The sequence below is a fragment of the Enterococcus sp. LJL128 genome (genome assembly GCF_056924295.1).
In genome coordinates this window covers 115,343-156,559 of record NZ_JBXPBP010000008.1, presented here as the reverse complement: position 1 = coordinate 156,559, position 41,217 = coordinate 115,343, and the positions used below count along the sequence as shown (strand labels likewise).

27 protein-coding genes, 12 tRNA genes, 1 rRNA gene, 2 pseudogenes and 1 other annotated feature (1 of these 43 running past the window's edge) are annotated in these 41,217 nt (G+C 36.5%); of the genes and pseudogenes, 38 read left to right on the top strand and 4 right to left on the bottom strand.

The window, feature by feature from the left end; all coding sequences use genetic code 11:
- Positions 1-187: 187 nt before the first annotated feature.
- The 31 genes and pseudogenes from rrf to AC1Z3K_RS11315 all read left to right on the top strand — a co-directional run bounded on the left by rrf (position 188) and on the right by AC1Z3K_RS11315 (position 26,917).
- A 5S ribosomal RNA gene (rrf, locus tag AC1Z3K_RS11465) occupies positions 188-303 on the top strand.
- Between the two features lie 6 nt (positions 304-309).
- Positions 310-383 (top strand) — tRNA-Asn (locus AC1Z3K_RS11460).
- A gap of 53 nt (positions 384-436) precedes the next feature.
- Positions 437-525 (top strand) — tRNA-Ser (locus AC1Z3K_RS11455).
- A 10-nt stretch (positions 526-535) separates the two neighbouring features.
- Positions 536-607: transfer RNA gene (locus tag AC1Z3K_RS11450), tRNA-Glu, on the top strand.
- Positions 608-623: 16 nt separating this feature from the next.
- Positions 624-696 (top strand) — tRNA-Val (locus AC1Z3K_RS11445).
- 6 nt (positions 697-702) lie between these two features.
- A tRNA-Asp gene (locus AC1Z3K_RS11440) sits at positions 703-775 on the top strand.
- A gap of 22 nt (positions 776-797) precedes the next feature.
- A tRNA-Phe gene (locus tag AC1Z3K_RS11435) sits at positions 798-870 on the top strand.
- A 4-nt stretch (positions 871-874) separates the two neighbouring features.
- A tRNA-Tyr gene (locus AC1Z3K_RS11430) sits at positions 875-955 on the top strand.
- 3 nt (positions 956-958) lie between these two features.
- A tRNA-Trp gene (locus AC1Z3K_RS11425) sits at positions 959-1,032 on the top strand.
- A 27-nt stretch (positions 1,033-1,059) separates the two neighbouring features.
- Positions 1,060-1,132: transfer RNA gene (locus tag AC1Z3K_RS11420), tRNA-His, on the top strand.
- A 29-nt stretch (positions 1,133-1,161) separates the two neighbouring features.
- Positions 1,162-1,233, top strand: a tRNA-Gln gene (locus tag AC1Z3K_RS11415).
- 9 nt (positions 1,234-1,242) lie between these two features.
- Positions 1,243-1,313: transfer RNA gene (locus AC1Z3K_RS11410), tRNA-Cys, on the top strand.
- A gap of 18 nt (positions 1,314-1,331) precedes the next feature.
- Positions 1,332-1,415, top strand: a tRNA-Leu gene (locus tag AC1Z3K_RS11405).
- A 170-nt stretch (positions 1,416-1,585) separates the two neighbouring features.
- Positions 1,586-1,663 (top strand): annotated as a pseudogene (locus AC1Z3K_RS11400) (IS200/IS605 family transposase); the annotation flags it as partial.
- Between the two features lie 2,230 nt (positions 1,664-3,893).
- The gene (locus tag AC1Z3K_RS11395) at positions 3,894-5,006 is read left to right on the top strand and encodes a tyrosine-type recombinase/integrase (RefSeq protein WP_426082308.1); all 1,113 of its coding nucleotides are present in this window, start codon (positions 3,894-3,896) and stop codon (positions 5,004-5,006) included.
- A 379-nt stretch (positions 5,007-5,385) separates the two neighbouring features.
- Positions 5,386-6,114 carry a winged helix-turn-helix domain-containing protein gene (locus AC1Z3K_RS11390; RefSeq protein ID WP_461732786.1) on the top strand — a complete coding sequence of 243 codons (729 nt, stop codon included), beginning with the start codon at positions 5,386-5,388 and terminating at the stop codon, positions 6,112-6,114.
- Between the two features lie 132 nt (positions 6,115-6,246).
- Positions 6,247-7,542, top strand: a complete 1,296-nt coding sequence (locus AC1Z3K_RS11385) for a pectate lyase-like adhesive domain-containing protein (protein WP_426082490.1) — start codon at positions 6,247-6,249, stop codon at positions 7,540-7,542.
- Positions 7,543-7,694: 152 nt separating this feature from the next.
- On the top strand, positions 7,695-10,109 hold the full coding sequence (locus tag AC1Z3K_RS11380; RefSeq protein ID WP_426082310.1) for a hypothetical protein: 2,415 nt from the start codon (positions 7,695-7,697) through the stop codon (positions 10,107-10,109).
- 17 nt (positions 10,110-10,126) lie between these two features.
- Entirely contained in the window at positions 10,127-10,489 is a 363-nt protein-coding gene (locus AC1Z3K_RS11375) for an EF2685/EF0750 family sortase-dependent surface protein (RefSeq protein ID WP_461732785.1), read from the top strand.
- Entirely contained in the window at positions 10,489-11,310 is an 822-nt protein-coding gene (locus tag AC1Z3K_RS11370) for a WxL domain-containing protein (RefSeq protein ID WP_426082312.1), read from the top strand. Before AC1Z3K_RS11375 ends, AC1Z3K_RS11370 begins: the two co-directional genes overlap by 1 nt.
- Positions 11,311-11,344: 34 nt before the next feature.
- Positions 11,345-12,160: a WxL domain-containing protein gene (locus tag AC1Z3K_RS11365; protein WP_461732784.1), complete on the top strand. Its 816-nt coding sequence runs from the start codon at positions 11,345-11,347 to the stop codon at positions 12,158-12,160.
- A gap of 171 nt (positions 12,161-12,331) precedes the next feature.
- Positions 12,332-13,420, top strand: coding sequence for a WxLIP family cell surface protein (locus AC1Z3K_RS11360; protein WP_461732783.1), 1,089 nt, complete (start codon positions 12,332-12,334; stop codon positions 13,418-13,420).
- A 23-nt stretch (positions 13,421-13,443) separates the two neighbouring features.
- Positions 13,444-14,118, top strand: coding sequence for a hypothetical protein (locus AC1Z3K_RS11355; protein WP_426082315.1), 675 nt, complete (start codon positions 13,444-13,446; stop codon positions 14,116-14,118).
- 10 nt (positions 14,119-14,128) lie between these two features.
- Positions 14,129-14,806: a signal peptidase I gene (gene lepB, locus AC1Z3K_RS11350; protein WP_461732782.1), complete on the top strand. Its 678-nt coding sequence runs from the start codon at positions 14,129-14,131 to the stop codon at positions 14,804-14,806.
- 714 nt (positions 14,807-15,520) lie between these two features.
- Positions 15,521-17,248, top strand: coding sequence for an ABC transporter ATP-binding protein (locus AC1Z3K_RS11345; RefSeq protein WP_426082317.1), 1,728 nt, complete (start codon positions 15,521-15,523; stop codon positions 17,246-17,248).
- 41 nt (positions 17,249-17,289) lie between these two features.
- On the top strand, positions 17,290-19,113 hold the full coding sequence (locus AC1Z3K_RS11340) for an ABC transporter ATP-binding protein (protein ID WP_461732788.1): 1,824 nt from the start codon (positions 17,290-17,292) through the stop codon (positions 19,111-19,113).
- 495 nt (positions 19,114-19,608) lie between these two features.
- On the top strand, positions 19,609-19,959 hold the full coding sequence (locus tag AC1Z3K_RS11335) for a DUF2200 domain-containing protein (protein WP_426082318.1): 351 nt from the start codon (positions 19,609-19,611) through the stop codon (positions 19,957-19,959).
- Positions 19,960-20,331: 372 nt separating this feature from the next.
- Complete coding sequence (locus AC1Z3K_RS11330; protein WP_461732781.1) at positions 20,332-20,793, top strand: phage tail protein; 462 nt, start codon at positions 20,332-20,334, stop codon at positions 20,791-20,793.
- An 80-nt stretch (positions 20,794-20,873) separates the two neighbouring features.
- Positions 20,874-21,120 (top strand) — a binding site (T-box leader).
- Positions 21,121-21,193: 73 nt separating this feature from the next.
- Positions 21,194-22,300 (top strand): 5-methyltetrahydropteroyltriglutamate--homocysteine S-methyltransferase, encoded by a 1,107-nt coding sequence (locus tag AC1Z3K_RS11325; protein ID WP_461732780.1) that lies wholly within the window; start codon positions 21,194-21,196, stop codon positions 22,298-22,300.
- A 13-nt stretch (positions 22,301-22,313) separates the two neighbouring features.
- Positions 22,314-23,054 (top strand): cyclase family protein, encoded by a 741-nt coding sequence (locus AC1Z3K_RS11320; RefSeq protein WP_461732779.1) that lies wholly within the window; start codon positions 22,314-22,316, stop codon positions 23,052-23,054.
- A 230-nt stretch (positions 23,055-23,284) separates the two neighbouring features.
- Complete coding sequence (locus tag AC1Z3K_RS11315) at positions 23,285-26,917, top strand: Ig-like domain-containing protein (protein ID WP_461732778.1); 3,633 nt, start codon at positions 23,285-23,287, stop codon at positions 26,915-26,917.
- 148 nt (positions 26,918-27,065) lie between these two features.
- Here AC1Z3K_RS11315 and AC1Z3K_RS11310 read toward each other — a convergent pair.
- Positions 27,066-27,419: pseudogene (locus AC1Z3K_RS11310) on the bottom strand (GNAT family N-acetyltransferase); the annotation flags it as partial.
- Positions 27,420-27,449: 30 nt separating this feature from the next.
- Positions 27,450-27,593, bottom strand: a complete 144-nt coding sequence (locus AC1Z3K_RS11305) for a hypothetical protein (RefSeq protein ID WP_461732777.1) — start codon at positions 27,591-27,593, stop codon at positions 27,450-27,452.
- Between the two features lie 749 nt (positions 27,594-28,342).
- Here AC1Z3K_RS11305 and AC1Z3K_RS11300 point away from each other — a divergent pair.
- The 5 genes from AC1Z3K_RS11300 (at position 28,343) to AC1Z3K_RS11280 (ending at position 34,956) form a co-directional block, all read left to right on the top strand.
- Positions 28,343-28,942, top strand: a complete 600-nt coding sequence (locus AC1Z3K_RS11300; RefSeq protein ID WP_461732776.1) for an ankyrin repeat domain-containing protein — start codon at positions 28,343-28,345, stop codon at positions 28,940-28,942.
- 474 nt (positions 28,943-29,416) lie between these two features.
- Positions 29,417-29,917 (top strand): RNA polymerase sigma factor, encoded by a 501-nt coding sequence (locus AC1Z3K_RS11295; RefSeq protein ID WP_426082325.1) that lies wholly within the window; start codon positions 29,417-29,419, stop codon positions 29,915-29,917.
- Positions 29,914-30,519, top strand: coding sequence for a hypothetical protein (locus AC1Z3K_RS11290; protein ID WP_461732775.1), 606 nt, complete (start codon positions 29,914-29,916; stop codon positions 30,517-30,519). Before AC1Z3K_RS11295 ends, AC1Z3K_RS11290 begins: the two co-directional genes overlap by 4 nt.
- A 62-nt stretch (positions 30,520-30,581) precedes the next feature.
- A complete protein-coding gene (locus AC1Z3K_RS11285) occupies positions 30,582-32,951 on the top strand; it encodes a transglutaminase domain-containing protein (protein WP_461732774.1) in 2,370 nt (789 codons plus the stop codon).
- Positions 32,952-33,675: 724 nt separating this feature from the next.
- Complete coding sequence (locus AC1Z3K_RS11280) at positions 33,676-34,956, top strand: MFS transporter (RefSeq protein ID WP_426082329.1); 1,281 nt, start codon at positions 33,676-33,678, stop codon at positions 34,954-34,956.
- A 66-nt stretch (positions 34,957-35,022) separates the two neighbouring features.
- Here the strand turns inward: AC1Z3K_RS11280 and AC1Z3K_RS11275 are convergent, their stop codons facing one another.
- Positions 35,023-35,835, bottom strand: a complete 813-nt coding sequence (locus tag AC1Z3K_RS11275) for an alpha/beta hydrolase (RefSeq protein WP_426082330.1) — start codon at positions 35,833-35,835, stop codon at positions 35,023-35,025.
- Positions 35,828-37,408: a PucR family transcriptional regulator gene (locus tag AC1Z3K_RS11270; protein ID WP_461732773.1), complete on the bottom strand. Its 1,581-nt coding sequence runs from the start codon at positions 37,406-37,408 to the stop codon at positions 35,828-35,830. The genes AC1Z3K_RS11275 and AC1Z3K_RS11270 overlap by 8 nt, the downstream gene beginning before the upstream one ends.
- 113 nt (positions 37,409-37,521) lie before the next feature.
- Here AC1Z3K_RS11270 and AC1Z3K_RS11265 point away from each other — a divergent pair, with 113 nt between their 5' ends.
- Positions 37,522-40,533, top strand: a complete 3,012-nt coding sequence (locus tag AC1Z3K_RS11265; RefSeq protein ID WP_461732772.1) for a bifunctional FdrA/YlbE family protein — start codon at positions 37,522-37,524, stop codon at positions 40,531-40,533.
- On the top strand, positions 40,520-41,217 hold the 5' portion of the coding sequence (locus tag AC1Z3K_RS11260; protein WP_461732771.1) for an oxamate carbamoyltransferase subunit AllH family protein. The gene runs 142 nt beyond the window's last position; 698 of the gene's 840 nt are visible here — the first part of the coding sequence; it begins with the start codon at positions 40,520-40,522; its stop codon lies beyond the right edge, outside the window. Before AC1Z3K_RS11265 ends, AC1Z3K_RS11260 begins: the two co-directional genes overlap by 14 nt.

The following is a 41,217-nucleotide window of genomic DNA, read 5'->3' as shown; positions in this document are numbered from 1 at the left end:
GATCAGGTAGATAGGTTGGAAGTGGAAGGCCAGTGATGGTTGGAGCGGACCAATACTAATCGGTCGAGGACTTAACCAAAGAATTGGAAGAGTAAGAAAATGTTTTTCGGAATGACTGTGTTGAAGAGTTTTAATCTATCCAGTTTTGAGTGAGCAAATCACTCAATTAAATACTATGCAGCACCAGTGTGGTGGCGATAGCGAGAAGGATACACCTGTTCCCATGCCGAACACAGAAGTTAAGCTTCTTAGCGCCGATTGTAGTGAAGGGTTTCCCTTTGTGAGAGTAGGACGCCGCCGCGCGATTATTCCGGCATAGCTCAGTTGGTAGTAGCGCATGACTGTTAATCATGATGTCGTAGGTTCGAGTCCTACTGCCGGAGTTCCTGTTTAGGAAATTAAAGTAGAGTAATTGTGAGTGCTTCTTTTTAACTCTGGAGAGTTGTCCGAGAGGCCGAAGGAGCATGATTGGAAATCATGTAGACGGTAAACACTGTCTCAAGGGTTCGAATCCCTTACTCTCCGTTTTTTGTTTGGCCCGTTGGTCAAGTGGTTAAGACACCGCCCTTTCACGGCGGTAACACGGGTTCGAGTCCCGTACGGGTCATTTTTTGATTGGTTTTGGAGGTTTAGCTCAGCTGGGAGAGCACCTGCCTTACAAGCAGGGGGTCAGCGGTTCGATCCCGTTAACCTCCATTGGTTGGTTCCGTGGTGTAGGGGTTAACATGCCTGCCTGTCACGCAGGAGATCGCGGGTTCGATTCCCGTCGGAACCGTTAGTTTTATAAATTTTTTATTGGCGTGGTAGCTCAGTTGGTAGAGCAACGGATTGAAGCTCCGTGTGTCGGCAGTTCGATTCTGTCTCACGCCATTATGGAGGAATAGCGAAGTGGCTAAACGCGACGGACTGTAAATCCGTTCCTTAGGGTTCAGTGGTTCGAATCCACTTTCCTCCATTTAGGGGTATAGTTTAAAGGTAGAACAGCGGTCTCCAAAACCGTTAGTGTGGGTTCAATTCCTGCTACCCCTGCCATTATTTTTATTTTAAATATTTTTTATGGCGATCGTGGCGAAGTGGTTAACGCACCGGATTGTGGCTCCGGCACTCGCGGGTTCGATTCCCGTCGTTCGCCCTTACCTTTATTAAGGTATTTTAGGTAATTGGGGTATAGCCAAGCGGTAAGGCAACGGACTTTGACTCCGTCACTCGTTGGTTCGAATCCAGCTACCCCAGTTTAATTATGGCGGTATAGCCAAGTGGTAAGGCAGAGGTCTGCAAAACCTTCATCACCGGTTCAAATCCGGTTACCGCCTTGCAATAATTAATTTTATGCCGGCGTGGCGGAATTGGCAGACGCGCTGGACTCAAAATCCAGTGCCCGTGAGGGCGTGCCGGTTCGACCCCGGCCGCCGGTATTTCTCTAAAAACAAGACTAATCAGTCTTGTTTTTTTCTATGTTCTGAAAACCCCTAGCTATGCTATAGATTCCAGAGAGCTTGCAGCGTGGTAGTAAAAAAGCCTCCTAAACTGGTAAGATGAAGTTGGTTTCCCGACCACCACATCAAAAAGTTTAGGAGGTACCTTTATGAAAAAGGTTAACAAAAGTTTATCACACACTGTATGGAAATGTAAGTATCATTTGGTATTCGTACAAAAATACAGAGGAAACAATTTTTTGCTTTTTTAGTTTATAAACAAAGCATTGCCACAGTGAATCATGATTCGCCGTCTGAAGTTGTAAAGGCTGCGAAATCTATACGCATTTCTTGATAGGATTGTTCAAAAATTCTACTGGTTCATTTGAGTAGGGAGACTGAAGAGCACCCTTAAATTGTAGTAGAAACGTTCGAAACGTCTTTAAAATAGTTCGATATTTTTCTAGAAGTATCGATTAAAAACAAGCAATTTTTCAAAGTATCATTGATTGTGTTTCTTTATTGCATAAAACAGACCTTACTATAGTTGATAGCCCATTTGCAGTTCAAAGGAAACATGAATCAAGCAATTTACAATCTTAGCTTCTGTTAAGTAAGCCTTGAAACTAGGACACAAAGACGACTTTCATCGTTCAACCTGCTTTTGTCTTTCCTGTATTGCTTCATTAGTTTCACCATACTGCGCAGTTTCGACTCTTTGCTTTGGAAGTAATCGAAGGCGTTTTTCTTCATTCGCTGGTTGCGAAACGCTTTTCTAATGTGCTGGACAATGTAGAAACGGTCAATAATAGGTTGGGCATTGGAAAATAGCTTTTGACCAGTGAAACATGAGGTGTATACATATCGATTAAGATAAATTGCACAGTTTCGTAATTTTCTCTTGAGAATCAGCTGAAATAATATTTAAAAAAAGCAGTTCTGGATTCTTAATGATATCCAATAGATGATGGGGTTCACCATCCATCGTAGTAAAAATCATGTTAAGGCTAATACTGCGGACAGATTAAATTCATTAAATCACAACACTTTGGACAGATGTGTTTGAAACAGATCTATCGGATGATAGAATTGTTTCGTCACACGTTATGAGAAAGAAGTAGACAAGGTTTCTTTGAGAGAGAATCTCGGTTATAGAGGTATTTTAATTTAGGAGAGTGACAAAGGTTCGTTGACAGGCCTTACACTTGAAGCGTTGTTTTTTCAGTTCAAGATACATCCGATATTCGGAAACATGATTCATTAACAACCGTACGATTCTCATCCCAAAATTGTATTAGATTCGAAGCAGAACCAATCTTGTAATAAACACATTCTTGAGGAGAATAAGAGAATTTTCTACGATAGCGTAGAAAATTTTGTCTTTTGTTAAACATATTTCCTTAAAAGTAATATTTTGGTTTAGAGGATTCAACATTTTTTTGATAGGCTGTCTTTTCTATTGCGTTAGATAAAATAGAAAAGATATTGGTGGATTACTAATATCAAAAGGTATAAAGCCTAAAAACACCACGATTTAGAAAATTTCTAGATTATGGTGTTTTTTTATACTTCAATATCTTTAAATTGATAAAATGTAAGTCATTATAAAAAAAATTTGTAAAGACTGACTTATTTAGTTTTATAGAAATTGATTTAATTATTAGGAAGGAAGAATCTAAAAAAAGAAGGGTAACTTTAAAAAAAGTGAATAAGTAATGTAGCGTAGTTTAGAGAAATATCTTTGTATGTTTGACTTCTTCAGACTTTGATTAAACAGTAAAAAAATGTTCTTTGAAATAAATATTAGAATTATAAATCATTTTTGTGTTTTATTTAGTAATTAGTGATAGTAAGAAAGATTAAATGAAGTAATCTAAGGAAATTTTTAATAGTTTAATATAAAAATGGGTTGAATGCGTATTTAGAAATGAAGGAGGAAATAAGTAAGGTAAGGAGGGGAATTTAACAGCTGGGAAAATAGAGGGTAAAATTTTTCCAACTTATAAAAAAAAGTATTATTAATTTAGTTAATATGATAAAATTTATTTTATGTTCTTGATTTTATTTTTGTCAAAAGAATAAAATAAATTTTCTTATATTCTAGTAATTTAAGAAAATTAAGAGAAATAATTATTTAAAAGACGTGATATCTTTACTGTCTATAAATAGTTTAACTCAAAAAAAGTGAATAGTCTATATCAAATTTATTCATTTTCGATATTTTTCCTAAAACACTTGTATTGAAATGGAAAAATGTAGATAAAATTATTAACAGAATTTATAAGAAATAGGATTTAGTTAAGCAAATTAGTATTTATTCAAATTTTATTCATTAGTTAGTATTGATTATTTAGCACTTTTAAATAATCAAAGGTTTTAAAATACGTAATAAATTTAAAGGAGTGATGTTATGATATTATATCTTAATTTTAAGCCGTCAATAAAACCGTCATTCTATTTTAGAAAGAGTGTTGATCTATGAGTAGACGTGGAGAAAATATTTATAAGAGAAAAGACGGACGTTGGGAAGGAAGATATATTAAGGCAAGAAATGAACATGGAAAGATTACTTATGGATATGTTTATGGGAAAAAATATACTATTGTAAAAAATCGTTTAGCAGAATTAAGAGTACAGTATATTGGAAATTACAGTAATTTAACATTGTACGATGGCACAGTAGAGCAATGGATGAGTTATTGGTTAGCAAAATTTATGAATGGAAAAATAAAAATATCTACTTATTCCACTTATAAAACAAGAATGGAGAAATATATATTTCCTGTTCTTGGTTCCAAAAAATTAATAAATCTAACTAGTACACATATACAAGAATTCATATTTCAATTAGAAAACTTAGGATTGTCTTCTCGTTCTATAAATGTAATTTGTCTTGTGTTGAAAAGTGCATTAAATCAAGCTGTAAAAGAAAGCTATATAGTAAAAAATCCGTGTGAAGACATTACTATTAAAAAGAAAGAATATACAAACATTAATGCTCTAAGCATTGAACAGCAAAGAAGAATTGAAAAAAGAGCACTATTTGAAACGGAATGTTCGGCAGCTATCATTGCGCTATACACAGGAATGAGAATTGGTGAAATAAGTGGTTTAAGGTGGGAAGACATTGATTTTGAAAGAAATTTACTCTGTGTTAGGAGAACACTCACAAGGATTTCTTCATTAGATGAAAGAGGAAAGACTCAAATAATTATGAGTTCACCAAAAACAAAAACATCTGAACGGAGTATCCCTTTGGCTACAAATTTAAGAAAGTATTTACTAAAGAAAAAGAAACTGTCAATTTCTGACTATGTGATTTCATGTAAAGACGGCTTTGCCGAACCGAGAGTAATAAATTATCGTTTTAAAAAATTATTGGAAGAAGAAGGATTAGATAATATTAAATTTCATTCTTTAAGACATACTTTTGCGACTAGATGCATTGAGAAAGGAGCCGATATTGCTACTGTGAGTAAGCTATTAGGTCATTCATCAACTAAAATGACTTTAGATATTTATGCAGATTCTTTATGGGAAAGTAGAACACAAGTTATCTCTAATTTAGATAAAATGCTAGAAGGAGGTTAAAATAGTAAAAAAGAAATACGTTAATACCATGAAATTTTATTAGAAGCTTACTTAAACAGGAGTTTTAAAACAAATGGATCTATACAGTAGAATACAACAAGAAAGCAGTCTTAAACAAAATTTTTAAGACTGTTTTTTTATGCTCAAAAAATTAGAAATAAAAATTTCCGCCGTAGAAAAGCAGTCATTTATTTTGAAAACGTAGATATATCAATGCTAAAACGATATTTTCTTATAATACTAGAATATAAGAAAATTAACACAGAAAAATAATCGAAAATAACATTACAACAATTTATATCTGTTTTTCTTATTATAACGTAGTAATACGTTTTTGTTGAGTAATATGAATATGGCTATATAAGTCAGGAGGAATGTAATGTCACAAATTCAAATTCGGGTAGGGTACCTTTTACTAGATGAAAACCAAAATGATTATGTTTCCCGTCTTTGGAATGATGAAATGTACAAGCTATACAATATTAATGATGAACTAGGTAATCCCAAAGATTGGGAGAATAAGTTAGATATTGTTTTGGTAGAAGGGAATCATATTGATAATATTGGTCAAATATGTCAGCAAATAATTGAAATCAAGCAGAATTTGAATGTACTTTTATGGGTTATCTCTTCTGAAAAAATCGATAATACATTTAGGTTATTGTATCTTAGGTTAGGTGCGATTGGGGTTATTGATTCTGAAGATTATTTTAACGAGTTTTATCTTATCTCTAAAAATTTTTCAGAATATAATGCTAAAAAAACTTTTTCTAATAATGAAGTAGAGGATACAATCCAAAAAACTAATAATAGATTGCGTCTTTTCCCAGAGAATAGAAGTATTATTCTTGAAACAGGTGAAGAAATTGAACTAACTAGAATGGAATACAATGTAATTTGCTTTTTATATGATCGCTCTGAAGAAGTAGTGACTTATGAAGAAATTTACAAACATATCTGGTCTGAGGAGACTTCAATGCAAAAGTATCGAGTCAGTTATGTGATATTCAGATTAAGAAAAAAATTAGAAAAAAATACTCGAAATAGAAAATATATTGAAACTGTAAGGTCACTAGGTTACAAGCTTATAGTTGAGTCAACTCTTTAAAAGGAGGTGTAGAGATTGAATATAACTTTTGTTAGTTGTGAAACTGGATAATTTCGAGTGAGGTGATGATTTAAATCTAGTTTCAAACAACTTATCTACTTTAATAAAATTGGAGGAAAGAAATTGAAAAAAATGAGTTTTCTGAAAAATAGTTTGATAGTGGTTTTAGGAATGCTGACCTTAACAGCGGCAGAATTAGTTCTATTTGGAAATAATGGGATGTCTGTAGTAGCAGAAGCATCTTCTGGAGAGGCTACAGTTTCAACAATTTCACAATTTGAAACAGCATTGAAGGATGCTAGTATCAATTCTATTGTATTAAAAAACAGTATATCTTTTACTAAAAATATTACTGGAATTCCTAATAGAGATGTTGTAATCAACGGTAGTGATGATAATGGTGTAGTAATTATCTCAGGACCTTATGGAATTCAAGCTAAAACTAATTACAGTGGTACTAATAATTTTACAATAAAAAATGCAGAAATTGTTGGACACAGTACCTCAGGACGTTTTTTTGAAGCTACTGACGGCTGGAATGTGTTAGTTGAAGATGTCATTTATGATGGCGTTCGATTTGTAAACGTAAGTAATGGAAATTTGACATTTAGTGGAGAAAATAGAATTACTACTTTGTATGAAAATGCTACTGCTCGTCATTTGAAATTTGAAGCAGATTCAACATATACAGGACTGGCTGCAACCAAAAACAATTATCAATCTCCAGCATTTGACTTTAATGGGAAATCAGTTAGTGGAAAAGCCGTTGGAACAATAATTGTTGGAAAAAAAGCAAATGTAAATATTGGTGTAGGTTTAAATACCAATAATTATTCTCGACCAGCATTTCAAGGTAAAGTAACACAAATTGATGTTGAAGAAGATGCAAAATTAAATATTGATGCTGCTGGTGTTGCGTTTCAATTTGCTTCAAGAACTGACTATGCGACTATAAATCCTATTTTTACAATTGGAGAGAAAAGTAAAGTTTCAATTAATGGGCAAGGTGCTGGAAATCAAGCAGCAATGAAGCTTCAAAGTAGCAACACATCAATTAATATCAATCCTAGAGGTTCATTAGTAGTTACGGGTAACAGCACAAAAGCTGTTATTGAAAGTGCTAGAGGAACACAGTTTAATTTATTGCAGGCTGAAAATTTTGAAATTAAAAATAGAAAAATTGGTTCTAAATTATTTTATTCTTTAAATACATCAATAAAAGGTGTGGCAATGCAAAATATAGAAGTATGGAGTCAAACAGGGGGAGATTACCTTGAAAATTCTATGGGAGTCTTTCAAGCTGAAAACTATTTTGTAAGTTTCGGAAAAGTTTATGATAGCCAAATGATTTCAGTTACTGGAGATTTATCACAACAGTTTAGACCAGAGATTTATGGAAAAATTTCATTAAAAGGCGGAAGCTTTTAAATCAAAAACTTTTTAAGTATGTGTGTGGTGTTTTATGGTTAAGAAATGTTGAAGATTCACAAAAGTAGGGAGGTGTAAGTATTAAAACTGGAATCAATCTTTTAAAAATTAGAAACCTATGTATTGTTCTTGGTTTAATCACAATCAGTTTAGTGTATTTTCTTTCTATAAGCTCTGTTGGTGCAGCACCAGCCGGATATCTAGATATAGATGATACGAATACACCTAAAATAAATATTGTTACTCTTAATGGAACTGATCAACACGGTAACGTAATTGAGTTGCCAGGAGAATATGGAACGTATTTTAAATTAACTGATGACGTCACATATGAGGTTGTTGGAGATGATGCATCTAAAGTGATTATTCCAAATGAAACAGTAAATACAAAAATTCATCGGTTTAGTAAGAATACCCAAACTGAACAGAGTGTACTGATTCGGAATGCCGCTGTATATAATGGTAAGCCAATTGATTTAAAATTTGTGATTGATGACATTTCATTCAGTACTAATGCACCTGCTGATCACAATCCATATTTTAATTTCATAGCAGTTGGACCAGAAGATAAAAATAACACAAGTAATCTTCCAGGAGATGCAACCTATTTCGACAATTGGGGTGAGTTCTTCTTATTCTTTGGGAGTACACATGTCTCGGCGACTGGAATGTCAGATGATCTTTATTACGTTGGAGATAATGTTTCTTATCATTATGAATTTTATGATCATGAAACATCTCAGCAAATCGATTTCAAAGGTATTTGGAACTATAACAATATTAATGGTTTGAAAGCTGTGTCAATTCCTCATGCATCGATGGATGATTTTTCAGATTTTTATGTTCGGAGCTTAACCACTCTTGGAATTAAAATGAATCGAAAAGCTGACTCTGATTATAACGGTTATGTAGAATTGTATGGGGTTGGAACAGCTCAAAATCAAGATGTAAGTAAATTATCTCAAACATTTCAAGGGATAAATTTACCAATGAATATGCAAAGAAAAGCAGCTTCTGGTTTGACCCGATTAAGTACAATGGGGATTCTGTATGATCAAGTACCTATTATGAGAATAGCTCCTTCGGTACCAATTGTTTTTGGGGAAAGTAATGATGCTACACATACAGAACCAGATTATCTGAATCTAAAATATTCAATTCAACAAACAATTTCTAAAAATTCAGTTAGAAATAGGAGTACAACTTTTCAGATTAATACTGAAGTACCATCCTATTATGATATTGATTTAAATAAAATAAAAATTACTGAATATGGTGATTCAACCAACAAAGATTTAGCAAGTCGTTTCAATATCAGTTATAACGGTGGTGACCGAAGTAAGGTAATTATTTCAGCAAAAAATTCTACTTCTGAAGAATTTGAAGGAACTGTATATGAAATTCATGTAGAGGCAGTTCCAAATGCAACATTTGATTTTGAGAACAACAAAGATGAATACGGATATCAATCTAATGGAGTCGACAACGGATATATGACGAATTTTGAGATGGCCGGAGTGCGAACCGTTGCCTACTATACATTCGACAATCCAGTACGTCCATTATCTGGAAAATTAGAATCTCAAATTATTGAAGGCCAAACAAAATCACGTGTTCGTTATAATGGCGTACCTTATGCAGATCCAAGAGATAATATCTCTTATCCTAAAGATACCGATTTCAGCAACTTTGGTGAAGAAGATATTAGGAAGAATCTTGTAGAAAATATTCGTCTCGATACTGAAAATGAACTCTTAGATGGTCCAGTACAACTGAGTATTAATCAGAATAAATTACCAGACACCTCTGTTCCGGGTGAAGTAACTGTCTATGTTGTTTTGACATCAAGTCAAGGAGTAATTACCGAAGTACCTGTTAAAGTAATGATAACTGATTCTCAAACGTTAGCGGCAATTACTGTCCAATTTTTGAAAGAAGATGACAGCATTGTTCATAATGAGATTATTCTATCCGATAAAACGGTGGGAGAAACGGTTAATTTACAAACAATAAAAGAAATAACAACTGCTATTCAAAATATTATAGACGATGATTATAAACTAATTAGCAGGCCATCAGATGAGCAATCTGTATTAGTAAATGCTGGTGGTACCGTAGTTCAGTACAAGTTTAGTGGAATGCTGAAGTTAAAGTCAGCACCAAGTGTTATTAATTTTGGAATTCATGAACGGGATATTAATGCAACGGCAATGCGAATCAATAATCCTGAATACGATAAAGACTTGATAGTTCGTGATACAAGAGCAGTAAGAACACGATGGACTTTAACAGCAGCTTTAACTTCTCCCATGCAAAGTACTGATAAGAAAGCAACGCTTACAGATTCAATCCGATATGTTTATAACGGAAATGAGATTGTTTTAAACAGCGGAGATCAACCAATTATGGAACATACAAATCCCGATGATGCTCCATGGAATGTTAGTGATACATGGGAGAAAACTGAAAAAGGTGATGGGTTAAAACTTGATGTAGTTCCAGTAGAAATAACCCAGCTAGGTATTTATCAGGGAGAAATTTTGTGGAAATTGTCTGCTACACCATAACGAGTGAGGAGAGTAAAATGATAAAAAAGAATAAATTTGTCGCTTTGTCGCTTTCCTCCATAGTTATGACAGCTCTGCTATTGATACCGTTGAAGGTGTCAGCAGAAGCTGTCAATGGTGGACAGGTGGCAACAGAAAGTGTAATTACTTTTTATGAAGATGAATATGAACAAAAAAGCAGTAGTAGTAGTAGTAGCAATAGTATGTCTACAGAAGACAGCAGTTCTAAAGTCATCGTTGCTGAAACAGCAAAGCCTAGTGGAAAGTTACCAAATACTGGAGATTTAGTGCAAGGCTCCATTGGAATAAGTGGAATCTTACTGCTAGTTGGGGCTTTACTATTGTTTGTTAGAAAAAAACAAGGGGGGAAGGCTAGTTAATGAAGATTATTAAAAATATATATTATTGTTCATTTCTATTCCTTCTCTTGTTAAGTAGTGCAACTACAGGAAAACTTGAAGCGCTAGCGGAAGAAAATATTGGAAAAACAGATGGAAGAGTCGAAGTTATAGGAGATATTCCTAAAGAACCAATTGATCCCGAAATTCCAATTAATCCGGTTGATCCAGGTCCAGGTCCCTCTACAGATGGTGATTTAAGATTTGATTTTGTTTCAGCTTTTAATCTTGGTAGAAATAAAATTACTTATGAAAAAGAACGCTTGTATCATGTTAATGCACAGTTGTTTCATGATGGTACACCAGCTCGAGGTAACTATGTACAAATTACAGATCAGCGCTCTGGTTCTAAAGGCTGGTCCTTACAAGTAAGACAAGAACATCAGTTTCAGAATGACGTTATTCAAAAACAAGAAGAAAAAGAATTACGCGGTGCAGTGTTTAGTCTTGACAATGGATGGGCTAATTCACCTTTCTCAGCTGAAAAAGCACCAGAAGTAACACGAGATACAATAGAAATAAATGAAATAGGTATAACGTATAACGTAGCGGTAGCGACTCCCGGCAGTGGTAAAGGTACTTGGACAATTGAATTTGGTGCATCAGAGAACAATTCAAATGGACAAATGAATACCTTATTTCCAAAGACAAATGAAGATGGCAGTGCTGTTTTAGATACAGCCTTTGAAAATCAGCAGGTTTATGGCAATAAAGCCGTATCCTTATCCGTACCGATGACCACTAAGCTTTATCCGGTACAGTATCAAACGGTGTTAACTTGGATATTAGCCGAGTTACCATAAATAAATTTGAAAACACATCTAGGAGGAAAAAAATTTGAAAACAAGATTATTATGTACAACAGCTTTGGCAGCAGTAATGGCAGTATCTTTAGCGGGAGGAACAGTAGTTCACGCGGCTGAAGATTCAGCAGTGGGAACTGGGGTTTTGGAGGTAATTGAAAACACTGACTCTAATGGTAAACCTGACCCGGAAGATCCAGACAAAGAAGTAGATCCTAAAGATCCAGGTGATGTAACTGAAACTGGAAATCAAGGACCAATTACTATTGACCGGATTGCCCGTTTAAACTTTGGTCAATGGAAATTGGATGTAACACCAGGAGAAAAAGTAATCCCAGCAGAATCGATTGCTGGAACTCAAACAGATCCTGCAAATCCAACTGCAGCTGGAAGAGATGTTTTACGTGGTCCTTGGGTACAGTGGACAGATAAAAGAACAGGGACAAATCATAAGTATACAATTAATGCGAACATGACAAAAACTTTCACGTTAAAAGGCTCTACTGATACAATTGATAAAGCAAAAATTGAATATACTAATGGTTTGCTGAACTCTGCTCAAGATTTAGCCAACTGGCCAACTACTGATGTATTGAATTTCACTTTGTCAGAAGCTGGTGGAAAACAACTTGTATTTGATAACAATGCATCTACTGGTAGTGTTGGTATTGGTACGTGGACTGCAGAATTCGGTCAATCAGATGAATATAAAACAGAAACAAATAAACGTGGTGACTCATTTAAAGGTGAAGCAGATAACTCAGTCTTCCTTAAATTTGATGGTGGACAAGCTTTGAGTAAAGGCGTTTATGAAGCAGAAATCACTTGGACTATCGAGTATACTCCATAGTTTTTACTTTGAAGTCAGGTTGGAGTTATCCAACCTGACTACTTTAAAAGAAATAAAATATATAATTAAATCAACAGTTAAGCATGGTATTCAATAGTTGTCGAATGTAAGGATACTAAAAAATCGACAAGAGTTGCTGTCTTATTAGTTTGTTGAAAAAGGATGGAATACATGAAAAGACTACAACAATACATATTTCTATTTTTTATTATGTTCTTTGGTACGATGATGTTCCAACAGCAAGCATTCGGAGAAGAAAGCGCCACTTCAAATGAAATGCTGGAAGCACAAAGTTTTGTTTACGAAATTAAATATCCGGAGAACCAACAAGATGATTCGGGTTATTTTAACTTGATGATTGAACCGGGCAAACAACAAGTCATTCAAATTATTTTAAGAAACTTATCTGATAAAGAAATTGATATCAAAGTGGATCTTAATGGTGCAAAAACTAATTCAAATGGTGTAGTTGAGTATGGACCAAATGAAATTGAAAGTGATCCCTCTTTAAAATATGATTTTACAGATATTGTGAAAGCTCAGGAGATAGTTACATTACCTGCTAATGGAGAAATGCCAGTTGATTTTACTATTACAATGCCCGAGGTGAGCTATGATGGACTCATAGTGGGAGGAATCCAGCTTCAACAAATTGAGAAAGAAGAGGATGAAACAGATACAACTGGCAATAAAGCGAACATTGTTAATAGATATGCATATATTATTGCATTAGTTCTTCAAGAAACTAATGTTGAAATTCAGCCAGATTTAGTTTTGAATAAGGTGTCCGCAAGTCAATCAAATTATCGTAATGCTATTGCTGTGAATGTTTCTAATGTTGCGCCTGTTTTTTTGAAAGATTTGATGATGGAAGTACAAATCAGCGGAAGTAACAATGATGAAGTATTGTTTGAAGCAAAAAAATCAGCAATGAAGATGGCACCTAACTCTTTTATGGAGTTTCCGGTGAGTATGAATGGCGAACAAATGAAGCCTGGTGAATATAAAGCCAAGATACTTGCGACTTCAGGAAGTAAAAAATGGGAATGGACAGAAACATTTACAATCAGTAAATCAGAAGCAGATAAGTTTAATCAAGATGACGTTGGAATTGTGCAAGATACTGGATTAGATTGGCTGTTAATTATCAGTATTATTGGGGGGATTATACTGGTAGCTGCTGTAGTATTTTTAGTTGTTCATCAATTACGGAAAAAGAATAGAAGAAAACGAAATGGGAAAAAAAGTAACAGGAAATAGTAAAGGAATGGGAGATACATTGAATGATAACCTTACAAATTATTTTTATGAGTATGACATGCTTAGCAATTCTACTTATACTCATTTTCCTTGTACTGTTATTTCTATTTCTTCAGACTGGAAAAAAAATAAAAAGATTACAAAGAAAAAGAGTTAAAAACCCGAAAAAAAGAAAAAGATTGGCAATAGTAAAGAAGAAACTTAAAAAAAACAAAAAAAGTTTTAGAAATAAATTGATAGTGACACTGATTTGCGCCGTATTAACTGCTGGTGGAGCATTTTGGATTTCGTACTATCAGTCTATGAGTCTTACAGAAGAGGATTCTAAATCAATAGTAAAAAGCTATTATCTACTAAACGATTTTGAAGCACAATTGGAAGAAGCTGGAGTAGGAGTTGAAGCTAAAGAAAAATTGGACGCTAATATACGTTACTTAACAAGCATGATTTCAAGTTACGGAACTAAGAAGGCAAGTATTGTGAATAGCATTGAAGGACAGCTGGTGATTAATCAATACTATAATATGATGCAAGAATTAGGTGCGAACGCGATCCGTGTTGTAGGGAGCTTTTATGAGAATCCAGAATTAGTTGAGGAGTACAAACAAGATATTGAGAAAGTGAAACGTTACCAAAAAAAAGTTATGACCTTCTATAAAATTGATGAGGAAGCTTTGAGAAAGCAGGCACTTGATTGAGGCAATAGATATGGTAAATAAGGAAAAAAAAATTTATAGTCAGAAATCAAAAAAAAAAATCAAAACAAATCATAAAAAAGAATTAGTAAAAAAAAAGCGTCATAAAAATTTCAAAAGTCTAAATAAAAAAAAATTGAAACGAAAAAAAAGAAAGAAGTCTCAAAAAATCAGATTTCTTATAAAAAATTTGTTAATTGAGATTGGAGTAACAATGACACTTGTTAGTTTGTTTCTCTATATTCTATCGTTGTTTTTATTTAGTATACAAAAAATTGATAATTACAGTATGTTTCCCACGCTACAAGTAGGAAATCATGTATTTGTTGCAAAGCAAAGTTTGATTAAACATTTAGATTTAGTTTGCTTGAAACGAAAGAAAAGCGGAAAAATTGAAATTCGAAGAGTTGTTGGTGTACCTGGAGATAAAATAGAATATGAAAATGATACATTATTTGTAAATGGAGAAAGCAAGTTAGAGCCATTTTTACAATTTGAAAAAGAAGAAGCAGAAAGAAATGGCGGTGTTTATACTGCTGATTTCCAACTTCTTAAGATTATTGGGGAAGTGAAAATACCTGAAAGAAAATACTTTTTGTTGGGGGATAATCGACCTTATACCCATGATAGTCGTGACTATGGGGTAATAGACCATTCAGAGATTATCGGAGTTGTTAAGTTTGTTTTTTAGTCATTATTTCTTTTTAAAAATAAAAATAATTTTGTTAATTGTAAAAAAAGAGTTGCAAAAATATTTTTTATAATATATAATAACTTTAGTTATTTAATAAGTGTATATTAAGTGTCAAAAAATCGCTTATAAATGACTTTGTGCTTGATTTATAAGTTTGAGCACATTTGAAAAATGGAACTAACTAGAAAGTAGTTATAAGTTATGTAATTATTTTTCTAGCTTAGTATATAAAAGAATGTAAAGGGGGATTTACTGTGGGATTTGTTGATTACTGGATGTTGAATGCTTTCAATATGGTAGAAAAATGGAAACAAATTATGGCTACTTTAGGAAACCACTAAAATTTCGCTGTGACGAAAGTAAAAAGGAGGTGCACTTATGATTTCAGGAATTATTACTTGGATTGGCCTAGGATGGTCTGGTTTTTGGACAATGGTTTCAGGTGTTATTGGTATTTTCTCTTAATCCAAACCTGAGCAAAGAGCTTGAGGTTGTTTAATCTCAAGCTCTTTTAAAATAAAATATAAGTAGGAGGTACTAACATGATTTCAGGAATTATTACATGGATTGGTTTAGGCTGGTCTGGTCTGTTAACTATGTTAACTGGTATTATCGGAATTTTCTCTTAATCCAACCTTTAATAAAAGAGCTTGGGATTTTATAGATCCAAGCTCTTTTTCTATACCAATAAATAAAGAATAGTGGGGGAAAATGAAAAAAATAATAAGAAAATTATCGTTTGGTCCAACGATTTTGGCAATTGCTTTTATGATTATTCAGGTTTTTGCTGATTTATACTTGCCGACTTTAACATCAGATATAATCAATAAAGGCGTGGCAAAAGGAAACATCAATTATATATGGCAAACGGGATTTCTGATGGTTGGCTTTTCTTTATTTGGAATTATTGCTTCTTTGGGAAATACATATTTTGCAATAAAGGAATCTCAGAAACTTGGAAGAAATCTACGATCGGAGATTTTCAAAAAGGTAGAGTCTCTTTCTGTTAGTGCCTTTGACCAATTTGGAACAGCATCATTAATTACTCGAACAACTAATGATGTAACTCAAGTTCAAATGGTTGTACAGGTATTTTTATGCTTAATGATTAACGCACCAATCATGCTAATCGGTGCTAGTTTAATGGCGTATAACAAGGACCCTCAATTAACAAAAATTTTCTTTATAGTACTTCCGCTTATGGGGGGGCTTGTAGGTACTATTTTATATTTTGCAGTACCATTATTTAAAACTGTACAGAGAAAAATGGATCGTCTGAATCTAGTTTTTCGCGAAGGATTGACAGGTGTAAGAGTTATTCGCTCTTTTGTTAGAACAGACTATGAAGAACAACGATTTAAGGAGGCAAACAGAGGCTATACTGAGACTGCTATCAAAGTAAATACATTAATTAGCATAATGATTCCATTGATGACCATTATTATGAGTATAACCAGTATTCTTATTATGTGGTTCGGTGCTCATTATGTTGCGCAGCAAAAATTAGAGGTAGGTAATTTAATTGCATTTATGACGTATGCCATGCAAAGCTTGATGAGCTTTATTATGCTAGCAATGATTTTTATCATGGTTCCACGAGCACAGGCCTCCGCTGAACGAATTAATGAGATTTTAGAAGCTGAAGATGTTGTTTTAGATTCAAAAAATCTAGAAAAATTTCCTGATAATCAAGGTCAGGTTTCATTAATCTTTGACCATGTGAACTACTGCTACAAAGGGGCTGAAGATTCAGCATTGACTGATATTAGCTTTTCATTAGTTTCGGGTAATAGAATGGCAGTGATTGGTGGAACAGGTTCAGGTAAGACTACATTGGTTAGTTTAGCTCTTCGATTCTATGATAGTACATCAGGAGAGATCTGTATTAACGGTCAGAATATAGGCAGCGTAGCGCAGGAGGAGCTAAGACAGCGAATCAGTTTTGTTCCCCAAAAATCTGTTTTATTTTCTGGAACAATAAGAGAAAATATGCAATATGGTTATCCGAAGGCATCGGACGAAGAGATTTGGAAAGCTTTAAGAGTTGCACAAGCAGATAGTTTTGTTTCTGAATTAACCAATGGATTGGATACTTGGGTGGAACAAGGTGGAAATAATTTTTCAGGTGGGCAAAAACAACGGTTGGCAATTGCTCGTGCATTGATTAAACCTGCTGATATTTACATATTTGATGACTCATTTTCTGCACTTGATTTTAAAACAGATGCTAAGCTACGCGCAGCTTTAAAAATGGAACTCGTCAAAGCAGTTGTTATAATTGTTGCACAAAGAGTAAGTACTGTTATGGATGCTAGCGAAATATTGGTTTTGGACGAAGGAAAAATTGTAGGAAAAGGAAAACATGAAGAATTATACAGAAGTAATGAAACATATCGGGAAATCGTCCAATCTCAATTGGGAGAGGGGGAAGCTATGTGACTAAAGAACAACCTGTTTCTGCAGAAGAAAAACACAAACCTGTGAAGTCTGATCTTGCTGATAAAAAACCAAAGCATTTTAAAAGAACAATTATTCGTTTGATACGCTATATGAATAAGCGGCTGGTGCCGATTATAATTGTTTGGATACTAGCGGTTACAGCGGTTATTGTTCAAGTACAAATACCTAAAATCTTAGGTGGTGCAACGACTGAAATATACAAAGGAGTGACTGAGGGGGCTGTTCAAATGCAGCAGGGAAAATCAATCACTTCACTGCCAATTGATTTTAATAAGATACGTACGATTATTTTAATAGTATTGGTAATGTATTTTACTTCAGCTTTATTTAATTTTTTGCAGCAGTTTATCATGACTCGTGTTTCTCAACATACGGTCGCTGAAATGAGGCAGGAACTAAAATGCAAAATGGATAGACTGCCTATATCCTATTACGACAATCACAGCAATGGAGATCTTATGTCTCGAGCGATTAATGATATGGACAACATCGCGGGAATGTTTCAACAAAATCTGACTCAGCTGATTACAAATACAGTAACATTTATCGGTATATTATTCATGATGCTGACGATTAGCTGGCAATTAACTTTGATTGCTCTTGCGACAATTCCAATGAGTTTAATTATTATAATGATTATTGTGCCGAGATCACAGAAAAACTTTACTGGACAACAGAAAACACTTGGATTATTGAACAATCAGGTAGAAGAAATTTATGGTGCTCATCTTATCGTCAAGAGTTTTAATCATGAGAGAGCCAATCTTGAAGCTTTTAATGTTGAAAATGAAAAGCTCTACCAATTTGGCTGGAAGGCGCAGTTTGTTTCGGCGATTATTATGCCGTTGATGAATTTTACCAAAAATTTGGGATACGTTTTTGTAGCTGTTTTTGGTGGAATTAAGGTTGCGAGCGGCGATCTTAGTCTTGGTAATGTCCAGGCATTTTTACAATATACAAATCAGTTTTCGCAGCCGCTTACGCAGATAGCAAGTTTAATAAGCATGGTTCAATCAACGATTGCTTCAGCTGAACGGATATTCGAGATTTTTGATGAGGAAGAGATGGAAGATAAACCATCTGGTCTTTTGGGAGTGGAAAATGGTTCTTATAAGGTCCAATTCAGCCATGTAGCATTTGGCTATACACCTAGTGAATTATTAATGAAGGATTTTAGTCTGGATGTGACTCAGGGTGAAATGATTGCCATTGTGGGACCTACTGGAGCTGGAAAAACGACATTAATCAATTTGCTGGAGCGATTCTATGATATCTCGGGTGGAAGTATAAAATATGAAGGAGTCGACATTAGAGACTTTGATAGAGATGAGCTACGTTCAAAATTTTCTATGGTGCTTCAGGAAACATGGCTTTTTACAGGAACTATTTATGACAATATTAAATATGGCAATAATCAGGCATCCGAGGAGGAGATTTTTCAAGCAGCTAAAGCTGCATACGTAGATGAGTTTGTCCACATGCTCCCTGAAGGATATCAGACAATTTTAAATGAAGAGGCGAGCAACATTTCCCAAGGGCAACGGCAGCTGATTACAATTGCCCGAGCATTTCTTGCAAATCCGGAAGTGCTTATACTCGATGAAGCAACTTCAAGTGTAGACACAAGAACTGAAATTCTTATTCAGCAGGCAATGAAAAAGCTGTTAAAGAATAGAACAAGTTTTGTAGTAGCACATCGCTTGTCAACCATTCGAGATGCAGATAATATTGTTGTAATGAATCAAGGTGCGTTAGTAGAAACAGGAACACATCAGGTGCTGATGAACAGAAATGGCTTTTATGCAGAGCTTTATAATAGTCAGTTTTTAGATTCGGCAATATAATGTTACAGTTCGTATTAACCTGACTCGACCAGCTGAGCAACATCTGTGATAATGAAAGCTTCTCAGCATTGATGAGAAGTGCTAATCAGTATTCAGCAATATCGAGAGGCTGTTTGATTAAACATTAGTCATTGATAAATAGCTGATATGTATGTTTATAAGGGTTAAAGCTAGTTTCTTAAGGATTAAAATAATTAAATCAAGGCAAATTAAAGAGGCTGCAGCGTAAATAATGATGTGATTACTAAAAGCGGTATTTTTCGGGTACAGCTTTTGGCGATTACATCATTTCCTCTTAATCTGTTTAATATATGTATGGAAGTCTTAGTGTTATGGTATTGCTTAGGTTAAGTCCGGATTTAAGTTTAAATATAGCTTTGTAAGTATTTTTTTGAGATAATTAAGCTATCTTTTAATGAGCTCCTAAAAGATAAATTTTTATACTGCTTTATCTGCTTTTTAACCAGAGAAAAGATTGAAAAAAGGAGAATGTAAATGAAAAAACCAAAAATTTACACAATGATTTTTAGCAGTGTTTATCCGCTTTATATTGAAAAAGCTGAGAGGAAAGGACGTTTAAAAGAAGAAGTAGATGAGATTATATTCTGGTTAACTGGCTATGATGAGTCCGGATTGCAGAAGCAGCTGCTGAATGAAGTAGATTTTGAAACTTTTTTTAAAGAGGCTCCTCAAATGAATCCCAATGTGGGGCTTATAACTGGTGTAATCTGTGGCTACCGAGTTGAAGATATTGAAGATGAACTGATGCAGAAAGTTCGTTATTTGGATAAGCTGATAGATGAACTGGCAAAAGGAAAAAAGATGGAAAAGATACTAAGAAAATAAATATTTTTGATGCAATGAAAACTAAGGCAATGATTAGCAGCTTCATAATGACAATCGAACCAAACGCAAATGAAGCGGAGGTTCGATTTTTTTATAGCTTCGTAACTGTTTTTATAAAAAACTACTTATGAAATTTTTACTTGAGCAAGAACAGATAAGTCTTTCAAAAAAATATAAGTAATTGAACTCTAGTAATTTTCATTTTTTCAGGTGAAATTATCAGAGAATAGCAACGTATTTATCGGCAATATGGAGAGAGAAAGAATAGTATATTCTTTTAATAGAGTTTTCCTATCTGAAACTTAATAGTTGTAGCTAATAGAAGAAGGTGATTATAATAGGCTTACAAATGAAATGAAAAGAGGAGAAGAAATGTCATACAAGGTAGATTTTAAAGAAGTATCAACCATTGGTTTAGAGAGTTCTGATGTAGCAGAGGCATTGGCTGGTCTTCGGGCAAATGAAGCAAGATATTTCTGGAATAAGTATAAGCATGATTTTGTGACTGTTCCTGCTGAAGAAGAGTTGGAAACGCTGAAGTGGATTGAGAAAATTTTATTGGAGCGTGAGTTGAAATTTCCTTATAAGCCTCTGGAGGTCTCAGGTTTTGAAACAGAAGGGACTCGTTTCGCTTATGTTTTTTATGAAAATGGACTCGTAGTTAATGTTATGTACGGACTGGCTGAAGATGGAAAACGTGCTGTCGGATTTAAACTATCTGAAGGAATGGATGTACCAGCTGAATTAGCAGAAAAATTTAAGTTTGCCCATCAAAAATCAGCATTGGCAGGCGTTATTCGAGGTTCCTATTTTGTTATAAAAGGCAGCTATTGATTGTTCTGTTTCGATTAGGTGTAAAAAAACAGTTATTGACAAACGCTTTCTTTTTTTGCTATAGTAGATGAAACAAATATTAAAACACAATGAGAAAGAAAGTAAGATTAAATTCTTTTCCAACAGAGAGTCTCGAAAGCTGAAAAGAGATGTGAGGCGTTTAATTTGAAAATGGCTTTTATAGTGGATCTTCTGAATGAGTAGGGAGATACGGGTTTGTTCCGTTAGCAAATAACAGTTTCCAATAATGGTTGGGTACTGATTGAGGCGGTTATTTGTGAAAATACCGCGAATTAAGGTGGTAACACATAATACTATGTCCTTAGATATCTTTGATGATGTCTAAGGACTTTTTTATTTAAAAATAGACTAATATTTAGCAAAGAAGGAGAGAAAAGAAATGACAACAATACCATTTCGTTATGATCAGGTAGGTAGTTTACTACGTCCGCAAGCCTTGAAAGATGCACGAGAAAAATTTAAAGAGGGGATCATTTCTAAAAAGGAACTAACACAAATAGAAGACCAGGAAATTATTAAAGTTATTGAGAAACAAAAGAAAATTGGCTTGCAGGCTGTAACAGATGGAGAGTTTAGAAGAAGATGGTGGCATTTGGATTTTATTGCCGGATTAGCTGGAATTACTGTATATGATTTTGAAACGACAGCTTTTGGTATCACAACAGAAGCTCAAGGGACGTATGTCAGCGGCAAATTGGCTTTTGATAAGAATCATCCATTTATAGAACATTTCAAATTTACCCAAAAGCACGCAGGTAAAACAATTGCCAAACAAACGATTCCAGGTCCCAATATGATTTATCTGGACTCTTTTATTCTATCTAAGCACTACCATGAAAATCCGGTATACAAAGAAAAGTCTGAATTTATTAAAGATTTAATCTCAACGTATAAAGAAGTTGTTCAGTCTTTTTATGATGCGGGCTGCCGTTATCTTCAATTAGATGACACCAGCTGGGGTGGTTTGTTTGATGAACGTTTCCGCGGATTAATTCAACAAAACGGCTATGAGCCGGATGAGTTAATTCAGGAATTTGGAGATATTACTGAGGCAATTTTAGTAGATAAGCCTGCAGATATGGCAGTAACGTTCCATTTCTGCAAGGGCAATTTCCAGTCTCATTGGCTGTACAATGGTTCATATGATACGATTGCAGAACGTTTATTGAAAATAGAACAGTTTGACGGCTTCTTTTTGGAATTTGATGATGAACGCTCCGGCAGCTTTGATCCTTTGAAAAATATAAAGAATCAGAGAATTGTTTTAGGGCTTGTTACAACAAAAACGCCGGAACTAGAGAATAAAAAGCAGCTGATTGAAAGAATTAACGAGGCGTCCCGCTTTGTTTCGCTAAACCAGCTGTGCTTAAGCCCTCAATGTGGGTTTTCTTCTACACATGAAGGGAATAAAGTATCTGAGGATGATCAGTGGGCAAAGCTTCAATTAGTTGTGGAAACAGCCAAAGATGTTTGGCCGGATGAATAGAAGGGGCATTGATATGACAACCATCATAGAAAGTGTAGAATTTCTAAAAAACCAAAGATGGGTTGATTTAACTCATGAAGTATCTACAGAAATTCCTTATTTTTCGTCTTTTAAACCATTAACTGAAAAAACATTATTTACAGTTGAACAGGATGGATTTTTGGCAAAGGAATACAGTATTGTCTCGCAATACGGAACACATATTGATGCGCCTGTTCATTTTGCTTCAGGGAAACGATTTTTAGAAGACTTGACTTTAAAGGAATTGGTTTTGCCATTAATAGTGATTCATAAAGAAAAAGAAGTTTTTGAAAATCACGATTATGCACTTACGGTTGAAGATATTTTAGCATTTGAGGAGAGCTATGGAAAAATTCCTGAGGGAAGCTTTGTTGCTTTTGCCAGCGGCTGGTCACAACGATGGAACAATCATGAAGCGTTTTATAATCGGGATGAATTAGGTCAGGCACATACGCCTGGCTGGTCTCTGGAAGCCTTGAAGTTTCTTCATTTAAAGCGGAACGTACTGGCGATTGGCCACGAGACGCTGGATACGGATACCGCAGTCGACTGTACTCGGAATCAGGATATCGTTGGAGAAAGATATTGGCTGACGCAAAATAAATTTCAGGTAGAGGTTTTAACGAATCTTTCTGAAGTGCCAGCGACCGGCTCTGTCATTTTTCTTGGGGTTCCTAAGATTAAAGGAGCACCTGGCTTCACAATACGGGCAGTTGCTATTGTACCTGACTAAACAAAAGAGAAAAGCTAGGGAAAGCAAGAATTATATTGTGCTTTTGCTAGTTTTTTTGTGCAGTTATTTTACTAATATCTAAGCGGTAAAATAAATTTTTTTCATTATATTTTGTTTTGTATTTAAAATATGCAGTTTTTTTTATATAAACCATTGCTTTTCTTTTTTTTATATGAATATAATTATAAATGAAAGTGTTTTCTTTCAAATGAACTAAGGAGGAAAGTAAGATGAAAAAAAGATTATTTGGGACAGCCATTGTTGGGTTAACGATGGCAGCTGGTTTTTGCGGTTCGCAGGAAGCGGCAGCAGTTCCGTCATTAGAGGTTGAACAGACTTATGTTCAGCCGGATGGCACAGCGTTTGCAGCAACCCAGTATGGGGATGAGTTTTTTAACTATGTTGCAGGAGAAGATGGCAGCGTTTATGTAAAAAAGGCAGATGATTATTGGTATTATCAGGTGAATGGACTAAGTAGAAGCAGCGTGGAAGCAAAAGTTGGTATTGATTCTAAGCCTAGCGGAACAGTAAATAAAACGGAAGTAGTTAAACAAGGTAATGGAGCTGCTGAAAGACAGCAGTTTAGTGATACATTGAGGACGCAACAGAACAAGGTGTTAAATAAGGAGCAGAATTTATTAGTAGTCCTCGTTGAATTTAATGATATAAAAATAAGTACGACAGAAGAGGAATGGCATCAAAAGATTTTTGGCTCGGATGGAAAAACCATGAAAAACTTTTTTTCAGAGCAGACAAATAAACGCATGGAAGTAAAGCCGGCAAAAGAGACGGCAGCGGTGAAAAATGGAATCTTGAAAGTTCAAATGGATCAGGAGCATCCCGACATGGGCAATGGATTTAATAGCTTTGAGCTGTCAGCAAATATTCTTCAGCGTATTAAGGATAAAGTTGATTTTTCTATATATGATAGGGATAAGAACAACTATATAGAGCCGGATGAGCTACATGTAATGTTTATTATCGCTGGATATGAACAAAGCTCAGGAAAGCATGGGAAATCGGTCTGGGGTCATAAAGGCTGGAGTAGTCATCTAACAACAGTCAATGGATTGAAATTTACTGATTTTACGATGTTTGGTGAAAAGATGAGATATAAAGATGAAGATGTTTCTTCATCAATTGGTGTAATTTGTCATGAATTTGGTCATGATATTGGCTTGCCGGATTTATATAACACGGAACAGGTAAATGGCGCTGCCGATGGGTATGGTGTGGGAATTGTCAGTTTAATGGCTCAAGGTGCTTGGGGAGCGGACAGGACTTTTAATGGTATGTATTGGGAGACTGATTTCTGGGGAAGTTCACCGGTTGGCTTAGATGCTTATTCTAAAATACAGCTAGGAGTTCCGTTTGAATCATTAGATCGGACATTGTTTTATGAAAAGGATGTAAAAGCAGTTTCTGCTGCGGATCCGACTATTCTGAAATTACAAAGTATTAATCCAAATGAATACTTTTTAATCGAAAATCGGCAAATGAATGGATTTGACAGAGGAATGTTTCGTTATACTGAAAACATTCCGGGAGGTATTCTGGTTTATCGGGTAAATACAACCTTTGGACAGAATCACGGGATTGGCCGCCAGCTTGTAACTGTACTGGAAGCTGACGAGGGTGTGCTCGGTTATTCAAGATACAATGCAAATCAGTCGTTTGGAAGCAACCCATTTTATTATATCGGAAATACATTGGATGGTGGAGTACAGCCTGTCAAAATAAGTCAAGAAACAACTCCATCGACTCAATTAGCAGACGGTCAGTTTTTAGGCACTCAATTTGAAATTTTATCTGAACCTGCAATGGCGATGAAGGTTAGAATTGGAAGTGCAGCTCAGCCGCCGGTCTCAGTAACTGGGGTCACATTAGCCCCTGTAAATCTGGAGTTATCTGTTGGAGAAAACCGTCAGTTTACCGCAACTGTTTCTCCAAGTAATGCCGCAAACAAAAAGGTCAGCTGGAGCAGCTCAAATACTGGAGTAGCAACTGTATCAAACACCGGTTTGGTTACTGCTAAAGCAGCAGGAAGTACAACTATTACAGTAGTAACAGAAGACGGCAGGAAAACTGCATCAAGTACTGTAACTGTCACTGCAGGCTCAATTCCAGTACAGGAGATTACTCTAAATAAAACAAGCACTATCATGGAAAAAGGAAAAACATTTAGATTCACAGCAACAATTAAACCAGCAGAGGCTTCCAATAAAGTAGTGGAATGGTCAAGCTCAGACAATAATGTGGCTACAGTTGGAACAGACGGTTTAGTTAAAGCCGGAAACAGTGGAACAGCCATTATTACAGCTACTTCAAAAGACAGTGGGAAAACAGCAGCTGCTGAAGTGGTAGTAGATGATCACGGGCAAATGTATGAAACAGCAACAGCAGTTGGTATTGGAACAGTTAATGGTATGCTGACTTACACAGGAGATCATGACTACTTCAAGTTTACAGCGCCTGAAGCAGGAAACTATATCTTTAAATCTGAAAGTGCTATTCATGTGCAGGGAGCACTTCATCGAGCACCAAGCTATGCAACATTAGGTGATGGTGATGTCCATAATCATGAGACAGATGGACAGTTTATGATTAAATGGAATTTTGCTAAAGGTGAAACCCTGTATCTATCTGTAATTCCTTGTAAGGGCAGCACAGGAGAATACAAGGTGAGTATTCAGCCAGAAACATTTGTAGAAAAGGTAACAGTCTCACCGGTTACCTTCAATTTGGAAAAGAAAGCGAAGCGTAAACTGACAGCAACTGTTTTGCCGGCTACAGCACCAAATAAAACTGTTCGTTGGACAAGCTCTGATGAAACAGTAGCCAAGGTGAGCGTAGACGGTATGGTCGAAGCCGTTAATGAAGGAAAGGCAGTTATTACCGCTACAAGTGAAGACGGTGGGAAGGCAGCTAGCTCAGAAGTGACGGTGGACGATCATGGGAACAACTATGAAACAGCAACAGTTGTTGCTGTAGGAACGGTTCAGGGAAACCTGCTGCACAGCGGAGATCATGATTATTTCAAATTTACCGCACCAAAAGCCGGGAAATATATTTTTTGGTCTGAAAGTGATAACCATGTTCAAGGAGCGATTCATCGAGCACCTAATTATACTCCTTTAGGTGCAGGGGACGTTCACAATCATGATACAGACGGACAATTCCATATAGAATGGGATTTTGCTGAAGGAGAAACGCTATATCTGTCAGTTATTCCATGTAAAGGAAGTACAGGAGCATATAAAGTAACGATTCAGCCGGACAGCCTTGTGGATAGTGTAGCAATCTCACCAGCTTCTTTTAACTTGGAAAAGAAAGGGAAGCGCAAACTGACAGCAACGGTTCTGCCAAGTACAGTGCCTAATAAAAAAGTGCAGTGGACAAGCTCTGACGAAGCGGTGGCTAAGGTTAGCTCAGATGGTACCGTTGAAGCAGTTGGCGGTGGAAAAGCAATGATTACAGCAACAAGTGAAGACGGGGGAAGGACGGCTCACTCGGAGGTAACAGTTGATGATCATGGACATACCTACGAAACAGCAACAACTATCGGTCTAGGTACAATAAAAGGTCAACTGCTTCATAGCGGGGATCATGACTACTTCCGATTTATAGCACCAGAAGCAGGAACATATGTCTTTAGTTCAGCAAGCAGTGTTCATGTTCAGGGAGCGATTCATCGAGCACCCGGTTATACTCCTTTAGGTGCAGGGGACGTTCACAATCATGGAGGAGATGGACAATTTGCAATTGAATGGGCATTTACTAAAGGTGAGACACTTTATCTATCTGTTATTCCATGTAAAGGAAGTACAGGTGAATATAGTGTAACGGTTCAACCGAAAAAATAGAGTATAGCAATCAAAAAAGTTGAAGCAGAATTAGTAGGCTAAAATGAATAAGAGATAAGGGATGGAAATTGACTGTCAATTTTCATCCCTTATCATTTAGTTTAAAAGAAGTACCTTCTAATTTTTAAGATTGAAATGTGAAAAATAGTTAAAGCGTGTATTCCAATTGTCGGTCGAAAGGTTCCTTGATAAGATGATTGGCAGAAAATTCAACTGCATCGGTACAGCCTAAATGGGAATAAAAAGCGTAGGTTTCTACAGCAGAGTGACTGGAAATGTAGAGCTTATTCGCTTTTTTTGTACGGGCAAATGCTGCTGCATGCTGGAATAAAAGCTGTCCGATATGCTGACCCCGATAATCCTCGGAAACATGAAGAGAAGAAAGCTCCAGATAATGGTTTTGAGAGCCAAAAAGCTGACCTTCTACACTAACAAAACCTTTTAGCTTGTCAGCATCAAATGCGCCAAGTACTACACCATTGTTTTCAATTGTCTGTTTTAAATAGAAGCAAAGTTGTTGGAACTCCTTTTCTTACCATTCTTCAACAAAAGCAACAGGTTGAATTTGCCAGTTTTTATCTACCTTACGCCAGCATTGTGTTACTTTCTGATGACGAATAAAATGGCTAAATAATTCAGGTTCGATGATTGTTTTTGCTAATTTTCTATACTCCAAAAGAAAAGCCCCCTATCTGTTCTTCTGCTAAAGAGTGCCCTGAGCGGCTCATTTTTTTATTATATCATAAGCCATGAGCAATAGACGTTATAGCTACAAAATGGTCTGCAGAATCCTCATAGCTTGTAATATTTAAGCAGCAGTTAATGCTGGAACATTAAGCGGATAAATTGACAATAAAATTTATTTATAGCTAAAATGGCAGGATAACAGAGAGTGTGGTAAAAATATTCTAGCTCGAGAGTCTGGCAGGTACTGTTCAACATCAGCTTGTACCCTACTGTGTTTCACAGCAATATGAAGGACAATTCGAAAATTATTAAGAAACATTGCGAAGAAATTGAGAGATTGTGATTGATACCTACATAGAGCTGCTCGTATTTTTGGGACTATTCGGCTTATTTTCGAGAATTGCAACGTTTGGTATTTTAGTAGAGTGTTAAGTTCCTATAAGCTTCTTTACGTTTCTTTGTTCGTTTCAATCATGGAGGCACAAAAGTATCGATTATTTGGTTTTAGAGTCTGAGACACACTATTTTAGGGAAGCGGGGAAGGCATGAGAAAACAAATTAATAGTGGGGTTGCTGTTTCTAACCGTTGTTGCATTAGCTAGCTGTACAGAAAAACAGTCGATGACTTCAGGCGATAACTCGTCGGATCATTACTCAACACAAAGTTCTGCAGAGGAACTTGTTGAAACGACACTATCGAAAGTAGATCAACCTAGTTCAAGTAAGGAGGAGGAGACTATGCATTACGAAGCAGGAGCATTACTTCAAGCTGTAGCAGCTGGTGATTTAGAAAAGGTTCAACTGATTATTGGCGATTCTGACTACCAAATAGATGAAGTGAATGATAAAAAGGAAACCCCGTTATTGATTGCTGTTCATAACAATCAAATCGAAATAGCTGAACAGTTAATGGCAGCCGGGGCTGATATCAATCAACAAGATGAAATTCAAGATAGCCCATATTTATATGCCGGAGCACAAGGTCGTACAGAGATTCTGAAATATATGCTTGAGAATGAGGAACCAAATCAAGCCGTTGTAAATAGATTCGGCGGCAATGCATTGATACCGGCTGCTGAGAAAGGGCATCTTGAAAATGTTAAGCTGCTGTTGGCAGATGGACGGTCGGCTATTAACCATCAAAATAATTATGGGTATACGGCATTGATCGAAGCTGTTGGCTTAAGAGATGGATCAGAAGTTTATCAGCAAATTGTTGCTGAATTATTAAAATATGGTGCAGATAAAAATTTAAGGGATAATTACGGAAAAACAGCTGCAGATTATGCATTCGCTTTGGGGTATACACAAATTCTAGATTTACTAAGAGAAGAGTAACAGTTAGCTGTTTTCTGTATGTCTTAACAGACGAAACGGCTGTTAAGAATCAAGTAAAAAGGTAGCTTATTTGATTTTAAATGAGCGTGCGTTCACCGGTTAGATGAAGTGCGTAAGAGTAGGCATAAAGAAATCTTCTATTCCTAAAAGCTGAATAAACAGCGATTCAAAAACTGCTGCTTCGGAAATAAGCCAGACTATACTGGAAATGTGTGTAGAGCCATTTTCGTATAGTCTGGCTTATTTCTTGTTGGTCTAGCCTTATTTTTTAGTAGCTAAATATGATTGGAAAATTAAGCAAGGTGTGGTTGAAACTGCTCAAAATTTCATATATTGTCAATGACGAATCTGGTATAATGAGTAATGATTTGTAATTATTCAAATAAAAAATAAAAAAATTGATAATAAGAAAAATATAGCTTTTAACATGTAACCTTTGAGGATGCTAAAAGGTATTTATTATGAGGAGGACCCATGGATAAGGAACAGATGGGAACACTGGATCCAGAAGAGCTGTTGGAAAAATATGCCGACATGGTCTACCGGATTGCTTTTGTGCAGATGAAGCAGGCCAGCGATGCTGAAGATGTATTTCAGGAAGTATTTTTACGGTTAGTTAAGTACAGTCATACCCTAAAGAATGAAGAACATGCGAAGCACTGGCTGATTCGAGTAACAATTAACTGTTGTAAAAAGCAGTTTGACAATGCTTGGAACAGAAAAGTAATTGGTATGGATGAGGAAATGCTGGACAGGGAGTATGTAGCTAAGGATGATGATCAGGAGAATTTGATGGAGGCCTGTCTATCGCTGCCAGAAGGGCAGCGGACAGTTGTACATTTATTTTATTTTGAAGGCTATTCGGTTCGGGAAATTAGTGAACTGCTGGGTCATTCTGAATCAGCAGTCAAAACAAGACTTTCCAGGGCACGAGATGCTCTGCGTTTAAAACTGAAAGGAGACTATCTGGAATGAAAAATGAATATAGAAAACAGTTTGAACAGATTAAGGCTCCCAAAAGTTTAATCGAAAAAACAAGACTTGAAATGAGAAAACTGGAGCAGGAACAAAGCAATGAAATAGATGAAGTTAATAACGTGAAGCAGCAGTCAGTTGAAGGAAAAATTTTAACAAAGGATACAGAGTCTCACCACGAAAAGGAAAGAAAGAAACCAGCAATCTCTGTTGTTGTTCGATTAGGTGTTTTAGCAGCAGCTTTGTTGCTTGTGGTTGGCGGAGGCTATGGAATTTACCAATCTCAGAATAATCTATCGGTTGCCTCAATTGTCAGAGAATCAGATGGATCATTTGAAGCAGAACAAAATTTTGGTCAAGGAACAGGGCATAGTGAAAAAGATAATTTTGATATTAGTAAAGGCAGCAGTGAAAAGGTAATTCCACAATTTCTTAGGGAAACAAAGTCCAATAAAGTTCAAGGCATAGAGGTTTGGCTAGCCGAGGATGAAAATCACCTGTTTTATGCGGGCTATCAAAAAGAAGACCTGTACTACTATATCATTGGGAAAAATATTTCTAAAGAAGAGTTCATTACATTTGTTAAAGAGCGGCTGAAATAAAATCAAATTTATCGGTAACCTTTCCGGGAACTAAAAGGTATTACTGTTAGAAAGGTGAAAAAATGAAAAATAAGCTACTGGTAATGTTCGTTGGAATCATTTTTATACTGGGGGGATGTCAAAGTACACAAAAGAAAGCAGTAGATGAAGCTGGTACAGAAGTAAAAGCCGACAAGCTGGCCTCTGATGTGAAAAGCAAGTACGATGAGCGGGTCACCTACGCAGAAGAAAATCTGATGATTGAGCGTGATGAGTCAATCACAGTTGAATTGGCTTTTGATGTAGAGAAACTGGGCTATAAGAATGCGACAGAAATTGTAGAAATTTATCAGAATACAGATTTAACACAAAAAGTTTTGACGCAATATGAAATCAGTGAAAAGCTGGATGAAATTGTATTGAACCCGCCGCAATCAGCAGTTGGTGCTCTTTCCGCGTATTCAACAGAAATAAACAACCGTTCCTATGGCTATAAGAAAGATGATGCCTGGTTGTTTAAAAAAGAGAAGGACTGGGGAAATTTACAGAACTTGTATAAGGTTGTTTATGTCGATTTGGAGACAGGAGAGAAATTAAAGAAGCCTGAAGTGACGGTCATCTCTATTATTCATGAACTGGATCAAAAGATTCAGTTAAAAATGAAACTAAATGAACAAGGAGTGCCGGAATACTCATGGAACAAGGTTCCCGGTGCAGAATACTATCATCTCTTGCAGATGGATTATTCAAAAGAAAAAGGCTATTCCAGTGCTTTTGTTGTTGGAACATCGGAAGAAACAACCTTTGTTCAGGATAGTGTTACTCGTCTGCAAACTTTTTCAGTTTCTGAGGCGGGACGTCTTTCAGCAGCATCTATTGAGGAATATGGGGAGGGCGATGAACCCATTCCAAAAGAAACCTTTACAGATCAAAGGTTTATGGTTATTGCGGTAAGTAAAGAAGGAACTTCAGCGGTCAGTAATGGACTGGATCTAAAAGATATGGCAGCACGGATTCCGGCAATTCACGAGATGACTCTAAGTGATGATAGAGAAGGAAAGCGGAATGCTGAGACTATTGACGAGCTGCCTTCTTATCAATGGATAACAATGTGTGACGGGTATTTGGTACGACGTTTGGTTACTTATGATGTTGAAAAAACAGAGATTTTTAAGGAACATATACTGAGCTATGAAAAGCCGGATATGTCTGATGCTGTGGCAACTGGAACCATTGAACGACTATCCATACCATATACGATTGATGGCACAGGTTATACTGGTTTTGCCAGAGTTACTAATTTTGATAAAGAAAATTTTAAGAAGGATTTGTCAAAATTGGAAGAAAAACAGAGTCTTCTGCAGAAAAAAGCCGGGGCAAAAGAAGCCGATGTTGTTGGTGAACAGGAGGCTGAAAAATCGGAAAAAAAGCAGAAGGCCAGTAGCTCTGTCAGTAAAACAGAAGATAAGATTACCGCAAATAGTGCTCTTAGCGAGTATCTGGCAATCAACATGCTTTCCGGCAATCGAGTAATTGATTTAGAGAAATTTCCGGAGGCAGCGGTTCAGTCGCTTCTTTCGGATGCTTGGATGGAAGCTATCTATCAAAATCCGCTGATTTTAGGTGCAGATAGTGCAGCTGTTTCAAAAGATGGAAAAAGCTTGTTTGTGGAGTATAACATGGATATCGCTCAGATGAAAAAGCAGCAAAAGACTTTACGTTCTGAAGTTAAAAAGGTCATTGCAGAGATTATCACCGAGGATATGAGTGACTTGCAAAAGGAGTATGCAATCAACCAGTATCTATGCGATATTGCCGAGTACGATAACGCAGCGTTGGATAATGCTGCTGAAAATGAATTTTTAACTGTAGATGAAGCATTTAATGATTCATTTACGCCATATGGTGTGTTGATTAACAAAGTTGGCGTTTGCGCCAGTTATGCTGGAGCCTTCAAGCTATTAGCAGATGCCGCTGATTTAGAAGCGATTGTCGTAACAGGCTATCTAAATGGTGATTTGCCTCATGCCTGGAATAAGGTCAAGGTAAATGGTGAATGGAATGTTCTTGATTCTACGAATAATGATGATGAGTTGCTTGCGAATCCGTTATTAAACATATCCGGAAAGGCAGCCAGAAAGGTTCTTGTTGAAGACGACCGCTATGTGCTGGATAATTTTCTTACTAATTATGTGACAACTGAAGACGTTTCTGATAAAGAATTTTATCGTGTTGAGAACAGGTTCTATGAGGAAGAGAAAATTGCTGAGGAGTTGGCCCTAGCTCTACAGAAAGACAGTCGTACAGCGCTGCGGACCGTTTATGATTTAGACGATAAGGGGTTTAGTAGTATTACCAATAAGGTAATTGAAAAAACACAGAACGAAGAGATTCAAGGCTTTTACTGGATGGGTGTTATTTATATGGAGGACGGGAGTAAATCCGATAAGTAGACATTTAATCTGTACAAGTAGAGCTGCTAGAAAAAAGTTGAGTAAAATAAAAAGGTTGAAAAAGGACGTTGAAGGAAAACAAAAGCCGATAAACTTGAAGGAGTCAAGAACATTGTGCTTTTGAAAAGGTGAAGGGAGACGAGTAAACAAAAATGTTTCATGTCTCTGAATTATGTTAAAACCCAAGTGAAAGAACAAATAAGAATTCAGTGAGTTAAATTAGGTCATTAATGGGAGTAAATGATCTGATTAAGAGGAACAGATATTCTTAACGAGCAATTGAACCCTAACTCAGAAAGCTGCTGGTCAATCATAGCATGATTGACCAGCAGTTTTTTTGAATAAGGAGGGGGAGATTGAACACAAAATATTTTTAGACAGGTATTACGTCATACACTGTTGGTATTGTGATAAGAATTTTTGAGAAAAAACATAGAAATATTATAAGTATTCAATGAGAAATCTGGAATAATTTAACTATGTTTTTTCGTTCTATGAAGGAGTTTTCAGGCTTGTACAGATTGTTAGCTTAAGGTATCATCAAAATGTACTGAAATTTAAGGAGAGGTGTGTTTCTCATGTTTTACATCATAAAAGCTGGAACTCATTTTATGCGTTTGAGATATTCATAATTCCTTCTGTTTTGGATAAAAGCACTCCGAATCAGAAGAAAGACCGGAAGTAGCAGCTTCTGAAAAAATAAAAGAATCAGGGAGTGTTTTTTATGACGCAGCAAACGAATATAGATTTACCTCATTGGCGTAAGAACTTTAATTTGTTTCTTTCAGGACAATTTTTATCGGGCATTACAAGCATGATTGTACAGTATTCTATCATCTGGTATTTAACGAAAGCTACAGGATCTGCGACGATTCTCAGCTTTGCAACGTTGCTTGGAATGATTCCGATGGTTGTTTTGAGTCCTTTTGTTGGTCCTTTTGTCGATCGGATGAACAAGAAAACAGTGTTGATTGTTACAGATAGTATCGTTGCATTCTTTGCATTAATTTTAGCCGTTGTTGGAACTATTTCTGCTGATTTTCCACTTTGGCTGGTGTTTGTTTCACTATTTATACGGGCTGTTGCACAAACGTTTCAAATGCCAATTATTCAATCGATTATGCCGATGATGGTTCCAGAAGCAGAACTAACCAAAGTGAATGGTCAGTTGGGAATGGTTCAATCAGCTAATTATATTATAGCACCGGCCTTGGGAGCTTTTCTCTTCTCTATTATACCAATGAACTGGTTAATTTTACTGGATGTGTTAGGTGCGGTATTTGGTGTGGGGCTTTTACTATTCGTGAAAATTCCACGCGTTGTTTCTGAGGGCGAAACAATCCATTTACTGGCAGATACAAAGTTTGGTTTTAAAAAGCTGATCGAAAATAAAGGTCTTTGGTATATTACTGTTATTGGTTCCGTATTTACGCTTATTTTTATGCCTGCGGCCAGTATGTACCCGCTAATGACTATGCAGTATTTCAATGGAACTGTAGGTCAAGCAGGGCTAATTGAAGTAGTTTATGCTTTTGGCATGCTTGTCGGTGGTGCCGTGATTGGTATTTTTGGAAATTGGAAGGATCGAATGAAACCAGTGTTCTTATCCTATTTAGTCATCGGCATTACAATCGGGATGAGCGGCTTGCTGCCGGGAACAAATCGAGGGTTTATTCTATTTGTTATTTTGAATGCCGTTGCTGGCTTCGCTACCCCATACTTTAACACGCTGCTGATGGCAATGATTCAGCAAAGCTATGAGCCTAAGTACCTGGGACGAGTGATGGGCGTATTGAATTCTCTAATGAGTATTACAGGTCCTGTAGGACTGATTTTTGCTGGACCGATAGCTGATAAACTTGGTGTAGAAAAAATGTTTGTTATTGCTGGAGTTGGTACATTGATTTGCGGACTGATTAATTTTATGCTGCCGGCAGCTAGAAATTATGATAAAAAGCTGCAAGCAAAACTGGCAGAAAAACAAAAAATCAACGAGCAGGAGTAATAAGCCAGTTTGTTGATTAAAAAAAGCGGTAAAGGAGTGAAAATTCCTTTACTGCTTTTTTGTTGTTTATGAATCCAGCCACGTATCCAAATGCTGCAGCGCTTTTTTCACTTGCTCTTCTTCCATTTGTTTCAAGAAATCATGCTCTAAAGAATACACAGGAATAAATTTACTATTAGGAATGAATCGAGCTAGTTGCTTACTGTACTTAAAGGGAACCTCTAAATCATCAGTGCTAGCTGTACTAAAAATCTTAGGAAAGTGCTGTAGCTCTACCGAAGAGAGAGAAAATTGTTTGGTTTCGCTCCTTTCCAAGCCATAAAAGCTCTCTAGTCGATTGTTTTGTATTGCATAGAGGTACAATAAATATCTTTGCAGCAATGGATCATCCCATTGAGGCGTAGTTTGATTGATTGTTTGAATCATTTCCTCAGTAATGACAGTATCAGTAAGCTTTCGTTCATTGGTAATAAAGTTTAAATCAAAGTAACCATAAAAATTTATCAGTTTATCCGGCAGCTGAGCATCCTGCTGCTGTAAATAGCTTGTTAGAAGAAGCATGAGATAGCTGCCGGCAGAACGACCGCAGAAACTATAAGGGGCATCTTGAAAACGTCTTTCTTTTAGCTCCAAAAAGGTTAACTGAAGCTGTTGGAGAATCTCTTTTAATGAGCTGTTAGGTGCAAGCAAGTAATCGATTGCTAAAACTGTATACCCTTTGGATAAAAAAATAGATTTTAGGGCTTCTGGTAAATCATTTTTACTACCATAAACGAGACCGCCTCCATGAAAATAAAGTAAATACTTTTGCTGTTCAGCTATTTTTGGAATAAATATGGAGACTTCGGCTCCGTTGGATAAAGTGAGCAGTTCAGGCATGGGTATGACTCCTTTGCTTGTATTTCAGTAAATAAGTACCAATTTCATAATTAACCAGCTGAATTGGATTTGTCAAACAAATTGATAAAGATTGCTCAATTTTATTTAAGCGGTAACGAATAGTTTTCGAATGTAGGAATAATGTTTCCGCAGTCTTCTTATAGTTGCGGCCGCACTGGAAAAAGGTATAGAGGGTTTCAAGCAGTTCGGGATTTTTTTTAGCTAACTGGCGCAATTCTTCAGGAATCAGCTCCTCTAACTGCTCTAACTGATTTTCTCGCATGAAGTATCTGAAAATTCCTAAATCAGAAACTTCTACAACTGGATCAATATAAAAGGAACGGTTGAACCGCAGGACATCCAGACACTCAACTAAGATTTCCTTCAGTCCTTCTTTTTCTTTTACCTGACTGATTGCAAAGGTCAGGTCAGGCTGTTCATCAAAAAAAGGATGGAGCTTTTTCTTTAGCTGAGCTTTTGTTATCGCCTGTTCAGGTTGTTCAAAATTATAAAGAATAATGAGGTAATTGTGGTGTTCAAAAAAGAGCTCTTGACTATTTAGAGAACGAAGAACAGTTAATATTTTTTTCCTTATTTTAGGATCATCATGAATCGTCGAAGAAAAGGCAATCCCCTGATAGTAAGGATAGCTGTCCATTCTTGCTTCCAGAAGAAGACTATTCAACTCATCAATATTACTAGGTGTATTCTGCAAAATGGCATCTGCTAAATTATTTAAACGAGTGTAGCGGTCTTTTTTTATCAGGTATTCCATTTGCAGACGTTCGTAGATAATATCAATGATATTTTCAATAATCATCAGATTTGCTTCATTTAGCTCGGGGCTGTCTTGGTAAACCAGTAAGGAACAGTCATTTGTATAAAAATTACTCACCCTTGTTTTTAGTGCGATGATTTCTCTGGACTCCTGATGAGAGAAAAGATGTAGCTGTTCATAACTATTCTTTGTAAATTCCATGTTTTCCAAGGTTTTCTGCTCAACTACTACAAAATCGTTGGGAAGTTTTCCCATTTTGATATCAATTCCTTTGCTGGGAATGTGCAGAGAGCAGCTCAGCTGAATTAACTGATAAAATTCCTGCATGATTTGATCAAAAGAAGCAAGATTCCGTTCAATTTTTGTAAACCGTTGTCGTACATCATAGTAAGTACGTAAAAGATGGGTTTGATAATTTAAAATAGGCTCATAGATGGAAAGCATGATTTTTTCATAGCTGACATTCTGCTGCACTTTAATCAGTGGAATTTTAAATTCTGAACACAAAGCAATAAGCCATTCTGGAATCATAGTAATCAGCCGATTCATTTTAACAACTAGACCACTAACGCCTATCGAACGCATTTTCTCAAAAAATTCAACTAGTTCAGAATGTGGAACATTGTTGAATGCATAAAAAGACGTTAAAATCAGCTGATTTTCTTTACTCCATTTTTCAATATCAATGGCTTCTAAAACCATAGCTGATTCGACCTCATTATTTAATCCTATTTCTCCTGTCAGTATTTTACTTGCTTTAAATAAATCAAGGCGCATCAAGTCTTTGAGTTTCATTTTTCTCCTCTTTTCCTCTTTTGGATAAAAAATACCTGTATATTTTAGACTTTTATCCAATGTAAACGAAAACATTAACTTTTACAATAGATTTGTGAATGGAGGAGAAAAAAATGTTAACTACAGTTATTTTGAAAAATAATTATCAGGATTCAATTAATCTGATGCTGCTGACCAATACAATTAATGAATTGGATCAGGTGAAAATGAGCCAGATTATGATGGGAACAGATGCCAATAAAGATATCTTAAAAAACACCAATCTGCTGACTGCAGAAGCAGAAGCGGCATCTCCCAATGATTTAATGATTGTTGTTGAAAGCGATACCGCTGATATTATGACAGAAGTTCTGCCGGCAGTTCATCTTTTTCTGGATGATTTATCTTCAAAAGGAAATAGTGAAGTCAGCCAAGCAGCTTCTTCTTGGCAAGAAGCATTGGAAAAACTTCCTGAGGCAAATGTGGCATTGTTCAGTATTCCGGGAGAATACGGAGCAGCTGAGATGGAGAAGGCATTAAAAAACGATTTGCATGTTTTCTCATTTACAGACAATGTTGCAATTGAAGATGAAGTTCGCTTAAAGAAGCTGGCTCATGAACGAGGCTTGCTGATGATGGGTCCGGATTGCGGTACAGGTATTATTTCTAGTATTCCAATCGCCTTCACCAATGTTGTTTCTCCTGGAAATATTGGAGTTGTTGGTGCTTCCGGTACTGGGATACAAGAAGTAACAACCATTATTGACCGATTGGGTGGAGGTGTGATACACGCAATCGGCACTGGCGGACGGGACCTTAGCTCAGAGGTAGGAGCAATAACGGTTAAGGATGCTGTAATGGCTTTGGAAAATCATGAACCGACAGATGTCATTTGTGTTATATCCAAACCGCCTGCGAAAGAAGTCCGGGATGAAGTAGTGGAGTTATTGCAAAGTATTTCTAAACCGGTTGTTGCTATTTTCTTGGGAGAGAGGCCTAAAGCTCATGAAGGGAAGGTTTATCTAGCACATACATTAGAGGAAACCGCTAAAATTGCAGTGGAGTTGGCAAACGACAACGATGTACAGAGTAATTATTTTGAAGACATGATTCAACCAAATTTACCTACTGTTGGATCAGATAAAGTTGTGAAGGGTCTGTATTCCGGCGGTACGCTAGCTGCCGAAGCTGGTATGCTGATTTCTGAGGCATTAGGCTTGGACGGGTTAGTGAAAAAGGAAGGCTACATTCTGAATTCCCATGGCTATGATGTTATCGATTTGGGTGATGATATTTATACGCAGGGAAAACCACACCCAATGATTGATCCAGATGTTCGGATAAACAAGATAAAGGATTACGCAGCCGATTCTGAAACAGGCATCATTCTTCTGGATATTGTATTGGGCTATGGTGCGCATCAAGATATGGCCGGCGCCTTGCTGCCTGCAATTCAAGAAGCACAGCAAGCAGCAGAGAAAGAACAGCGGGAATTGCATTTTGTGGCAACTGTCTGTGGTACTGAAAAAGATCCGCAAAACTATCAGTCAACAGTTCAGCGCTTGAAAGAAGCTGGTGTTTTCGTTGAAGAAAGTAATGCTAAGGCTGTACGTTTAGCGATGATGATGAAAGGAATAACATTAAAGGAGGAGGACAAAGCAGTTCTTCCATATACTGGAAAAACGATTGAGCTTCCCAAAGTTAGTGAGAAAGTGTTGGAGTTGTTAAACACGAAGCCGCGAATTATCAATGTTGGTCTGCAAAGCTTTAACGAATCGATTATCGAGTACGGAGGAGCATCTGAGCAGTTTAATTGGAAGCCGCGAGCCGGCGGCAACAAAAAAATGATTCGCATCTTGAATGAGTTGGATGAATTTTCAGAAAAAATCGAAGCTGAAAATCAACAGGTTACTGATAAGATAAAAAATGCGCAACCGTTTCTAATTGATGTGGTACCGGCAAAAACAGTGATTCCAGAACTGAATGAAGCGCAGAAAACCTTACTCCATGCTGGACCGCCTATTGCCTATGAAGAGATGACAGGACCTATGCAGGGCTCTTGTATAGGAGCGGCGCTATTTGAAGGATGGGCGAAGAATGAAAGTGAAGCCCGGACACTACTTGAAAATGGACAGATTCGCTTCATCCCTTGTCACCACGTGAAAGCGGTGGGACCTATGGGAGGAATTACTTCTGGCAATATGCCGGTTTTAGTTGTAGAAAATCGTTTAACTGGGAATCAGGCTTACTGCACCATGAATGAAGGTATCGGGAAAGTATTACGTTTTGGGGCGTACTCGAAAGAAGTTGTTACTCGTTTAGAATGGATGCGGGATATTTTAGGACCGACAATTGCTCAGGCATTACAGAAGACTGAAGAAGGAATTAATTTGAATGTTCTGATTGCCCGTTCAATTACGATGGGAGATGAATTCCATCAGCGCAATATGGCAGCTTCTTTGAATTTTCTAAAAGAGATATCACCGTTGATTATTGAACTGCCGATTGAAGAGCAGCAAAAATATGAAGTAATCAAGTTCCTTGCTGATACAGATCAGTTCTTCCTAAATATCATGATGGCAACTGGTAAAGCGATAGTTGATGGGGCGCGAGAAGGGACAAAGGGAACCATTGTAACAACGATGACCCGCAATGGTGTAAACTTCGGCGTGCGCATCGCTGAAACCGGCGATAGCTGGCATACAGCTCCTGTAAATACACCTAAGGGGTTATACTTTACCGGATTTACAGAAGAAGATGGAAATCCAGATATAGGAGACAGTGCGATTACAGAAACAATTGGCGTAGGAGCAATGGCAATGGTGGCAGCACCAGGTGTAACACGTTTTGTTGGTGCGGGAGGATTTCAAGATGCGTTAAATATCTCTGATGAGATGGCTAAAATTTGTGTAGGACACAATTCAACCTTCTCTATTCCAACATGGGATTTTCAAGGAACCTGCTTAGGAATTGATATCCGTAAGGTAGTGGAAACAGGGATTACGCCGATTATTAATACGGGAATTGCTCATAAAGAAGCTGGAGTAGGTCAGGTAGGAGCTGGTACGGTTCGAGCACCGTTGGGCTGCTTTGAAAAGGCACTGGAAGCCTATGCAAAAGAGCTGGGAATCAATGTGGAAGACTAAGGCGGTTGCCGGTCAGAATGCTGTCGATTTGAAAAGGTTTGGACGAATGGGGAAAATTCATAGTGTTTTTGAGCATTCGTTCAACCTGCTCATCTCTAATCGCTTGATTCATGTCTCAGCCTTTACAGAATACTTATCTAGTTTTGGCATTCAAATACCCGTAAAACTTTTTGAGGAGATCCAGCCCTATATCCAGCAGGGAAACATTGTGAAAATCATAGAAAATGGTTTTCGCATTTATAGCTGTTATGGTGTGGGAACCGTTGAATTTAGTCAGCTTCAAATCATTTCATTGAATGTACTAGGTCAAAATTTTTCTATGGAACACTTGAAGCTATTGAAAAATAAGCTGGAAAAATTAAGGTTGGCAGATGCTCTTGGGCTGCCTCTAAATAAAGAGGAGCAGGAAATATTTTATTCTCTAAGCAGTATGCCTAAAACAGCAGCCTCTGTTGATTTTAAAAAAAGTGTGTCTTATCTGGCAGGGCGGGGAAAAGGTTTAACTCCAAGTGGGGACGACATATTGACGGCATATCTTAGCGTGCTTCATTGGGCGGGTGATCAGAGAGCTGAGGCTTTATCCTCTGCTCTCACTCATCCTCTGCCGTCAACAACGGATGTGAGTAAAGCTTATATTCTCGAAGCGGCTGAGGGAAATGTGAATTCATTTATTTATCAATTATT

Coding starts and splice junctions, on each gene's coding strand:
- AC1Z3K_RS11395 (WP_426082308.1), top strand. CDS start 3,894: ATGAGTAGACGTGGAGAAAATATTTATAAGAGAAAAGACGGACGTTGG.
- lepB (WP_461732782.1), top strand. CDS start 14,129: ATGGTAAATAAGGAAAAAAAAATTTATAGTCAGAAATCAAAAAAAAAA.
- AC1Z3K_RS11390 (WP_461732786.1), top strand. CDS start 5,386: ATGTCACAAATTCAAATTCGGGTAGGGTACCTTTTACTAGATGAAAAC.
- AC1Z3K_RS11315 (WP_461732778.1), top strand. CDS start 23,285: ATGAAAAAAAGATTATTTGGGACAGCCATTGTTGGGTTAACGATGGCA.
- AC1Z3K_RS11275 (WP_426082330.1), bottom strand. CDS start 35,835: ATGCCTGAACTGCTCACTTTATCCAACGGAGCCGAAGTCTCCATATTT.
- AC1Z3K_RS11320 (WP_461732779.1), top strand. CDS start 22,314: ATGACAACCATCATAGAAAGTGTAGAATTTCTAAAAAACCAAAGATGG.
- AC1Z3K_RS11265 (WP_461732772.1), top strand. CDS start 37,522: ATGTTAACTACAGTTATTTTGAAAAATAATTATCAGGATTCAATTAAT.
- AC1Z3K_RS11270 (WP_461732773.1), bottom strand. CDS start 37,408: ATGAAACTCAAAGACTTGATGCGCCTTGATTTATTTAAAGCAAGTAAA.
- AC1Z3K_RS11355 (WP_426082315.1), top strand. CDS start 13,444: ATGATAACCTTACAAATTATTTTTATGAGTATGACATGCTTAGCAATT.
- AC1Z3K_RS11295 (WP_426082325.1), top strand. CDS start 29,417: ATGGATAAGGAACAGATGGGAACACTGGATCCAGAAGAGCTGTTGGAA.
- AC1Z3K_RS11375 (WP_461732785.1), top strand. CDS start 10,127: ATGATAAAAAAGAATAAATTTGTCGCTTTGTCGCTTTCCTCCATAGTT.
- AC1Z3K_RS11360 (WP_461732783.1), top strand. CDS start 12,332: ATGAAAAGACTACAACAATACATATTTCTATTTTTTATTATGTTCTTT.
- AC1Z3K_RS11385 (WP_426082490.1), top strand. CDS start 6,247: ATGAGTTTTCTGAAAAATAGTTTGATAGTGGTTTTAGGAATGCTGACC.
- AC1Z3K_RS11345 (WP_426082317.1), top strand. CDS start 15,521: ATGAAAAAAATAATAAGAAAATTATCGTTTGGTCCAACGATTTTGGCA.
- AC1Z3K_RS11335 (WP_426082318.1), top strand. CDS start 19,609: ATGAAAAAACCAAAAATTTACACAATGATTTTTAGCAGTGTTTATCCG.
- AC1Z3K_RS11285 (WP_461732774.1), top strand. CDS start 30,582: ATGAAAAATAAGCTACTGGTAATGTTCGTTGGAATCATTTTTATACTG.
- AC1Z3K_RS11370 (WP_426082312.1), top strand. CDS start 10,489: ATGAAGATTATTAAAAATATATATTATTGTTCATTTCTATTCCTTCTC.
- AC1Z3K_RS11330 (WP_461732781.1), top strand. CDS start 20,332: ATGTCATACAAGGTAGATTTTAAAGAAGTATCAACCATTGGTTTAGAG.
- AC1Z3K_RS11325 (WP_461732780.1), top strand. CDS start 21,194: ATGACAACAATACCATTTCGTTATGATCAGGTAGGTAGTTTACTACGT.
- AC1Z3K_RS11290 (WP_461732775.1), top strand. CDS start 29,914: ATGAAAAATGAATATAGAAAACAGTTTGAACAGATTAAGGCTCCCAAA.
- AC1Z3K_RS11280 (WP_426082329.1), top strand. CDS start 33,676: ATGACGCAGCAAACGAATATAGATTTACCTCATTGGCGTAAGAACTTT.
- AC1Z3K_RS11300 (WP_461732776.1), top strand. CDS start 28,343: ATGCATTACGAAGCAGGAGCATTACTTCAAGCTGTAGCAGCTGGTGAT.